Origin of the sequence: Pseudomonas sp. xss_2 (assembly GCF_043104195.1) — a bacterium.
Taxonomy (GTDB): Bacteria; Pseudomonadota; Gammaproteobacteria; order Pseudomonadales; family Pseudomonadaceae; genus Aquipseudomonas; species Aquipseudomonas urmiensis.
This window is the reverse complement of sequence record NZ_JBICKL010000070.1, coordinates 56,073-106,964: the sequence shown is the minus strand read 5'-3', so window position 1 is coordinate 106,964 and position 50,892 is coordinate 56,073. Positions and strand designations below refer to the sequence as shown.

Genomic DNA, 50,892 nt, shown 5'->3' with positions numbered 1-50,892 from the left:
CTTGCCCGGCGATGAGGCCGGTGATTTCACTACAGATCGAGCACTGTGCTTCGTCTGCCATTTGCAGCGTCAGACTCCCGCACTCGATCTGGAACCTCTCTAAAGCCATGCGCCCCACCCTGCCCCTTTCCCTGCTGGCAATGCTCGTCGCCAGCACCAACGCCCAGGCCAATGGCCGCATCGAACTCGACCAGGTACTGATCCAGGATCAGCAGCAAAGCGAGCTCGACGCCGCCCGCGAGCGCCTGCACGAGATCCCCGGCGCCAGCAACCTGGTGGACATGCAGCGGGTTGGACAAGGTCGGGTGGCCAGCAACCAGGACGTGCTCGCCTATCAGCCGGGGGTGTTCGCCCAGTCTGCCGGTAACGACGGCATCAAGCTGTCGATTCGCGGCTCGGGCATCAACCGCGCCCCCGGCGCTCATGGCTCCGGTGTCTACACGATGTTCGATGGCTTGCCGCTGACCGGCCCCGGCGGCACTCCCTATGAACTGTTCGAGCCGCTGTGGCTGAGCCGCGCCGAAGTCCTGCGTGGCGCCAATGGTTTCGATCAAGGCGCGCTGGCCTTGGGCGGTGCGATCAACTACGTGACCCATACCGGCTACGATGCCGCGCCCTTGCAACTGCGCTATGAAATGGGCAGCCGTGGCTATGCCCGACGCCACATCAGCTCCGGCCAGGTGCTGGGCAACCTTGACTACTATGTGGCACTGACCGACGCCGAATACGACGGCTACCAGCAGCACAGCAGCGGTAGTGCCAAGGGTATCGCCGCCAACCTCGGTTATCGCTTCAACCCCAACCTGGAAACGCGCTTCTACCTGCGCTACCGGGAGACTGAAAACGAGCTGGCCGGGCGCTTGCGCAAAGACCAGATCAAGCACGATCCACGGGCAGCCAACGCTGCCTACCTGACCCGCGACGACAGCCGCCCACAACCGGGCAGCACCTGGGTCGGCAACAAGACCACGTTGTTCCTCGACGATGACTCGCGCCTGGAAGCCGGACTGGTCTATCACGACTTCCCGATGGACCTGCGCGAAGGCCCGATGCGCTTGAAAGTTGCCTACACCGATGTCAGCGGCACCTTGAACTACCTGCGCCGCGACACCCTGTTTGGCCATGAGAGCAAGACCACCGTCGGCTGGCGCACCACCAAGCACCTGCCCAACAGTGGCGCCTCGCAGTTCAAACGCAACGGCGACGTGATCGGCGCGCGCACGCGCGACTTCAGCTACCAGGGTTCGGACACGGTCCTGCACATGGGCAACGACCTGGAGCTGATCCCCGACCTGTGGCTAACCACGGGCCTGGCAATGATCTACACCCGCCGCGAGAGCGATGTCAGCTACCCCGCCGCTGGCGGCAAGGTCAGCCAGCATGATTGGGACTATGCCCCGCGGGTGGGCCTGCGCTATGACCTGAACCCCAACCTGCAGGTTTACGGCAACCTCAGCCGTTCGGTCGAGCCACCGCATCCGTGGTCGCTGATCTGGAGTTCGCCTGCCGTAAGTGGCGGGCAGATCCAGCCCATCGAGATGCACAACCAGACCGCCACGACCCTTGAGCTGGGGGCTCGGGGTGAGGCCGCTGTTGGCCGCTGGGAATTGGCTTGGTATTACTCGCAAGTGCGCCATGAGCTGTTGGCAGTGGAGATCGTGCCCGGCATACCCGCGGCCGAATTCAACGCCAGCCCTACCGTGCACCAGGGGGTCGAAGCTGCGTTGGACAGCGTGCTGTGGGAGGGTGCCGGCGTCGGCAAGCTGTCGTTGCGCCAGGCCTACACCTTCAGCGATTTCCACTACCGCGACGATGACAAATTCGGCGACAACCGCCTGCCAGGCATCCCCATGCATTACTACCAGGCCGAATTGCGCTACGACTGGCCAAGCGGCTTCTATGCCGGGGTCAACACGCAGATGGCGTCCAAGGTGCAGGTCGACTATGCCAACAGCGGCCATGCCGATGCCTATGCGTTGCTCGGTGCCCGCCTGGGTTGGGACTCACCCAAGCAGGACTGGCAGACCTGGCTGGATTTGCGCAACCTGACCAACAAGCGTTACGCGGCGACGGTGACGCCTGGCTATGACGATGCTGGCAAGGACATGCCACGGATGACACCGGGTGAAGGCTTCGGGGTGTATGCCGGGGTGTCCTACACCTTGCGTTGATGAGCAATCCAGGCCAAGTGTAATTAGGGCCGCTGCGCAGCCCCCTTACGAAGGCAACTGCACCTGTGGTTTGGTCGCGGCGAAGATCGCCCAACTGGACATGAACAACGCCGCGATCAACGGCCCAATGACAAACCCATTGAGCCCAAACACCGCCAGGCCGCCGAGTGTCGACACCAGGATCAGGTAGTCAGGCATGCGCGTATCCCTGCCCACCAGAATCGGCCGCAACACGTTGTCGACCAAGCCGATCACCAGCACGCCAAAGGCGGTCAGCACCACCCCTTGCCAGATCGCCCCGGTGAGGATGAAATAAGCCGCCACCGGCGCCCAGACGATCCCTGCCCCGACCGCTGGCAGCAGCGACAAGAACGCCATCAGCACCGCCCAGACCAGCGCACTGGGAATGTCCAGCACCCAGAATATCAGCCCTCCCAAGGCGCCTTGGGTAATCGCCACCAGCACATTGCCCTTGACCGTGGCGCGCACCACCCGGTTGAACTTCAGTTGCAGACGACGCTTCTGGTGCTCGGGTAGCGGCACGGCCAGGCGGACCTTGCGCGCCAGCTCCGGGCCCTCACGCAGGAAGAAGAACAACAGATAGAGCATGATGCCGAAGCTCACCAAAAATTCGAAGGTGCCCTGACCAAAGCTGAACGCCTGGCTGGCCAGGACTTGGCTGCCCTGGGTAGCCCACTTGGTGATCTTGTCGCGCAAGCCATCGAGATTGCCCATGCCCATGCGATCCAGGCCGTTCTGGGCAAACGCCGGCAGCATGTCCTTGCCGCGTTCGACATAGCCTGCGATATCCAACTGGCCGCTCTCGATACGCTGGTAGAGCGTGGCGCCTTCCTGCACCAACAAGGCACTGGTGATGATCACCGGTAAAATCGCCACCACTAGACAGATCATCAAGGTGGTGGCGGCAGCCAGGTTGCGCCGCCGATTGAAGCGGATCAGCAGGTTACGCTGCAACGGCGCGAACAGGATGCCAAGGATGACTGCCCAGAAAATCGCCCCGTAGTACGGCAGCAGGATCCACACGAAGGCGACGGTCACCAGTGCCAGCAATACGGCCAGTGCCTTGTTCTGTAGCGCGGTTTCGTTCATGAGCATTCCTCTGGGATTCACAACGTTAGTGCGCAGGCTTTCGCAAAAAGTGCCCTGCTCTGCTTGATCCAGATCAATACCCACCACCCGCCTTGCCCCTACCATCCGCGCCTTTTGCCCCGGTGCGCTCATGACCCCACTCGCCATGCCCGAATTGCTGGCCCCTGCCGGCACCCTGAAGACCATGCGCTATGCCTTTGCCTATGGCGCCGATGCGGTCTACGCCGGCCAGCCGCGCTACAGCCTGCGGGTGCGCAACAATGAGTTCGACCATGCCAACCTGGCCTTGGGCATCCAAGAGGCGCACGCGCTGGGCAAACAGTTCTACGTAGTGGTCAACATCGCCCCGCACAATGCCAAGCTCAAGACCTTCCTCAAGGACCTGGCGCCGGTGATCGAAATGGCCCCCGATGCGCTGATCATGTCCGACCCCGGCCTGATCATGCTGGTGCGCCAGCACTTCCCGCAGATGCCGATCCACTTGTCGGTGCAGGCCAATACGGTGAACTGGGCCAGCGTGAAGTTCTGGCAGCAACTGGGCCTGAGCCGGGTGATCCTGTCGCGCGAGTTGTCGCTGGAGGAAATCGGCGAGATTCGCCAGCAGGTGCCTGATATGGAGCTTGAGGTGTTCGTCCACGGCGCCTTGTGCATGGCCTATTCCGGCCGCTGCCTGCTGTCGGGATACCTCAACAAGCGTGACGCCAACCAGGGCAGTTGCACCAACGCCTGCCGCTGGAAATATGAAGCCAGCGAGGCGCGCGAAAACCTCACTGGCGATATCGTGCAGCACGTCGAGCCGACCCTGGGCATCGGTCAACCGACCGAACAGGTGTTCCTGCTCCAGGAGGCCAACCGCCCCGGTGAGGCGATGCCGGCGTTCGAAGATGAACACGGCACCTACATCATGAACGCCAAGGACCTGCGCGCCGTACAACATGTGCAGCGGCTCACCGAGATGGGCGTGCACTCGCTGAAGATCGAAGGGCGGACCAAGTCGCATTTCTACTGCGCCCGCGCGGTGCAGTCCTATCGTAAGGCGATCGACGACGCCGTGGCCGGCAAGCCGTTCGACCGCGGCTTGATGGACAACCTCGAATCGCTGGCCCAACGCGGCTACACCGAAGGCTTCCTGCGCCGCCACGTACATGACGAATACCAGAACTACCAGCGCGGCAATTCGGTGTCCGAGCGCCAGCAATTCGTCGGCGAGCTGACCGGCGTGCGGGTTGATGGCCTGGCCGAAGTCAACGTGAAAAACCGCTTTGCCCTCGGCGATCAGCTGGAACTGATGACCCCACGCGGCAACTACCATTTTGACCTTGACCGCCTGTGCAATCGCCAGCAACAGGAGATTCAGGTGGCGCCGGGTGATGGCCATGTGGTGTACCTGCCAATCCCCGAGCAGGTATCGCTGGAATACGGGCTGTTGATGCGCGATTTGGACAGCGAGCCAGTGCCCGCCTGACGGATCTGTAATCTGCCGCTCAGGCGGCTGACAGGCACTGGCAGCGAGGATGGCGGCTATCCACTTTGGGCAGTCTGACGCCCATCGCGGGGCAAGCCCGCTCCCACGCTGATCGTCCTCAACGGGAACTGACGTGGCAGCGAGCTTGCCCCGCGATGGACGCCAGCAGCCTGCAACGAGGCCACGTCATGCCATGCATTTCTTCCCGCCGCACCTTCGTCAAAGGCCTGGGCGCCGCCACGGCCCTGGCCGGCCTGGGCCTATGGCGCCCACTGGCACAGGCCGCTGAAGGCGCTCGTCCTGGGCAAATCCTTCAGGGCCAGCAGTTTGCCCTGTCGATCGGCCAGACCCCGGTCAACATCACCGGCCGCCCGCGCACCGCCTTGACCGTCAATAACAGCCTGCCCGGGCCACTGCTGCGCTGGCGCGAAGGTGATACGGTCAGCTTGCGGGTGCGCAATCAGCTGGCAGAACCGACCTCGATCCACTGGCACGGCATCATCCTGCCGGCCAACATGGACGGCGTACCGGGTTTGAGCTTCGCCGGCATCGAGCCAGGCGGCGACTACCTGTATCAGTTCACCCTGCGCCAGAGCGGCACCTACTGGTACCACAGCCACTCGGGTTTGCAGGAGCAAGCCGGGGTCTACGGGGCCATCGTCATCGAGCCGCGCGAGCCTGAGCCGCACCGTTATCAGCGCGATCACGTGCTGCTGTTCAGCGATTGGAGCGATCAGGCGCCTGAGCAGTTGATGGCGACCCTGAAAAAGCAGTCCGACGCCTTCAACTATGACAAGCGCACGGTCGGCGACTTCATTGACGATGTGGCCGCCAAGGGCTGGGAAGCAACCGTCGACAACCGCCTGGCCTGGGCGCGCATGCGCATGAGCCCCACGGACCTGGCCGATATCAGCGCGGCAACCTACACCTACCTGCTCAATGGCCAACCGCCGGACGGCAACTTCACCTGCCTGTTCCAACCCGGCGAAACCGTGCGCCTGCGCCTGATCAACGCTTCGGCGATGAGCTACTTCGACTTTCGCATCCCGGGCCTCAAGCTGACGGTGATCGCCGCCGATGGCCTGCCGGTGACCCCCGTTACAGTCGATGAGCTGCGCATTGCCGTGGCCGAGACCTACGACGTGCTGGTGGAGGTAGGCGACCTGCCCGCCTACACCCTGTTCGCCCAGAGCATGGACCGCACCGGCTTTGCCCGTGGCACCCTGGCCCGCGCGCCGGGCTTGCAAGCAGCGGTGCCCGCGCTGGATCCGCGCCCGGTGCTGAGCATGGATGACATGGGCCATGGCGGCATGGGCAACATGGATCATGCCGGCATGGACCATGGCGCGATGTCGGCCATGCAGCACCACCCAGCCAGCGAGACCGGTAACCCATTGGTCGACATGCAGACCATGGCCCCACGCGCCAACCTAGCCGACCCCGGTATTGGCCTGCGCGACAACGGTCGACGGGTACTGACCTATGCCGACCTGCGCAGCACCTTTGCCGACCCCGACGGGCGCCAGCCCTCGCGGGACATCGAGCTGCACCTGACCGGCCATATGGAGCGCTTCGCCTGGTCGTTCGATGGCATCAAGTTCAGCGATGCCGAGCCCCTGCGCCTGCGCTATGGCGAGCGGGTGCGCATCACCCTGGTCAACGACACCATGATGACCCACCCGATCCACCTGCACGGCATGTGGAGTGACCTGGAGGACGAGCACGGGCGCTTCCTGGTGCGCAAGCACACCGTGGATATCCCGCCTGGCAGCCGCCGCAGCTATCGGGTCAGCGCCGACGCCCTGGGGCGCTGGGCCTATCACTGCCACCTGCTCTATCACATGGAAACCGGAATGTTCCGCGAGGTACGGGTCGATGAATGAAGTCATCAATCGCAGCTTGCTGGCGGGCGCCGCCTTGGCCGCATTGCTGGCCAGCGAGCGCGTGCTCGCCACTGAGGCAAGCCACCACGGCCACGGCGCGATGCCGATGGACCACAGCCAGATGAACCATGGTGCCATGCCCCTGCAGCAGCCTCCTGCGCCGCTCAGCGCGCAGCCGCGCACGCCACTGGCGGTGATCACCGACGCCGACCGCCGCGCCGCCTTCCCACCGCTGCCGGGCCATCAGGTGCACGACCGGGCGATCAACTGGGCGGTGATCGTCGACCAGCTGGAATACCAGAACTTCGAGAGCAGCAGCGCGCTGAACTGGAATGCCACGGCCTGGGTGGGTGGCGATATCGACCGGCTGTGGCTGCGCACCGAAGGGGAACGGGAACAGGGCAAGACCCACAAAGCCGAACTGCAGGCCTTGTGGGGCCACGCCATCAGCCCCTGGTGGGAGCTGGTCGGCGGCCTGCGCCAGGATTTCAAGCCCGCCAGCGGCCAGACCTGGGCGGCCTTCGGCATCCAGGGCACGCCGCTGTATGGCCTGGAGCTGGAAGCCACCGCGTATGCTGGCGAGCGGCAACAGACCGCGCTGCGCCTGGAGGCCGGTTACGCTATGCTGCTGACCAATCGCTGGGTACTGGAGCCGACCCTTGAGGCCAACTTCTTCGGTCGTAACGATGCCAGCCGCGAGCAAGGCGCGGGGCTGGCTGAGAGCGAAGTCGGTGTGCGCCTGCGTTACGAAATCAGCCGAGGCTTCGCCCCGTATGTCGGGGTCAGCTTCAATCGCCTGCACGGCCAGCGCGCCGAAATGGCCCGCGACGATGCCGAGGATATCAGCCAGACCCGCCTGGTCGCCGGTATCCGCCTACGTTTCTAGAGGACTGTTCACCATGCTGCGCAAACACCTGATTACCCTGGGCCTGCTGGCCTTCACCGGCCTGGCCCAGGCGGCTGAGGTCATCGACGTCTACCGCGACCCCAACTGCGGCTGCTGCAAGCTGTGGATCAGCCACCTGCGCGACAACGGTTTCACCGTCAACGATCACGTCGAACCGAACATGAGCGAGGTCAAGCAGCGCCTGGGCGTGGCGCCACGGCTGGCTTCGTGCCACACCGGGGTGATCAACGGCAAGTTCGTCGAAGGTCACGTACCGGCCGAGCAGGTGCGCCTGCTGAGTAAACGCAGCGACCTCAAAGGCATCGCCGTGCCGGGCATGCCGATGGGCTCGCCGGGCATGGAAATGGGCGATCACAAAGACCCCTACCAAGTGATCGGCCTGACCCAGGATGGCCAGGACCAGGTGCTGGCCAACTACTGAGACGTCGTCGATGTTGAGCTTGTGGGCGCTGTTTCTCAGCGCCTTTGGCGCCGCTACCCTGCTGCCGCTGCAATCGGAAGCGGTGCTGGTCGGCCTGCTGCTGCGCGACCCTGATGCCTGGTTGACCCTGCTGCTGGTGGCAACCCTGGGCAATGTCTTGGGTTCGATCGTCAATTGGCTGCTGGGGCGGGCCATCGAGCACCTGCGCGAACGCCGCTGGTTCCCGTTCAGCGCCGCACAGCTGCAGCGTGCCCAACAGCGTTACCAGCGCTGGGGGCAATGGTCGTTGCTGCTGAGCTGGATGCCGGTGATTGGTGATCCGCTGACCCTGATCGCCGGGATCATGCGCGAGCCGTTCTGGCGCTTCCTGCTGCTGGTCACGGTGGCCAAGGGCGGGCGCTATCTGGTGTTGGCGTTGATTACCCTGGGTTGGTTTAACGGCCAGTAACACCTTTGCCGCTGCAGGCGGTCAACAGGCTGTTAGAGTCGCTTTTTCCTACATGGTGCTACACGGAGTACTCCCATGCTGCGCGCAACCGCCCTGACCCTCGCCTGCCTGCTGGGCAGCTCGGCCATCGCTGCCGAGTCGCCCACCTACGGTATGCAGCTCGAAGGCTTCGATTACCCTCACCCGCTCAAGCATTTCAACTTCAAGTCCCAGGGCCAAGACGTGCAGATGGGCTATATGGACGTACCCGCCAAGGGCCAAGCCAATGGCCGCAGCGTGGTGCTGATGCATGGCAAGAACTTCTGCGCCGCCACCTGGGAAACCACCCTCCAAGCCCTCAGCCAAGCCGGCTATCGAGTGATTGCCCCAGACCAGATCGGTTTCTGCACCTCCAGTAAACCCGGCTATTACCAGTACAGCTTCCAGCAACTGGCAGACAACACCCATGCCTTGCTTGAGCACCTGGGTGTCAAGCAGGCGATCATCCTCGGCCACTCTACCGGCGGCATGCTCGCCACCCGCTACGCGCTGATGTACCCGCAGCAGGTCGAGCGCCTGGCCATGGTCAACCCGATCGGCCTGGAAGATTGGAAAGCGCTTGGCGTGCCCTACCGCACGGTGGATCAATGGTATGCGCGCGAGCTCAAGCTCGATGCCGAAGGGGTGCGTAACTATGAGCGCAAGACCTATTACGCCGGGCGCTGGAAGCCTGAGTACGAGCGCTGGGTACAGATGCTGGTGGGGCTGAACAAAGGGCCGGGGCATGAGCGGGTGGCGTGGAACTCGGCGCTGATCTACGACATGATCTTTACCCAGCCGGTGTACCACGAGTTCAAGGATTTGAAGATGCCGACACTGTTACTGATCGGCGATCAGGACAGCACGGCGATTGGCAGTGATATCGCTTCCGATGAGGTCAAGGCACGCTTGGGCAAGTACCAGGAGCTGGGGCCGCAGGTGGCCAAGATGATACCCAAGGGCGAGTTGGTGACCTTCCAGGGGCTGGGGCATGCGCCGCAGATCGAAGAGCCTGAGCGGTTTCACCAGGCGCTGATCGGGTGGCTCGGGCGATAAGCATTGTTGGGGCTGCTGCGCAGCCCATCGCAGGCTCCGCCTGCTCCTACAGGCGTTATGCCGGCCCGTGTAGGAGCTGGCGAAGCCTGCGATGGGCCGCAAAGCGGCCCCAATCCCACAAGCCTACCCCCTCCCCCAAACCAGCACCTCGCTCCACCCCAGCTCGGCAAAATCATCAGCCCGCAAATGAGCCTCTTCTTCACAGAAGAACTCATCCAACTGCGGCGGTCGCACAGCCGTATCGCTGAGCATCCCATGCACCTGGCCGCGGTGATGAGTCTGGTGCTCGAACAAATGCGCCAGCAACCGCAGCCGCTGCTCCCGCTGCATCCGCTCAGGGCGCACGATGCTGACATAGCGCCGCAGTTGATCGTCACGCAGCAGGCGACAGTAGGCGATCAAGCGATGGTCGGCCTGGGCCTGCTCGGCATGCAGATCAGCGCAGGTGGCAAAGGGCTGTTCCGGCTCGAAAAAACGCTCGCCATCCGGGTCCGGCGCCTCGCCGCGCTGTTCACACTCCAACGCATGCAGATAGAACCAATCCACGGTCAGCAGGTGATTGAGGGTGGCCTTGATCGACGGGAAGAAGCTGCAACGGGGTGCGACGAACTCGTCCTGGGTCAGTTGCAGGCAGGCTTTGTACAACCGGTGATTGGCCCAGCCATTGTTATAGGCCTGGGTCAGCAGATGATGCGACAGCGGCTCCATGGTCGGCTCCTTCAAGCGAAGCGTTGCAGTTGCATCTCCCGTAGCCGGCTCAGGGTCCGCTGATACGGGAACGCCAGATACCCTTGAGTGTAGAGCGCTTCGAGCGGTACCTCGGCCTCCAGGTACAACGCAATGCGCCGGTCATAGCATTCATCGACCAAGGCAATGAAGCGGCGCACGCTGTCATCTTTGGGTGAAAGTGCCGGCAACTGGCGATCGCCTGCCTCCACCCGACGGGCGCCATCCTCGGTGCCGCGGGCAATACGCCCGGGCCGCTGCTCGCCGCTCAGGGCGGGGATGCCGCCTACCAGGATCGCCGGGAACTGGTCGCACAGGGTCATGAATTCCAGGGCTGACAGGGGCTGTTCGCACAGTTCGCTGAAACGGCACCAGATCGCCTGGCTGCTGCGGCGCACCACGCGGATCTGCCGCGAACCGAGCTGCAAGGGCTGATCCGAGCCGGTATCGTCTGGGCTTAATTGCGAAAATACTGCCTGCAACGCGCTGGGCTGACCGGGTGCGCTCAGCCAGAAGCGTTGGTGGCTCTCGCCTGGGTGCAGGCGATGGTCCTGCTCGCCGGCTACCGGCAGCACCTGCATGTGCCGTTCGATGGCGGCGATGGCCGGCAGGAAACGCTCGCGGTTGAAGCCGTCGTGGTAGAGCTGGTTCGGCGGTTGGTTGGAGGTGGCGACGATCACCACCCCGTGCTCGAACAGCGCTTTGAAGAGCCGCCCAAGAATGATCGCATCACCGATGTCATTGACGAACAACTCATCGAAACACAGTACGCGGATCTGCCCGGCCAGCTGCGCAGCCAGTGCCAACAAGGGGTCAGCGGTGCCGTTGAGCTGGAACAAGCGCTGGTGGACCCAGGCCATGAAATGGTGAAAATGCTGGCGCCGCGATGGTAGCTCAAGGCAACGGTGGAACTGGTCCATCAACCAGGTCTTACCACGCCCGACCGGACCCCAGAGGTACACGCCTTGGGTGGGATGAGCACTTTGCAGGGCTTCGAAGCAGGCTTGCAAGGCTGCTACAGCCTGGGCCTGGGCGGGGTCGGCAACGAAACCTCGCTGCTCCAAGGCCTGCTGATAGAGAGCGTGTGGAGAGATGGACATGCCCAAGTGTACCGGTCCAAAAGGGCCATGCTACGGGACATGGGATTAAGGATCATGCTGTTTTTGATTGACTCAGCCCCGGTTACTTCAAGGATGCGCCAGTTCATGGCAGAGCGTCTGCCTCGCTATTTTTTGTTACCATCTGCCTATTACGAGCGCACAGCGCCATACACACGATGGAAACCGCCTGATGAGCCAAGCCTTCGACGTCGCCGCCCTGGCCGCGACCTACGCCAACAAGTCCCCGCAGGACATTCTCAAGCTCGCCTTCGAACACTTTGGCGACGACCTGTGGATCTCATTCAGCGGCGCCGAGGATGTGGTGCTGGTGGATATGGCCTGGAAACTGAATAAACAGGTCAAGGTCTTCAGCCTCGATACCGGCCGTCTGCACCCGGAGACCTATCGTTTTATCGATCAGGTCCGCGAGCAGTACAACCTGCCGATCGAGATCCTCAGCCCGGACCGGGCCAAGCTGGATCCATTCGTCAAGGACAAGGGCCTGTTCAGTTTCTACAAGGATGGCCATGGCGAATGCTGCGGCATCCGCAAGATCGAGCCGCTGCGGCGCAAGCTGTCCACCGTCAGCGCCTGGGCCACAGGCCAACGTCGCGACCAGAGCCCTGGCACCCGCAGCCAGGTTGCCGCGCTGGAAATCGACTCGGCGTTCTCCACCGCTGAGCGCACGTTGTACAAGTTCAACCCCCTGGCGCAGATGACCAGCGCCGAAGTGTGGGGCTATATCCGCATGCTTGAGCTGCCCTACAACAGCCTGCATGAACGCGGCTTCATCAGTATCGGCTGCGAGCCTTGCACCCGCCCAGTGCTGCCTAACCAGCATGAGCGCGAAGGCCGCTGGTGGTGGGAAGAGTCCACGCAGAAGGAATGCGGGCTGCATGCCGGCAACCTGATCTCCAAGGCCTGACCTTGTAGCAGGCATAAAAAAACCGGCCAATCAGCCGGTTTTTTTGCGCCTGTCGATCAGTGGAACGGCAACTCGACGCCGTGGAAAAGCTCTTCAAGCTCTTGCTTGTTATGGCACTGGATAGCCTTGGCCATGACTTCACGGGTCAGGTGCGGCGCGAATTTCTCGATGAAGTCGCACATGAAACCACGCAGGAAGGTGCCACGACGGAAGCCGATCTTGGTCACGCTGGCTTCGAACAGCTCGCTGGCATCCAGGGCGACCAGATCGCTATCAAGCTTGGCATCTACCGCCATACCGGCCACGATGCCCACACCCAGGCCCAGGCGCACATAGGTCTTGATCACGTCAGCGTCAGCGGCGGTGAACACCACTTTTGGCGTAAGGCCACGATGGTTGAACGCCTCGTCCAACTTGGAACGGCCAGTGAAGCCGAACACGTAGGTGACGATCGGGTATTCGGCGAGCGCTTCGAGGGTCAGCTTCGGCAGCTTGGCCAGTGGGTGGCCCTGGGGTACCACCACGCAACGGTTCCAGCGGTAGCACGGCATCATGATCAGATCGCCGAACAGCTCCAGGGCTTCAGTGGCGATGGCAAAGTCGACAGTGCCGTCAGCCGCCATTTCGGCGATTTGCATGGGCGAGCCCTGATGCATGTGCAGGGATACTTCCGGGTACTGCTTGATGAAGCTGCTGATCACCGGCGGCAAGGCATAGCGTGCCTGGGTGTGGGTGGTGGCGATCGACAGGGTGCCCTTCTTCTCGTTGGAGAATTCCTGGGCGATCTGCTTGATGCTTTCAACCTTGCGCAGGATCTCGCCAGCGGTGTTGATGATGCGCTCGCCTGCCGGGGTGACGCGGGTCAGGTGCTTGCCGCTGCGGGCGAAGACTTCGACACCCAACTCATCCTCGAGCAGGCGGATCTGCTTGCTGATCCCCGGCTGGGAGGTATAGAGGCTCTGCGCTGTCGCGGAGACGTTGAGGTCGTGGTGCGCCACTTCCCAGATGTAGCGCAGTTGTTGGAGCTTCATAGGTTTCCCTCGGTTCAGCGGTAGGTCACCGGCAGCTGGCAGCGACGATATATAACTATATTAGTGGTTCTGGAAATAAATCTAGAACTATTTTGTTACGCCAAGGGGAAATGACCTACTGCCATCTTCATGCTTTCCTACGCCCCAAATGCTGCGCCAACGGCACCATGTAGACCGGCACCGGTGACAGCTGCAAGAGCCGCACTGCCGTCCTACCAATCGGCACATCTACCCCTGCACCTTGGGTATGGCTGCCGAAGATCAACAGATCGACACTCAGCCGTTGCGCCTGATCGAGGATCACCTGCGCAGGATCGCCCTGGCGCACGCGCACGGCACGGATCACAGCCAGATCCGCTTCCTCGCCCAGCTCATCGCGAAAATTTTCCAGGACCCTCTGCTCGATATTGGCCATCACTGTATTCACCCCCTGGCTGTGCAACTGGTCCAGGGTCTGTTCGTCCAGATAACTCTGCAACAACGATTCGGCGAACTGGCCCATCGGTTCGACCGCGTGGATCACGTACAGCTCTGCATTGAAGGTGCGCGCCAAGGCCAGGGCGTGCTGCATGACAACAGGCGCGTATACACCGAGGTCGGTGGCATACAGCATGGAACGAATCATTCGACCTCCTCGACTGCCGCCACGGCAGAGCAAGGTTCAGCTTAGCAGCGCCGTAGCCGGGCGCTGCGCCGTCCGGCGTGCTGCCCAGCAGGCCTTGAGGCTCAGTCAGGCCTGGCGATTGCGTCGATCGATGAAGGCCAGCGATTGGTAGAGCATTTCCATGCGCGGCAGTTGGCAGCCTGCGGCGCGTGCCCGCGCCAGGGGCTCGGCGTAGATCGCCTGGAGTTCGAGCGGGCGCTGCTGGGCGTGGTCGTGATACATGCTGGGCCAGTAGTCAGGCATTTGCTCAGTAATGCGCAACAAGTGCTCGGCATAGCCCTGCGGCAGCACCAGGCCACAGGCCTGGGCGCCTTGCACCACTTCGGCCATCAGTTGCTGGATTAGCAGCCTGCTGTCGGCGTCAGCCATCAACGGCGTGGTACTGGCTTGCAAGAGTACCGACAGACCGTTGTAGGGCACGTTCCACACCAGCTTCTGCCAGCGGGCCTGTTCGAGGTTTTCCATGGCCTGCGAGTCGATCCCCGCGGCATGGAACAGCGCGGCGCCCTCCTCGACGATGGCCAGCGCTGCACCTGCGGCCGGGCCGCTGTGATAGCCAAGGTTGACCGCGCCCAGCGCCTGGTGACGAATCACTCCGGGGGCCTCGCGGTTGACACATATAAAGCACAAGCCGCCGAGCAAGTGCATATCTGGGCGCAAGGCAGGGCGCAACTGATCTTCAACGCCCAGGCCATTTTGCAATAGCACCACCCTGGCCTCAGGCGCGGCAGCCTGGACGATCAGCGGCGCAAGCTCGGCATTACTGGTAGCCTTGGCGCCCACCAGCAACCAGTCGCACAACGGCATGTCGGCGGCCGAGGCATAGGCGTTGACCTGCATATGCACTTGACCATGCACCGCGCTTTGCATGCTCAGCCCCTGCTCGCGCACCGCCTCGTACTCGCTACGCAACAGAAAGTGCACCTCAAAGCCTGCGCGGGCCAGCATCAGCCCGTAGAACCCGCCGATGGCCCCACTGCCGATGATCCCGATACGCGTACTGCGAGACTCCATGCACTACTCCTTTTCGATCCAGCTGCTGGTTCGCCTGATGCTTACAAGTCAGGCCGATGTGGCCCAACTGTAATGCGCGATTGAAGTCAGAGCAGCATTTTCTAGTGTCAAATCTGGTCCTGCGACAAGGCCGGAACATCCAAACACACAGGCGCTGCCAACAGGTAGCTTCCACCACGCAGAAACAAAAAACCCTCCGAAGGCCAAAAACCCCACGCCGACTGGGCCCAGCCCATTGTCGCGCCCCCTGTAACGCGCTAAGGTTCGGCCTCCCCGTTGCGAACAATCTGCTGCTGGGCCGCACGGGGATTGCTGGCGGCCGGCACCCGTGACCTGACGAGTAACACGATGGCTGATTTACCGATCGATGACCTAAACGTTGCCTCCAACGAGACCTTGATCACCCCCGATCAGCTCAAGAAGGAAATTCCTCTCAGCGCCCAGGCCCTGCAGACTGTGACTGCCGGCCGCGAAGTGGTGCGCAACATTCTCGACGGCAAGGACCATCGACTGTTCGTCGTGATCGGCCCCTGCTCGATCCATGACATCAAGGCCGCTCACGAATACGCCGAGCGCCTCAAGGTACTGGCCGCGGAAGTCGCCGACACCCTGTACCTGGTAATGCGCGTGTACTTCGAAAAACCGCGTACCACCGTCGGCTGGAAAGGCCTGATCAACGACCCGTACCTGGATGACTCGTTCAAGATCCAGGACGGTCTGCACATCGGTCGCCAATTGCTGCTGGACCTGGCCGAAATGGGCCTGCCAACCGCCACCGAAGCACTCGACCCGATCTCCCCGCAGTACCTGCAGGACCTGATCAGCTGGTCGGCGATCGGCGCTCGCACCACCGAATCGCAGACCCACCGAGAGATGGCTTCGGGCCTGTCCTCGGCGGTCGGTTTCAAGAACGGTACCGATGGCGGCCTGACCGTGGCGATCAATGCCCTGCAGTCGGTGTCCAAGCCACACCGTTTCCTGGGGATCAACCAGGAAGGTGGCGTGTCCATCGTCACCACCAAGGGTAATGCCTATGGCCACGTGGTACTGCGCGGCGGCAACGGCAAGCCCAACTATGATTCGGTCAGCGTTGCCCTGTGCGAGCAAGACCTGGCCAAGGCCAAGATCAAGGCCAACATCATGGTCGACTGCAGCCACGCCAATTCCAACAAGGACCCGGCCCTGCAGCCGCTGGTGATGGACAACGTCGCCAACCAGATCCTCGAAGGCAACCAGTCGATCATCGGCCTGATGGTCGAGAGCCACTTGAACTGGGGCTGTCAGTCGATTCCCAAGGATCTTGCCGATCTGCAATACGGCGTATCGGTCACCGACGCCTGTATCGATTGGGCCGCCACCGAAAAGTCCGTGCGCAGCATGCGCGACAAGCTCAAGGACGTTCTGCCCAAACGCCAACGCGGCTGAGGCCAGACACAAGAACGCCGGGCATTGCCCGGCGTTTTTGTGTGCGTCGATCAGCCCCGAACGTCAGGCTTTGCTGGAATGGCGCTGCTGGCGCTCCATGTAGCGCTCGACGTACGAGCACGACGGGATGACCGTGTAGCCCATCTGGTCGGCGTACTGCAGGGCCTGTTCGGTCAGCGCTGCGGCAATGCCGCGGCCGCGCAGGGCGTTGGGCACGAAGGTGCGATAGATATCCAGCGTCTGCTTGCCCAGGTCCATGTACGTCAGGTAGGCACGATGACCGTCCACGTTGGTCTCGAACTGATGACCGGCCTGGTCATGGTGGATGGTCAGCGCTTCGCTCATCACTACTCCTCGCAGGTCTTCTCGGCAGACCTTTACCTTAACCGATGATGTATCCGGCGCGGAATCTTCTACGCCCCCTCATGCCCCCTTGGACAGCAAGGTGACTGGGTCGTTCTGTACCCTGGGCACCCACAAATAGTAGGCGCCGCCAGCAGGAATGCTCAAGGTGGCAGACGGCAAAAATTCGCCGTTAAACCCAGTTGAGCGGACCTGACGGTGGACTCGCAACAGCACGCGGATGTTGTACTGCTAAGACGCACAAGGACAGTACAAGTCACCTTTAGTTCAACAAAAAGTTCCGCTAGTACAATCGCTTGCGAACCCTGAACAGGTTGTTCACAAAAGCGCTACAAAGGTGTCAGCGACCCAGCAGTGCACATTTTTTTTGCAGTTCTTGCGCTCAGTCAGTTTACTTACTACAAGTAATGGGTACTATGTACGCCGGCCAGTTTCTCTTTTCCGAGAGATGGCTATTTAATAGAAAGTCCTTGAAGGGGAACACGATGAACAACGTTCTGAAATTCTCTGCTCTGGCTCTGGCCGCAGTTCTGGCTACCGGTTGCAGCAGCGTCTCCAAAGAAACCGAAGCTCGCCTGACTGCTACCGAAGACGCAGCAGCTCGCGCCCAAGCCCGTGCCGATGAAGCCTACCGTAAGGCTGACGACGCTCTGGCTGCCGCTCAGAAGGCTCAGCAAACCGCTGACGAAGCCAACGAGCGCGCTCTGCGTATGCTGGACAAAGCCAGCCGCAAGTAATAATCCTCACGGATTGTTATGAAGCCGACCCACTTGTGGGTCGGCTTTTTTATTGCCGATGAAAACGCCTGCGGCAAAAACGAAAAAGGCCTGCACTAAGGCAGGCCCTGATCGCGCCGCAGCGACTTACGACTTACTGAAGTTCAGGCGGAATGCTCGAGACCATCGGTGCCGCACCACCGGTGACGGGAACGGCAATTTCCACCGGCATGCCATCTTCAGCGGCAACCACGTCGCGCACCATGTCCCAGTTCATCCGCAGGTTATTGGCCAGGTCTTCACGCTTGAGCAAGGCATTGATAACTGCAGTGTGCTTGTCGACCACCGACGGATCGCCATGATCATCCAGCGGTGTATGCGCCTCGAGGTAGACCTTGCCGGCACTGATACCGAACTTGTACGGCTCGTTGATGATGCGCACCGGCGTACCTACCGGGACCATCTTGGAAAGTTCCAGGACGTTATTGTTGAGCATGCGGAAGCAACCATGGCTGGTGCGCATACCAATACCGAACTTCTTGTTGGAACCGTGGATCAGGTACCCAGGTACACCCAGGGTGAACTTGAACGGCCCCAGCGGGTTGTCCGGGCCAGCGGGCACTACGGTCGGCAAGATGTCGCCATCGGCGGCATGCTCGGCGCGGATCGAAGCGGGCGGCGTCCAGGTCGGGTTCGGCGTCTTGGCGGTAATCTTGGTATTGGCAATCGGCGAGCCCCAGCCTTCACGGCCGATGCCCAGCGGGAAGGTATGCACTACGTTCTGCCCTTTCGGGAAGTAGTACAGACGGTATTCAGCCAGGTTGATGACGATGCCTTCGCGTGGCCCCGGAGGCAGCACGTAGCGGGTCGGCAGGATGATTTCGGTACCGGCGCCGGGCAACCATGGATCGACGCCCGGGTTGGCGGCGATCATCTCCAGATAGCCCAGATCATTGGCGGTGCCGATGTCAGCGAAGGTGTCTTCGTACTTGGCCTTGATCGTCTGGACCTGGCCGACGACGTCCTCACCGGGTGGCGGCAGTGGCAGCTCCAGCGCGCAGGCAGGGCCCGCTACCAGCAGGGCGGCCAGGGACAGGCTACGGGTGACGGCGGGAAAGCGCGGCAACATCCGGTAAATCCTTCGAAAGGTGGGTCAAGAGGATCGATTGTACACCCGCCCCGGCACAAGCGGGAGGCATCGGGCAGTTGCATGCGTTTCAGATGATGAAAGGCAGTCTTAGTTCCGGCCGACACTTGCCATCTAGAGTTGCGGCCATACCGGTCGAGTGCCACGGCGCTGGGCATCTAAGATCGCCTTGCACAGCGTGCACAGGCGGCTGTCGCGATTGATCGCGCGCGGCACCATCGACCACCGTGGCTGCGCAGGCAGCAGACCGCCGCATAGGGTGCGGTCGACCGGCGCGCCCAGCTCAAGTTGGCGGGCTACCAGATGGACGCGGACTTCCTGACACGCGAACAGGTCGAGCTGCTCATCGGGCTCGATCAGTTGATAGGCATACAGGGACCAGGCAGGGCGCGGCATTGGGGGGTCTCGAAACGGGGGGCGCAACATTATCCGAAAGCAGCCCCCGTTAAAAGCGTCACAGCAAGGGTTTTATCACCGGCCAGGCATTTTCCAGCAGTTGCTGCTGGGCGCCCTGGGCTGGGTGAATGCCATCGGCCTGCATCATCTGCGGCACACCGCCAACCCCCTCGAGGAAAAACGGCACCCATGGCACTTTTTTCTGTGTCGCCAACTGCTCATAGACCTGGGCAAAGGCAGTGGTATAGCGCACCCCGTAATTGGGCGGCAGGCGCATGCCCAACAGGACCACCTTGGCCCCTGCCGCCTGGGAGCGGTCTATCATCGAAGCAAGATTTTGTTGCAATTGCTCTGGCGGCTGTCCACGCAGCCCATCGTTGCCGCCCAGCTCGATGATCACCAGGCTCGGCTTATGCTCTGCAAGCAGCGCCGGCAGCCGCGCCTGGCCACCTGCACTGGTGTCACCACTGATCGAGGCATTGACCACCTGATCGCTGGAGCCTTCCTGCTGCAGCCGTTGCTGCAACAGGGAAACCCACCCCTGGCGGGTATCCAGGCCAAAACCGGCGCTGATACTATCGCCGACGACCAGCAGTGTTCCCGCCGCCGCGCTCTGGGCCAGGCAATACAGGGCCAGACCGGCACTCAACCACCACACTCGCATCGGATTCTCCATGGGCCCAAGCATTCTCGTTGCGCAGCACCTTAGCAAAGTGGTTCCCAGCGCGGAAGGCGACCTGACCATCCTCCACGCACTCTCCCTCGATCTGAACCAGGGCGACAGCCTGGCCATCGTCGGCGCTTCGGGCTCGGGCAAATCGACCCTGCTGGGCTTGCTCGCAGGCCTGGACCGCCCTAGCGCCGGCACGGTGATCCTCGCCGGTCACGACCTGGGGCCGCTGGATGAAGATCAACGGGCGCGGGTGCGCGCCGAGCATGTCGGCTTCGTGTTCCAGTCGTTCCAATTGCTCGACAGCCTCAATGCACTGGAAAACGTCATGCTGCCGCTGGAGCTCGATGGCCGCCGCGATGCCCGCGAGCATGCGCGCAGCCTGCTCGAACGGGTTGGCCTGGGCAAACGCCTGACCCATACCCCGCTCCAGCTGTCAGGCGGTGAGCAGCAACGGGTGGCGATTGCCCGAGCGTTCGCCGCGCAGCCAGCGGTGCTGTTCGCCGACGAGCCTACCGGCAACCTGGACAGCCACACCGGCGAGCGCATCAGCGACCTGTTGTTCGAACTGAACAAGGAGCGCGGCACCACCTTGGTTCTGGTCACCCATGACGAACGCCTGGCCAAGCGCTGCCGGCGCCTGATCCGCCTGGACGCTGGGCGCCTGGTGGCGCCCCTGGAGCCGTGATGACTCGATTGCCGTTTCTGCGCCTGTGCGCCTTGGCCCTGCGCCAGCTCTGGCGCGACGCCCGTGCCAGTGAAGTACGCGTGCTGTTCTTCGCCCTGCTGGTGGCCGTGGCGGCCAGCACCGCCATCGGCTATTTCGGCGCACGCCTGAATGGCGCCATGCAGCTGCGCGCCAGCGAGTTTCTCGGCGCAGATCTGGTCCTGCAGGGCAGCTCGCCAGCTCGCCAGGAGCAGATCGACGCCGGCACGGCGCTGGGCTTTCGCCATGCACAGGTGGTGGAATTTACCAGCGTGGTCGGGGGCGATAGCGGCATCCAGCTCTCCAGCATCAAGGCCGCCGACACTGCCTACCCGCTGCGGGGAAAACTACGCAGCGCCGCAGCGCCCTATGCGCAGGAGGCGCCCGGGGGCGGCCCAGCAGCCGGTGAGGTCTGGGTCGAGCCACGTTTGCTGGCGGCGCTGGGTTTGTCGATAGGCGATAGCATCGATGTCGGCATGAAGAGCTTGCGCATGACCCGCGTATTGACCTACGAACCAGACCGCGCCAACAACTTCTACAGCCTCACCCCGCGGGTGCTGATGAACCTCGACGACCTGCAAAGCACCGGCGTGATCCAGCCAGGCAGCCGGGTCAGCTATCGCGAGCTATGGCGAGGCGAGCCGCAAACGTTGAGCCAGTATCGCCAGGCCATCGACAAGGATCTGGCCGCCAACCAGCGCCTGCTCGATACCCGCGATGGCAACCGGCAAATCGGCGGCGCGCTGGGCAAGGCTGAGCGCTACTTGAACATGGCCAGCCTGGTGGCGGTGCTATTGGCAGGCGTTGCCGTGGCGCTCTCGGCCAGCCGCTACGCGGCCCGGCGCCTGAACGCCAGCGCCCTGCTGCGCTGCCTGGGCTTGTCTCGCCGCCAGGCCCTGGGCCTGTACTGCGTGCAACTGGCAGCGCTAGGCCTGGTGGCAGCAGTGGTCGGGGCTCTGGTCGGCTGGCTGGCACAGCTGGGCCTGTTCCGTTTACTGCACGGGTTGATGCCCAGCGTCATTCCACCCGGTGGCATCACCCCGGCGCTGGCTGGCATCGGCACGGGCCTGGTCGCCCTCGCAGGTTTCGCCCTGCCGCCGTTGGCGGCACTGGGCCGCGTGCCGCCGCTGCGGGTGTTGCGCCGCGACCTGCTGCCGGTACCGCCCAGCAGCTGGCTGGTGTATGGCGCTGCCCTATTTGCCCTGGGCCTGATCATGTGGCGCCTGAGCCTGGATCTGCTGCTGACCTTTGCCCTGCTCGGCGGCGGGCTGATCGCTGCGCTGCTACTGGGTGGCTTGCTCCTGCTCGGCTTGCGCAGCCTGCGCCGGTTACTGGCGGGCGCGCCCCTGACTTGGCGGCTGGGGCTAGGCCAATTGCTGCGTCACCCGCTGGCGGCAGCCGGCCAAGCGCTGGCGTTTGGCCTCATCCTACTGGCCATGGGCCTGGTCGCATTGCTGCGCGCCGAGCTGTTGGATACCTGGCAAGCGCAACTGCCCAAAGATGCCCCCAATCACTTCGCCTTGAACATCCTGCCGGATGAGCGCGATGCTTTTATCCAGCACTTACGCGAGGTCAACGCCACTTCGGCGCCGTTGTATCCGGTGATCCCGGGTCGGCTGACGCACATCAACGACGAGCCAGTGCGCCAGCTGGTGAGCAAGGAGTCCACCGGTGAACGCGCCGTGCAACGCGATCTCAGCCTGACCTGGGCCGCCGAGCTGCCCCAGGGCAATGCCTTGACCTCAGGTGATTGGTGGCAGCCCACCCCAGCAAGCGATGGCATCCCTGGTGTTTCAGTAGAAGCGGAGCTTGCTGCCAGCCTGCATCTGAAGCTGGGCGACCTGCTCAATTTCGATATCGGTGGTCAGCAACGCCAGGCACGGGTCAGCAGCTTGCGCTCGGTGCACTGGGACAGTTTCCAGCCCAACTTCTACATGATTTTCCAACCCGGCACCCTGCAGGGCTTGCCCACCACCTACCTGACCAGCTTCTACTTGGCAGCGGGTCACGATCAGGAAGTGGTCGCCCTGTCCCGCGCGTTCCCGGCCGCGACCATTCTTCAGGTCGACGCGCTGCTCGAGCAGTTGCGCAGCATCCTGGCGCAGGTGACCTTGGCGGTGGAGTATGTGCTGTTGTTCGTGTTGGCGGCGGGCCTGGCAGTGCTGTTCGCCGGGCTGCAGGCAACCTTGGATGAGCGCATTCACCAAGGCGCCTTGCTGCGCGCGCTGGGTGCGCCCAGGCCCTTGCTGGTCAGGACCCGGCGCATCGAGTTCGGCTTGCTGGGGGCGGCCAGCGGCGTGCTGGCGGCGCTGGGTTGCGAGCTGATCAGCTGGGCGCTGTATCGCTATGCGTTCGACCTGCCGTGGAGTCCGCATCCATGGCTGCTGGCATTACCGCTGGTGGGTGCATTGCTGGTGGCGGGTGCTGGGGTGTTTGGCACCCGGCGTGCGCTCAATGCCAGCCCTTTGGCGGTTTTGCGCGACACTTGAGCCCAACGCAAATGTGAACGGGGGCTGCTTTGCGGCCCCAGTCTTGGAAACTTCAGTTATTCAGGCATCCGCCTGCACAACCGGATAACTGATGCTATTGACATACCAGATAGCATCCCCCGTCGGCGTCTTGACCACCACCTCGTCACCCTCCTCCTTCTTGAGCAACGCGCGGGCCATAGGGGAATCGATCGAAATGTAGTCGTTGCGCCCATAGATCTCGTCATAACCGACGATGCGAAACTTCAGGGTCTCGCCGTCATCGTTTTCGATTTCCACCCAAGCGCCAAAGAACACTTTGCCTTCCTGTTCCGGGGAATAGGCAACCACTTTGACATCTTCAAGACGCTTGCGCAGGTAACGCACGCGACGATCAATCTCGCGCAAGAGCTTCTTGTTGTACTGGTAATCGGCGTTTTCACTGCGATCGCCCAGCGACGCTGCCCAGGCAACCTTCTGGGTAATTTCCGGCCGGTAGACCCGCCACAGATGGTCGAGCTCTTGCTTGAGCGCCTGATGACCTTCGGTGGTGATGATGTTGGTGCTCAAACGGCATTCTCCTCAACGCCTGTGCGTGCCGACGTAGTGAGGCCGAGCTTAACCAAAAATGCCCGGCGCTGACATGCTACTCAACGACGGGTAATCAGGCCTTGGCGGGCGATGCGGGTGAGATGGCCGATAACCTCGGCTGCGTCTTCGGCTGCCGGCGACTGGATCACCGCGAGGTCAAAGCGATCGCTGCCGTACTGTTCGAGCAAGCCGCAGGTTTCAGCGAACTGGATGAGGAAAGCGCGGGCTTGGCCCTTGCGTCGCGAGAAACCATCAAGGTGACGCAACAAGGTAGGCTGATGCTGGCCACCGAGCAGGATGCGCGGTGTGCGAGAAGCCTGGCTGGCAGGCAGGGGGGTCAGGCAGACACTGGTACGTGGACAACTCATGGAGTATTTCTCCGCCTCGCAAATCCCGCTGGGCAGCGGTGGGAGGCGTCACCGAACCAGCGCTTTAGCGGTATTTCGGATGACCCGGCTGGGGGCCTCTCCTGCGCCCCGCAAGTAGCTGTTTAAATCGGCGCAAGCGGTATCCTAGAGAGTGAAACGACAAGCTGCAAGTAGACTTTACTCGCAGCTTGAGGGATGCGCTTTACAGCGTTGTGTCAGCGGGCGATCAGGCGGTCCAGGGAGAAGCGACCGGCACCTTCGATCAGCACTTCCACGGTGCCTGCCATCAGCGCCAGGGCGAACTCGTAGCCGTTGTTGGACATGAACAGGCCGTTGCCGATGTGCACCGAGAAGATCGCCACCACCAGGGTCACCGTCAGTGCCAGGGCAGCTGGGCGCACCAGCAGGCCAATCAGCAGTGCCAGACCACCGAAGAACTCGGCGCTACCCGACAATAGGGCCATCAGGTAACCCGGGGCCAGGCCGATGCTTTCCATCCACTGCCCGGTGCCTTCCAGGCCGTAGCCACCGAACAGGCCGAACAATTTCTGTGCGCCGTGGGCCATGAAGATCAGACCGACCAGGATGCGTATAACGCTCAAGCCAGCGCCAGCACGGGTGACGAACAGCGAGTTGAGGGTGTTGGAGTTCATTTCAAGTCTTCCTTAGGGCACGCAATGTTGTGTTGGGATGGGCGCCATCTTAATCAAATTAATCAATAGTAAAATCGCATAATATGCGTGATTAATATCGGATATTTCGATTTGTTAACGCTTTGCCACACGTTCTAGCGCAGCCCGCTCACGATTGAAGGCCAGGAAGTACTTGTTGACGCTGTTGACGAAATTGACCGGCCCCATGCCCACCTGCTCCATGGCGATGCGTTCGGTCTGGAAGAACCACTGGTTGCCATTGAGCCCGCGCCGACGCGCTTCGGCACGCATCGCCTGCACCCGCTCCGGGCCCAGGTTGTAAGCCGCCAGGATGAACGCCATGCGCTCGCGCTCGTTAAGCTTGGGGCTGGCGAAGAACTTGCGCCGGATCAACGCCAGGTAGCGGGCGCTGGCCTGGACATTGCCATCGACGGTGGTGGTGTTACTGACCCCGACCCGTTGCGCGGCCGACGGCGTGATCTGCATCAATCCATGAGCGCCGCCCATACCTCGTGCGGCGGGATTGAGGGTGGACTCCTTGAACGCCAGCGCAGCCAGGTTGAGCCAGTCGATCTGTTGCGCCTGCCCATGCTTTTGCATCACCGCCCGCAGCGTCTGCAATTGCTGGCGGTCTTTGCGCGCCAATGGGTTGTGCACCCGGTACTGACGCCGATAAATGCGCTCGAACGCGGCGTCCTGGTTGTCTGGGGCGCGGTAACCCGCCAGGAAGCGGTCGACCGTGGCCAGCAACAGATGCGCATCGCGACCGACATACCAACGCATGGCCTGGGGTTCGCCGAGCTTCAAGCGAGTGTCTACACGCAGCCGCGGCATCACGCGCGCCCAGCGCTGGGCAATGGGCCGCTCCACCACTGTCAGGTGATAGATGCCGGCCTGGACCATCTCCAACACGTCCTCGATGGCCAAGGTCGGATCGACCCACTCGATCTTGATCGGCGCGCGTTTGCGCAGCGCCAACTGCTCGTTGATGTCCTGGATCAGCGCTCCGGCAGCACTGGCGGTGGTCAGCGCGATGGTCCGCCCGGACAGCTGCTCGACCCGGCTGAAACTGCGTTCGCCCTTGCGCCCGACCAGCAGCAATGGCACCTGGTCGAGCACCGGCGCGCTGGTGCTGACACCGCGCACCAGGCCCGGATCGAGTAGTTCGCCGGGAGCGGCGAGATCACCTTCACCTCGGGCCAAGGCGCCGAGTAACTGCTCCTTGGCCCGCGGAATCAGTTTGACCTGGATCAGCTGCCCTTCCCTTTCGCGGCCATTGAGGTAGTGCTCCAGCGCCCTGAGCCGGTGATATTCGATACCGACCGGCTCGCCCTTGACCTCGCCAGAGCTATTGCGGCTCTGATTGACCAGCACCCGCAGCACCTTGGTCGCGCGTACCTGGGCCAAATCACGAGGCTGATTGCTGGTTGCAGTCTGCTGCGGCCCTGGCAAGCGTGCGTTGGCCGCCCCAGGCAGGAGCAAGCCAATCATCAGCAGTAGGGTCAGCAAGGGTCGCTGCATGCGAAAACGTGTCCGAGGGCTGTGGGCTGAAACCATCAAGGCCGGTGCATCCGTGACAAATGACGCTAGAAGACCATGGCAACAGCTTGAAGTTCTTGGCTTTTTCCTGAAATTCCCGGTTTTTGCTATGCTGGCCGGCCCGCGGCACGAGGTAGCACCATGCAACTGATCGATATTGGCGTCAACCTGACCAACAGCAGCTTCCACGACCAACAGGCGGATATCGTCGAACGGGCCGTGCAAGCGGGCGTGGTGCAAATGGTGGTAACCGGCACCAGCCTTGCGGTCAGCGAACAGGCCCTGGAACTGTGCCAGCAACTCGATGAGCAAGGGCAGCGGCTGTTCTCGACCGCAGGTGTCCACCCGCACGACGCCAAGAGCTGGGATGGCGCCAGTGAGCGTCGCTTGCGCCAGTTGCTCGAACAACCTCGGGTCAAGGCCGTGGGCGAATGCGGCCTGGACTTCAACCGCGACTTCTCCCCTCGCCCGCTGCAGGAAAAAGCCCTGGAGGCGCAACTGAGCCTGGCCGCTGAACTGCAGCTGCCGGTATTCCTGCATGAGCGTGACGCCAGCGAGCGCCTGCTGGCCATTCTCAAGGACTATCGCGATCACCTGCCGGCCGCCGTGGTGCATTGTTTCACCGGTGAGCGTGAGGCGCTGTTCGCCTATCTGGACATGGACCTGCACATCGGCATCACCGGCTGGATCTGCGATGAGCGCCGCGGTACTCATCTGCATCCGCTGGTGGGCAATATTGCCCAAGGGCGACTGATGCTGGAAAGTGACGCGCCCTATCTGTTGCCACGCAGCTTGCGGCCCAAACCAAAAAATGGCCGCAACGAACCGGCGTTCTTGCCCCAGGTACTACACGAAGTGGCCTTGCATCGGGGCGAAACGCCTGAGCATACGGCTCGGCATACCAGCGAATGCGCCCGGCAGTTCTTCGATTTGCCTTGAAATCGAGTCGTTGTTTTCGCAGGCAAGCCCGCTCCCAGATTAAGCTCTGACTTCACATCCTGCGCTGACCCTGTGGCAGCGGGCTTGCCCGCGAAAAGAGCACCGCGCAAATGACTGATTCCCCCTGAGCTTTCTTGACGCACATCAAGACCCATACTGAGCCGCTCGGACACAATGATGGCACCTTGCCAATACTGTTTCCGCTCAACTCAGAGAAGACCTACGATGGGTGCCTGGCTTAGCAATATTTCCCTGAAGTACAAGTTCTGGGCCGTCAATGCGGTGGCCTTCGTCACAACCCTGTTGCTGGTGCTGTATGCCGTGCATCTGGAGCAACAGGCCCGGGCCGAGGGCGCACGCGCGCAAGCGCAAGCCCAGGCGCAGCTGCTGGCAGCCTGGCCCAGCGCACAGCAACTGCCCAAGCAAAGCAACGTGATCAGCTGGCAGCCAGGGCAAACACCGAGCGTTGCCGGCGAACCCCTGCTGCTGCCCAAGGATGCCCAAGGCTGGGTCGAGCTGCCCAGCGCGTGGATCCTTGGCGACAATCCACTGCGCGGCGCCCAGGTTGTACGCCAGGGCGATCAGCAGCTGGCGGTACTGGCCCAGTCACCGAGCCTGCGCCAGGTGTTCTTCGACCGTTTCGGCAACTATGCGGTGTGCGTCGCCATCCTGATGCTGGCGATGCTCTGTGCCTCGCAATTGTTGATTCGCTTCCTGCTCAGCCAGCTCAACACCCTCAAGGATGTGATGCTGCATGTGGAGAAGACTGGCGACCTGTCGGCGCGGGTGCCACTGGCTTGTGGCGACGAGGTCGGGCAGATGGCCGGCGCCTTCAATGCCATGCAGTCGACCTATCACCGGGTGGTCAGCACTGTCGCCCGCACCGCTGCGCAGCTCGACTCCGGCGCGGCGCGCCTGGCGGCGAGCATGAACGAGGTGCGCCACGGCATGATCGGCCAACAGAGCGAGACCGATCAGGCGGCGACAGCGATCAACGAGATGTCGGCCACCGTGCATCATATCGCCCAGCACGCCGGCGCCACTCGTGACCTCTCGCAAACCGCCGATAGTCTGGCAGGCAGCGGCCAGGTTGTGGTCAGCCGGGTGCAGGATTCGATTTCCGGCCTGTCCAGCGGCGTGCAACAGACCGCCGAAATGATCCGCCAGTTGGCCGAAGACAGCCAGAAGATCAATGGCGTGGTTGGGGTGATTCACAGTATTGCCGAGCAGACCAATCTGCTGGCGCTCAATGCTGCGATTGAAGCCGCGCGGGCGGGCGACCTCGGTCGCGGCTTCGCGGTGGTCGCCGACGAGGTGCGCAACCTGGCCAAGCGCGTGCAAACCTCCACCGATGAAATCACCGGCATGGTCGCTGCGTTGCAATCGGGCACGCGGGATGCGGTAGAGTTCATGCAGGAGAGCTCGTACAAGGCCGACGACTGCGTCAAGCAGGCCCAGGAGGCTGGCGAGTCGCTGGCGGAAATCACCAGCGCCGTAGCCCAGATGCGTGAGAGCAATACCCAGATCGCGGTGGCCGCCGAGCAACAGAGCCAAGTCGCCGAGGAGATGAATCGGGCAGTGGTGAGCATTCGCGACGTGACCGAGCAAACCGTGCAGCAGACGGTCGGCTCGGCGACCACCAGCAGCGAACTGGCGACCCTCGCCGGAGAGCTCAGCAAGGCCATTGGCCAGCTCAAGCTATAGTCATCATAGCCAGCCTCGATTGGCCCCCTCGCGGGGGCCGCACTAAGCTTTGGACATGACCCTGAGGAATTGTCCATGAGCAAACGCCTGCCCAACCTGCCCGCCTGGCAATGGCGCGGCTACCACCACAATCATCGCCACCCGGCCAACCTGGTACTGCACCTGATTGCCGTGCCGCTGTTCATCCTCGGCGCCTTGCTGGTGCTGTCCGGGCTGTTCGGCCTGGATCTGGGGCAGATCGCTGTCGGCATCATCGCTCTGATCGCCGGGCTTGGGCTACAACGCCAAGGGCATCGCCTGGAAGCCGAGCAGCCAGAGCCTTTCGCCAATCGCAAGGACGCCGTGCAGCGCCTGCTCACCGAGCAATTCATCACCTTTCCCCGCTTCCTCTTGAGCGGCGCCTGGTGGCGGGCCTGGCGCGAACGGCACAAGCACCGGCGTTAAGCGAACACCGTGACCGTTTGCCGGCTTAACGCCAGTAACTCACCCTCGGCGGTCCACAGCGCAGCCGAGGCGTGGCCGTAGCCATCCTTGGCGTGTTCGGTCTCGACGCAATAGCGGCACCAGTCGAGGGTCGACAGGGTCGGTGTCGGCTGGACGAACTCGATGGTCCAGGTCAACGTGCTGCCCGCAGCGGGCCGCTTGAGAAACGGCATCAAGCTAGGCGGCCAGGCGTCCACCAGGGCCAGCAGGTGCGATTCGTTGACCGGCCCCTGTTCAACATCGCGCAGGCGCACCCAACCGCCCATTTGCCGCGAAGCGTTGCCGGTAAAAGGCAACCCGCCGATAGCCCAGCGCAGCGCTACGTGGCGCATGAACTCCGGTGTGATGCCCTTGATATAAGGCAGCTCGGGCGCGCTCTGCTCGAGCGTTTTCATCTCTACGGCGGGCAGCGCCGTCACCTCGACCTCTGAGGCCCGTCCCGCACCGAAACTCCCCTGCACCAGCGTCACCACCTGGCCGTCTTGCACCGCACGGCCAAGCAGGGTGCTGACGGCCTTGCCCTCACGCAGCACCTCGACCTCGAAACTGATCGGCACATCAGGCGCAGCAGGCCCGACGAAGGTGATGGCCAGGGAGCGAACCAGGCGCTCGTCGGTCAGCTTCAAGCGCATGGCTTGGTACACCAGCGCGGCCATCAGACCGCCAAACGCTGCCCGCCCCTGAGCCCAGTTGGCGGGCACGCACACCGATTCGGGGTGCTCGCGCACTGCAGTCAGCAATTGGGTGAAATTCATGATGCCCTCGGCTTTTGCAGGAAAACCCCGATGTTAGCCAGCGAACCTGCACACAGCAGCCCGCATATCGGCCATTCCCGCGGGCTATCGTCGCGCCAAGGCATCCTGCAGCTTCTGCAGGGTGACATCAGACTGCTGCTCAGCCTGCTGCAGCTCTTGTTCCCAGGCTGCCTTGCACGACGCAAGATCGGCATGCGTCGGCACCTGCGACAGCCACTGAACGCGGTCATGCCAGTCGCCCAGGTCGCCCTGGGCGCGCTTGAGCAACCGCTGCAGCTTGCGCCCAGCGTGATCGAGTTGCGGGTAGGCTTCGTCGCCATAGCGCACCCGTTTAATCAGCAGCCGCAGCCGATGGCGGTCATGGGCCGGATCCTTCAGCCCCTGTTCCAGCTTGCGCCATTGCTTGGTCAGGCGTTTGTCGATACGCCGCTTGAGCCCACTGGCGAGCCCTTCCCGATCGGCCGCACGTAGAAACAGCGGGAAGGCATCGACAATCGCCAGCATGCGCGTGAGCTGAGCACTCCCGGCCACGCTGGCGAAGGTGCGCGCCCTGCCCTGTAAACGCGCTTGACCGGCCTGCTGGTAACCGCGCTTGAGCAACTGATCGGCCAGCACCTCACGGTCGCGCAGTGGCGTAGTCAGATCACCCAGGGCCCCAGCGGCATCTTCCAGCTGCTCGACCCCTGGCAGGCCGCGCAACGGCCTGAGCAGGCTGCGCAAGCGCCGGGTGGTGGTGCGCAGGTCATGCAGCGCCTCGCTGTCGACATCGCCTGCCAAGCGCTCGCGGCAGGCCAGCAGGCGTACCTGCAAGGTCAATAGTTGCGCGACGACATGATCGAGCATGGCAGACATTCAAGGCTCCTTGGTCAACGACCCGCGCGCGACTCACGGATGTAGAAACGCGCCTTCTCGGCTTTCTTGGTGCAGCCCTCGAACCCTTCGAACTGCTGCTGGGTCTTGGCACCGGTCAGCAGCGATAACGCCTTGGAGTAGCTGACAGTCCCGGCAAAGCCTTCGGCCTTGGCCAGGTCAAGCTCCTTCCAGGCGGCATCCAGCTGGGTCGCGCAGCTGTCACGGTAGGCCGTCTTGCCCGCGCAGCCAGCCAGGGCCAGGGCGATCAGTGGAAGGCAGATCCAGGCTTTCATCGGTAATACTCCAAAGGTGAAAAAGTCAGTGGCCGTTCGACGCTCAGGCTAGGGAAAAGTGCCCTGTTCAGCGTAGCTCAGCGCGGCGTCCATTGAAGCACAGGGTGCAATGGGTGCATTGTTGGACCATGGTTGCACAGCTGCGGGGGAATTCTATGAGCAAACGTGTCGCGTTGGTGCTGGGATCAGGTGGTGCACGGGGCTATGCCCACATTGGTGTGATCGAAGAAATCGAGCGACGCGGCTATGACATCGCCTGCATCGCCGGCTGCTCCATGGGCGCCGTGGTCGGTGGCATCTACGCCGCTGGCAAGCTCGACGAATACCGACACTGGATCGAAAGCCTGGATTACTTGGATGTATTGCGCTTGGTCGACGTGAGCTTTCGCCTTGGCGCCATTCGCGGCGATAAGGTGTTTGGCCAGATCCGCAAGATCGTGGGCGAGATCAACATCGAGCAGCTGCGCATCCCCTATACCGCGGTAGCCACCGACCTGACCAACCAACAGGAAATCTGGTTCCAGGAAGGTTGCCTGCATCAGGCCATGCGCGCTTCGGCGGCGATCCCCAGTCTGTTCACACCCGTGGTGCAAGGCAATCGCATGCTGGTGGACGGCGGCATCCTCAACCCGTTACCGATCGTGCCAGTGGTGTCCAGCCACTGCGACCTGATCATCGCGGTCAACCTCAACGCCACCAACCAGAAGCAGTATCAACTGCCCGTAATCGAGCGCCCAGCAGCGTTCAAGAAACGCTTTGATTCCTTGATCAACTCGGTAGGCTCGCGCCTGCCGTTTCGACGCAAGCCGGCCGAGCAGATGATCCGCATCGAACAGGAGATCACTGCCGAGGGCCTGGCGCCGCCCAACCCCTGGCTCAGTGACTCGGCCGAACCTGAAGGCCAGCAACCGGCGGCGGCGCCGGAAAGCAGCGGCGCGCCGAAGTCGGCGACCGGCTCGTTCATCATCGACAACGTCGGACCTGCGTCGTTGCTGGACCTGATCAACCAAAGTTTTGAAGTGATGCAGACCTCGCTGGCTCAGTACAAGATCGCCGGCTATCCGCCGGATGTACTGATCAACGTGCCCAAGCGGGTGTGCCAGTTCTTCGAGTTCTACAAGGCGCCGGAGTTGATCGCGCTGGGACGGGAGATTGCACGCGATACGCTGGATAACTACGAAGGGACACGGCGTTGATGCAAGCTGAGCATCGCGGGGCAAGCCCGCTCCCACGAGGTCGCTGAGCTAGCCATGGGATGGCTCTGGGCTAGCCCCGGGATGAGGTCGGCATGGGTACTTCAGATCGCGTAAAGCAAACAGGCCGCAAAAGCGGCCTGTTTGGTTATCCAATGATCACTCAATAGCGCGTGATATCGGCATTGGCTTCCAGCTGCTTGCGGTAGGCGGCAAAGTCCTGCTGGCCTGCACGCGAGGCGAGGTAGCGACGGATCTGCTGCTTCTCCTCGTCGGTGGCCGCAGCGCCTTCGTTGACACCTTTGAGCTGCACTACCACCAGGCTGCCATCGGCCAGGACCACACTGCCGTATTCCGGCTTGTCCTTGGCGGCTGGCTTGGCCAGGCGGAACACCGCTTGCAGTTCGACCGGATCGATGCCGTCCTGGCCGCGGGTGACCGCTTCCTGGACCTTCCAGCTCTGACCTTCGTGGGCGGTGCCGGCAGCGATCGAACCATCACGCAGACCTGCGATCAGCTTGTCAGCCTTGGCTTTGAGTTCGGCGGTCGCCTTCTCTTTGGCCAGGTGCTCGCGGATATTCTTGGCCACCGCTTCCAAAGGCAGTTGCTCTGGCTTGCGGTGTTCCTTGGCGCGCAGCACGATCACGGTTTCCGGGTCGAGCTCGATGGCGTTGCTGTTGGAACCTTCATCGATCACTTCTTCGCTGAAGGCCGCCTGCACTACCGCACGGTTGGCGGTGATGCCTTCGCCACCTTCACGACCGAATGGCGCCGAGGTCTGTACTTTCAAGCCCAGGTCCTGGGCCGGCTGGGCCAGGTCGGAGGCTTCGAAGGCAGCATCTTCGAGTTCCTTGGTGACTTCGACGAAGCGCTGTTCGACCTGCTGGGTCTTGAGCTCACGCGTCAGCTTGTCTTTCAGGCTGGCAAAGCTCGGCACTTCAGGTGCCTCGACGCCCAGCAGCTTGATCAGGTGATAGCCGTACTCGGTGCGCACTGGCTCGGAGACCTGGTCCTGGTTCAGCTTGTACAGCGCATCTTCGAAGGCTGGGTCGTAAACGCCAGGCCCTGCGAAGCCGAGGTCACCACCGGTGGTGGCGGAACCTGGATCCTGGGAGAACTCCTTGGCCAGTTTGGCGAAGTCTTCACCCTTGGCCAGACGTTGCTGGATCTCTTCGATACGCGCCTTGGCCTGGGCTTCGCTGACCTTGTCGTTGACATCGATGAGGATGTGCGCGGCATGGCGTTGCTCGGACAGGTTGGCGATTTCTTTCTCGTACAGCGCCTTGAGCTCGTCCTCGTTGACCTTGACCTGGTCGAAGAACGCCGACTTCTTCAGCTCGATGTAGTCGATGACCACCTGATCAGGCGTCATGAACTCTTTGGCGTGCTGCTCGTAATGGGCCTTGACCTCGTCGTCGCTGACGTTGACCGCAGCCGGGTTGACCTTGAAGGTCAGCGAAGCGAAATCACGGGTCTGCTTTTCCAGACGGGCAAACGCATCGACCTGCTTGTCGGTGACGAAGCTGCTACCGGCAAGCCCGGTGCGCAGCTGGCCGATGAGCATTTCTTCGGCGAGCATGTCACGGAACTGCATGCGACCGTAGCCCATCTGGCGGATGACCTGGTCGAAGCGGTTGGCATCGAACTTGCCGTCAACCTGGAACTCCGGCGTCTGCAGGATCACTTGGTCCAGTGCAGCCTCGGAGAATGCGAACTTGGCGTCTTCGGCACCCTGCAACAGCAGTTTGCGATCGATCAGCCCCTTGAGCGCGGCTTCGCGCAACATCTTCTCATCCAGCAGAGCAGGATCGAAATCCTTGCCCAGCTGTTGCAACAGCTGGCGGCGCTGCATGTCGACGGCCTGGCTCAGCTCGTTCTGGCTGATGGTCTGGCCGTTCACCTTGGCGGCGTCCTGGCTATGGCTGGCGGCCTGGAAAATGGCCTCGAAGCCAGTCAACGCCATCAACACGACGATAAGGCCGATGATGGACTTGGCAATCCAACCTTGTGAATTGTCCCGGATATTCTGCAGCATGCGTCCCCCAGAAACGGTTGTACCACTGCGTCGTCAACCGCGGAGCGTGGGTAGAGTCCTGATAGAAGAAAGGCGCATCCGAAGATGCGCCTTCTCGAAGCGAGCGTGTCGGGCGGGAACGTTTGCGTCCCGCCGTCACGCGGTCGGCCCTGGCGGCGCCCGGACCGGCTGAAAGAGACGTCTTAGTTGACGGCGTCTTTCAGGCCTTTACCAGCTTTGAAACCTGGAACCTTGGCAGCTTCGATCTTGATCGCCTTACCGGTTTGCGGGTTGCGGCCGGTGCGCTCAGCGCGATCCTTGACGGAGAAAGTACCGAAGCCTACCAGTACCACGTCATCACCTTGCTTCAGGGCGCCGGTGACGGATTCGATTACGGCGTCCAGCGCCTTGCCGGCGGTGGCTTTCGAAATATCAGCAGATGCGGCGATAGCGTCAATCAGTTCCGACTTGTTCACTCTAAGTCCCCTTATATCTCTATTTGAGTTTGTTTCTAAGTATGTAATGAAAAGCGTATGAAACTAGCGCTGGGTGGCCTGTTGACACTGGCGTGCCGCTTTATAACAAGGGCCCGAAAAAACTGTCAAGGAAAGCCCCCCAGCGAGAAACGGATTAGTGCGTGCTGATTCTTTCCTTGGCATCGCTGTCGCGCTTGTCATCCTTCGCGACAATCTCAGGAGCCACATCTGGCAAGGGCTCCGGGGCGTATTGCAGCGCAATTTGGAGGACTTCGTCAATCCATTTGACCGGTTTGATCTGAAGATCCTGTTTGATATTTTCCGGAATCTCCTTCAGATCGCGAACATTCTCCTCTGGAATGATCACGGTCTTGATCCCACCACGGTGCGCTGCAAGCAGTTTTTCCTTCAAACCACCAATGGCCAGAACCTGCCCGCGCAGGGTGATTTCGCCGGTCATCGCGACATCTGCCCGCACCGGGATCTGGGTCAGGGCCGAGACCAGTGCAGTGCACATGCCGATACCGGCACTCGGGCCGTCCTTGGGCGTGGCGCCCTCGGGCATGTGGATGTGCACGTCACGCTTCTCGTGGAAATCGGCGGCAATCCCCAGGCTGCGGGCACGGCTACGCACCACGGTCTGCGCGGCAGTGATCGATTCGACCATCACATCGCCCAGCGAACCGGTCTTGATCAACTGGCCTTTGCCCGGGATGACCACCGCTTCGATGGTCAGCAGTTCGCCGCCCACCTGGGTCCAGGCAAGGCCGGTGACCTGGCCAATCTGGTCCTGCTGCTCGGCCAGGCCGTAGCGGAACTTGCGCACACCCAGCAGCTGTTCGAGCTGCTCGCCAGTGACCTTGACCTTCACCAGTTTCTGCCCGGTGTGTTCCTTGACCACCTTGCGGCAGACCTTGGCAATTTGCCGCTCCAGGCCACGCACGCCAGCTTCACGGGTGTAGTAGCGAATGATGTCGCGGATCGCACTGACGTCGACCTCAAGCTCATCCTTCTTCAAACCGTTGGCCTTGACCTGCTTGGGCACCAGGTACTTGACCGCGATGTTGATCTTCTCGTCCTCGGTGTAACCCGGCAGGCGGATCACTTCCATCCGGTCAAGCAGCGCCGGCGGGATGTTCATCGAGTTGGAGGTGCACAGGAACATCACATCCGACAGGTCGTAGTCGACCTCCAGGTAGTGATCGTTGAAATTGTGGTTCTGCTCGGGGTCGAGCACTTCCAGCAGCGCCGATGCCGGGTCACCACGCATGTCGCTGCCCATCTTGTCGATTTCATCGAGCAAGAACAGCGGATTGCGTACACCCACCTTGGTCATTTTCTGAATCAGACGACCGGGCATGGAGCCGATGTAGGTGCGGCGGTGGCCACGGATCTCAGCTTCGTCACGCACCCCACCAAGGGCCATGCGCACGAACTTGCGGTTGGTCGCAGCGGCGATCGACTCGGCCAGCGAGGTCTTGCCGACACCCGGAGGACCGACCAGGCACAGCACCGGACCACGGATCTTCTTCACCCGTTTTTGCACGGCGAGGTACTCAAGGATGCGCTCCTTGACCTCCTCCAGGCCGTAGTGGTCGGCGTCGAGAATTTCCTCGGCCTTGGTCAGATCGAGACGGACCTTGCTCTGCGCCTTCCACGGCACCTGTACAAGCCAGTCCAGGTAGGAGCGGACCACGGTGGCCTCAGCCGACATCGGCGACATTTGCTTGAGCTTGTTCAGCTCGGCCTGGGCCTTGGCCAGGGCGTCTTTGGGCAGGCCAGCGGCGTCGATACGCTTTTTCAGCTCCTCGACTTCGTTGTGACCTTCATCGCCATCGCCGAGCTCTTTCTGAATGGCCTTCATCTGCTCATTCAGGTAGTACTCGCGCTGGCTGCGCTCCATCTGCTTCTTGACCCGACCACGGATACGCTTCTCAACCTGCAACAGGTCGATTTCCGCGTCCAGCAGGGCCAACACGTGTTCGACACGTGTCTGCAGGTCAACGATCTCGAGGATCTCCTGCTTCTGCTCGATCTTCAGCGCCATGTGCGCAGCCATGGTATCGACCAGGCGCCCAGGCTCTTCGATGCTGTTGAGCGAGGACAGCACTTCGGCTGGCACCTTCTTGCCCAACTGCACGTATTGCTCGAACTGCGACAGCAGGCTGCGCACGAAGACTTCCGACTCACGCTCAGGTGCGTCGATTTCATCGATCAGGCTGACTTCGGCACGTACGTGCCCATCGACTTCAGTGAAACGCTCGACCGCGCCGCGCTGCTCACCCTCTACCAGCACCTTGACGGTACCGTCGGGCAGTTTCAGCAGCTGCAGAACAGTGGCAATGGTGCCCACGCGATACAGGGCGTCTTCACCTGGATCATCATCGGCTGGATTCTTCTGGGCCAGCAGCAGGATCTGCTTTTCGCCCGTCATCGCGGCCTCGAGGGCCTCGATGGATTTTTCGCGCCCCACGAACAGCGGGATAACCATGTGCGGATAGACGACGACATCGCGCAATGGCAAAAGAGGCAAGTCGAGGGTGGTCTTCATGATTTCGCCTCTACAGCGGCCTTATGGCCGGAAACCGGTGGAAATGATGCTTGGACCTAATGTGGGGGCAGCCCTGCGAAATTACAAGCGCTTAAGCAGGAAAAGCAGAAAGGGGCCCGTAGGCCCCTTCTGTTTACGCAACAAATACCTGAATCAGGCGTCTGGCGCGGCTTTGGCTTGCGGCTCGCTGTTCTCGTAGATGAGCAGCGGTTGCGAGCTACCTTCAATGACGCTCTCGTCGATCACCACCTTGCTGACTTCCTTCTGCGAAGGAATTTCATACATGGTGTCGAGCAGCACGCCTTCGAGGATCGAACGCAGGCCACGGGCGCCAGTCTTGCGCTCCAGAGCCTTGCGAGCAACGGCCTTGAGCGCGTCGCTGCGGAACTCAAGGTCCACACCTTCCATTTCGAACAGTTTGCCATATTGCTTGGTCAGCGCGTTCTTCGGCTCGGTGAGGATCTGCATCAGCGCAGCCTCATCCAGCTCGTCGAGCGTCGCCAGCACTGGCAGACGACCAACGAATTCCGGGATCAGACCGAACTTGACCAGATCGTCAGGCTCGACTTCACGCAGGGATTCACCGACCTTCTTGCCTTCTTCCTTACTGCGCACTTCAGCACTGAAGCCGATGCCACCTTTGGTGGAACGGTTCTGGATGACTTTCTCCAGACCCGAGAATGCGCCACCGCAGATGAACAGGATGTTGCGGGTATCAACCTGCAGGAACTCCTGTTGCGGGTGCTTACGGCCACCTTGCGGCGGCACGGAGGCCACGGTGCCTTCGATCAGCTTCAACAGCGCCTGCTGCACGCCCTCGCCCGAAACGTCACGGGTGATCGACGGGTTGTCCGACTTGCGCGAAATCTTGTCGATCTCGTCGATGTAGACAATGCCCATCTGGGCTTTTTCTACGTCGTAGTCGCACTTTTGCAGCAGTTTCTGAATGATGTTCTCGACGTCCTCACCGACATAACCCGCTTCGGTCAGGGTGGTGGCGTCAGCAATGGTGAACGGTACGTTCAACAGGCGTGCAAGGGTTTCGGCGAGCAGGGTCTTGCCCGAGCCAGTAGGCCCGATGAGCAGGATGTTGCTTTTGCCCAGTTCGACTTCGTCGCCCTTCTTGTCACGCTGGTTCAGGCGCTTGTAGTGGTTGTACACCGCTACGGACAGCACCTTCTTGGCGCGCTCCTGACCAATGACGTACTGGTCCAGGATGCCGCTGATTTCTTTCGGCGAAGGCAGTTTGTGCGCGTTGCTCTCGGCCTGGGCTTCCTGCACCTCCTCGCGGATGATGTCGTTGCACAGGTCGACGCACTCGTCGCAGATAAATACCGAGGGCCCGGCAATCAATTTGCGCACTTCGTGCTGGCTTTTGCCGCAGAAGGAGCAATAGAGCAATTTGCCGCTGTCCTCGCCGTTACGGGTGTCAGTCATTCGATCGATCCAATCCGGTAGGCTTGAAACACAAGATGAAGGCAATTGCGGGCTTTTTCAAGTCCGCAGGTAGGCGCTTTCGGCGCCTACCCGCTCTGGCCCCTGGGATCAGGAGACCAGTTGCCGCTTGTCGTATACCGAGTCGATCAGGCCGTACTCGGCCGCGCGCTGGGCGCTCATGAAGTTGTCGCGCTCAGTATCACGCTGGATAGTCTCGAGGTCCTGGCCGGTGTGGTAGGCCAGCAGCTCGTTCAGACGACCCTTGATGCTGAGGATCTCCTGGGCGTGGATCTGGATGTCGGTCGCCTGACCCTGGAAGCCGCCGAGCGGCTGGTGGATCATGACCCGCGAGTTCGGCAGGCAGTGACGCTTGCCTTTGGCACCCGCGGTCAACAGGAAGGCGCCCATGCTGCAGGCTTGGCCGATGCAGATGGTGGAGACGTCCGGCTTGATGAACTGCATGGTGTCGTAGATCGACATGCCAGCAGTCACCGAACCGCCCGGTGAGTTGATGTAGAGATGGATATCCTTGTCCGGGTTTTCCGCTTCCAGGAACAGCAGTTGCGCCACGACCAGGTTGGCCATGTAGTCTTCTACCGGACCTACCAGGAAGATCACTCGCTCCTTCAACAGGCGCGAGTAGATGTCATAGGCGCGTTCGCCACGGGCGGACTGCTCGATAACCATCGGGACCAAGCCGCCTGCGGCCTGGATGTCAGAGCTCTGCTGAATATAAGAATTGCGGGACATGTCCTGCACTCACTCCCAAATAGTCATGGCTTGAATACGCACAAGCCAGCGCGAAGGCTGGCTTGTGGGGGCTTCCTACGAGAGGGGCAGCTTACTCAGCTTCGGCAGGTGCCTGGGCTGGTTTGACTGCGTCTTCGTACGAGACCGATTTGTCGGTCACAGTCGCTTTCTGCAAGACAGTATCTACAACTTGCTCTTCCAGCACAACCGAACGCACTTCGTTCAGTTGCTGGTCGTTCTTGTAGTACCAGCTGATGACCTGCTCTGGCTCTTGGTAAGCCGAGGCCATTTCTTCGATCATCTCGCGAACCTTGCCTTCGTCAGGCTTGAGGTCGAATTGCTTGACCACTTCAGCAACGATCAGACCCAGGACAACGCGACGCTTGGCCTGCTCTTCGAACAGTTCGGCCGGCAGTTGGTCAGGCTTGATGTTGCCACCGAACTGCTGAACAGCTTGTACGCGCAGACGGTTGACTTCGTTTTCCAGCAGCGCTTTTGGCACTTCGATCGGGTTGGCGGCCAGCAGACCGTCCATGACCTGGTTTTTCACCTTGGTCTTGATCGCCTGACGCAGCTCACGCTCCATGTTCTTGCGAACTTCGTTGCGGAAGCCTTCCAGGGTCGACTCTTTGATGCCGAACTGAGCGAAGAACTCTTCGTTCAACTCAGGCAGCTGAGGCGCGGAAACGCTGTTGACAGTGATGGTGAACTCGGCGGCTTTACCCGCCAGGTCGAGGTTCTGGTAGTCCTCTGGGAAGGTCACGTTGACAACGCGCTCTTCGCCAGCCTTGGCGCCAACCAGACCATCTTCGAAGCCTGGGATCATGCGGCCGGAACCCAGTACCAGCTGGGTGCCCTTGGCCGAACCACCGGCGAATACTTCACCGTCGACCTTGCCAACGAAGTCGATGTTGACCTGGTCATCGTTTTGCGCAGCGCGCTCAACGGTTTCGAAACGGGTGTTCTGCTTGCGCAGGACTTCCAGCATGTTGTCCAGGTCAGCGTCAGCTACTTCGGCGCTCAGACGCTCGACGTTGATCGACTCGAAACCTGCAACGGTGAACTCTGGGAATACTTCGAAGATGGCAACGAATTCCAGGTCCTTGCCTTTTTCGAAGGACTTAGGCTCAACAGCTGGGGCGCCAGCCGGGTTCAGCTTCTGCTCGACTACCGCTTCGTAGAAGGACGACTGGACCAGGTCACCGAACGCTTCCTGGCGGGCAGCGTCTTCGTAACGCTGACGGATGACGCTCATTGGCACCTTGCCAGGACGGAAGCCTGGAACCTTGGCGCGACGGGCAGTCTGTTGCAGACGCTTGTTGACTTCGGTCTCGACGCGCTCGGCCGGAACGGCGATGGTCATGCGGCGCTCGAGAGCGGAAGTGTTTTCAACCGAAACTTGCATGGATATTCCTCGTTGCACAGACGTTAGCCGGCGATAGCCCGACTCCAGAATCAAGGGCAAGCATTCTAGTGACTCACGCACCAGAAGTCACCCCACTCGGGACGACGGGAAACCACGCCGATCGATTTCATTCAAGGACCTGCGCGATCAGCCGCCAGGCCCTATCCGTTAAGGGCTGCACGCCACCGCTTGGGGCACGCAGTTGAAAAACCTTGTCAAACAACTACCCGGCCAAGCGACCATCACCCCTGCTCGGGATCGATCTCGTTGAACGCGCAGTACTCTTGCCACTCCATACCCAGCGCCTCGGCCACCTCGCGATGGACCTCCAGACGCATCGCTTGCAGCTGTTCAGGGCTCTCGGCGATCAGTTGCAGGGTCAACTCCCAGGGCTCTATACCCTGCTCCTGCGCTGCATCTTCGAACGCCCATTCAATCTGCTGGGCCTGCTCGCGCGGATCCAACTCGCGGATCTCCTCGAGCATCTGCGGATTGGCCTGAGCGAAACGCTCTAGCGCCAAGGCTTGGCGGGCTTCTTTTGCAATCATTGGGGCAATTCCTCTACCGGCTTGTCGACCGGAGTTTCAACCGACTGAAATCTATCAGCTTTTATTACGCCGCCACCAGAGCCAGCTGCGTGATCGGCGCTAATCCTGCGCACCCACGCACTCCAGCGAGCGCCCGCGCCACTGACGCCAGGCTTGCTCCCAGCCTTGCTCATGAGTCACCCCAGGCAATGAGACGAACTCAGCGCAGCGCGCCACACCGAGCTGACGCCGATAATACGCCGCCACAGCGGCTGGCACCTGACGATCAGCCTCCGCCATCAGATGCCGTTGGGCAATGCGCGCCAGCCGCTCGCGGTACTGCAAAGGCTCGAGCGAACCGTCCAACAGGGTCAATTGGAGCAAGCGCGCCCACTCCTGCGGACTCAGATTACCCGCCAAGGTCTGCACCTGAACCACATCCTCGCGCCGCGCCGCCAACAATAGCGCCAGCGCCCCTCCACCGGAATAGCCCACCAACTCGAACGTTTGATTGCCATAGCGCCGCTTCAGCTGATCCAGGGCCTGGCCCAGGCTGTCGAGCACTTCTGCGGAAAACCGTCGCCCGGTCCACATGGCCGGCTTGCAGGCAGGAGCAGTCATAAATTGGCAGGGCCTGGCCAGATAGATAGAAGGCTGCGGGTCATCCAACGCCAATTGCGCCACCAATAGCCGCCGCGGACTTGGATCCAGGCTCGGCTGCGAAGGGGTAGCCCAAGCATGACCGTCGCCCTCCAGATAGACACGCAGCAGCGTGGGCGCCGCAGGCACCCGCACCGCACTGTAGAGCAATGGATAGTCGCGAGTATGGATGAGCTCAACGCGCTGCCCATGCCCGGCTGCGAGGGCTTGCAGGCTTTCGCGCGGCGATTGGCATCCCGCGCTGAGCAAGGTGGCCATTAGCAGGAACAATCCGGGCAGTGCGGCGCAGCGGCGAATCATTCAGCCTCGCAGAAAGCATCGATACAGGCAGAAAAAAGGCAGCACCACTGGCTGCCTCTTTTTTGTGCTCGAACGATCAAGCACTTGGATGGTGCGGACGAAGAGACTCGAACTCTTACAGCTTGCGCCGCTGGAACCTAAATCCAGTGTGTCTACCAATTTCACCACGTCCGCGTGAAGCAGATAAAACAAAAGGCGCCTGATTATACAATCAAGGCGCCTTCGAAAAATATGGGGTGGACGATGGGAATCGAACCCACGACAACCGGAATCACAATCCGGCGCTCTACCAACTGAGCTACGCCCACCATATTGCGGTGTTGCAGTGTTGCGTTGAAGCTTACAGAAACATGGTGCGGACGAAGAGACTCGAACTCTTACAGCTTGCGCCGCTGGAACCTAAATCCAGTGTGTCTACCAATTTCACCACGTCCGCGTGTAACACTTAAAACAAAGGCGCCAGATCCAACAATCAAGGCGCCTTTGCAGAATATGGGGTGGACGATGGGAATCGAACCCACGACAACCGGAATCACAATCCGGCGCTCTACCAACTGAGCTACGCCCACCATATCGCGCTACAACTTCACTTGCGTGCCTATGCCGCCTAATGGCGCACCCGGCAGGACTCGAACCTGCGACCATCCGCTTAGAAGGCGGATGCTCTATCCAGCTGAGCTACGGGCGCATAAGCATGCCGCCTGACCGAATGAGGCTTATCAGTCAAGCTGTTAAACCACTCATTCTGCCCGACTTAGCCAACCAGTGCTAGGCTGTGCCCGACAAGTGCGCCGAATGTTATAGACGAGCTGCAAAAGCGTCAACCTCTTTCTCTAAAAAATTTAAATTATTGAAGGGGTTAGGGGATTTGCCCGACCACCCGCCTTTGCCCTCGCGCCGTGTCGTGCGAGAATGCGCGCTTCTATATGTTCCTTTCTCGATGGTTAATCACGCGTCTATGACTGCACACCTTATCGATGGCAAGGCGATCGCCGCCAGCCTGCGCCAGCAGATCGCTCAACGTGTCGTGGAGCGTCGCCAGCAAGGCCTGCGTACGCCAGGCCTGGCGGTGATCCTGGTCGGCACCGATCCCGCTTCCCAAGTCTATGTATCGCACAAGCGCAAGGACTGCGAGGAGGTCGGCTTCATTTCCCAGGCCTTCGACCTGCCTAGCGATACCACGCAGCAAGCCCTGACCGAGCTGATCGATCGCCTCAATGACGATGCAGCGGTCGACGGCATCCTGCTGCAACTGCCGCTGCCGGCACACCTGGACGCCTCGCTGCTGCTCGAGCGCATCCGTCCGGACAAAGACGTCGATGGCTTCCATCCTTATAACGTCGGTCGTCTGGCCCAACGTATCCCGCTGCTGCGCCCGTGCACGCCCAAAGGCATCATGACCTTGCTGGAAAGCACCGGGCAGGATCTGTATGGGATGAACGCGGTCGTAGTGGGCGCTTCGAACATCGTTGGCCGGCCAATGGCCATGGAGCTGCTGCTGGCCGGCTGCACCGTGACCGTCACCCACCGCTTTACCAAGGACCTGGCCGGCCACGTCGGCCGCGCCGACCTGGTGGTGGTGGCTGCTGGCAAGCCAGGCCTGGTCAAGGGTGAGTGGATCAAGCAAGGCGCCATCGTCATCGACGTCGGCATCAACCGCCAGGAAGACGGCAAGCTGGTGGGCGACGTGGTCTATGAGACTGCCCTGCCCCGCGCAGGCTGGATCACCCCGGTACCGGGCGGCGTGGGCCCGATGACCCGGGCGTGCTTGCTGGAGAACACACTGTTTGCTGCCGAAGAGCTGCATAAGTGAGTTGAATAGAGAACGGCACCTTTAACAGGTGCCGTTTTTTTATGCTCTGAATTTCATGCAGCCCTCACCGGCCTCATCGCGGGGCAAGCCCGCTCCCACGCAGAACGCTCTGCGCCTTGGCACGTACAGCATCACCCTCAAGTCACTTACGCGCTGCCTCCCACGACTTGAGCAACTCGCTGTAGCTCACCGTCTCGCCCTTGGGCTTCTCGTTCTCAAGCTTAGGCTTGGGTGCACCCGGCTGGTCGAACCAGTACTGGGCATCTTTCTCCGGATTGAGCTTGGGCGCACAGGTCGCCTGCGCCTTGGAGCGCTCAAGCCGTTCAAGCATGCGGTCCTGATCGCGGGCCAGGCCATCGAGCGCCTGCTGCGGCGTCTTCTCGCCACTGGCCACTTCGGCGATGTGGCTCCACCACAACTGGGCCAGGCGCGGATAATCCGGCACGTTGGTGCCGGTCGGCGTCCACTGCACCCGGGCCGGGCTGCGGTAGAACTCCACCAAGCCGCCAAGCTTGGGCGCAAGCTCGGTCATGGCCTGGGAGTTGATGTCCGACTCACGAATTGGCGTCAGGCCGACGATGGTCTTTTTCAACGATACGGTCTTGGAGGTGACGAACTGCGCATACAGCCAGGCCGCCAAGCGCTGCTTCTCGGGGGTGGATTTGAAGAACGTCCAGGAGCCCGTGTCCTGGTAACCGAGCTTCATCCCCTCCTCCCAGTACGGCCCCTTCGGCGAAGGCGCCATGCGCCACTTCGGCGTACCGTCGGCGTTGACTACCGGCAGGCCCGGCTTGGTCATGTCAGCAGTAAACGCGGTGTACCAGAAGATCTGCTGGGCGATGTTGCCTTGCGCAGGCACGGGTCCTGCCTCGGAGAAGGTCATGCCCTGGGCTTCCTTGGGCGCATAGGCACGCATCCAGTCGACATACTTCTGGGTCGCATAGACCGCCGCTGGGCCGTTGGTGTCACCACCCCGGGTAACGCTGGAACCAACCGGATGACAGTCCTCAACGCGTATCCCCCACTCGTCCACCGGCAGGCCATTGGGCAGGCCCTTGTCGCCGCCGCCGGCCATGGAGAACCAGGCGTCAGTGAAGCGCCAGCCCAACGATGGGTCTTTCTTGCCGTAGTCCATGTGGCCATAGACACGCTTGCCGTCGATCTCCTTGACGTCCTCGGTGAAGAACTTGGCGATGTCCTCATAGGCCGACCAGTTCACCGGCACACCCAGTTCGTAGCCATACTTCTCCTTGAACTTGGCCTTGAGCTCGGGGCGATCGAACCAGTCAGCGCGGAACCAGTACAAGTTGGCGAACTGCTGGTCGGGCAGTTGGTAGACCTTGCCGTCTGGCGCGGTGGTGAACGAGATACCGATGAAGTCTTGCAGATCCAGGGTCGGCGAGGTGTAGGCCTTGCCTTCGTTGGCCATCATGTCGGTAATCGATTCGACCTTGCCGTAGCGAAAATGCGTACCGATCAAGTCGGAGTCGTTGACCCAGCCGTCATAAATATTCTTGTCCGACTGCATCTGGGTCTGCAGCTTTTCCACCACATCGCCTTCTTGCAGCAGGTCGTGGGTCAGCGCAATCCCGGTGATCTCACTGAAGGCCTTGGCCAGTACCTTGGACTCGTACTCGTGGGTGGTGATGGTTTCCGACACCACGTTGATCTTCATCCCACGGAACGATTCGGCGGCTTTGATGAACCACTTGAGTTCGTCCATCTGCTGCTGCGGGGTCAGGGTCGAGGGCTTGAATTCGCTTTCGATCCACTTCTTCGCCGCGTCCTCGTACTGATCGGCCCAGGCGTTGCCCTGCAGCCCTAGCACAAGTACTGCGGCCAGGGTCAAATGTCGCCGGTTGTTGTCGTTATCGAACATTGTGATCTCCCGATTGAGTTATTCCACGGCGCCAGTCATCCCCAGCGCAGCACCAGCACCAGCCAAGCCAGCGACAACAGCGAGGCCACCCACAACGGCCAGCCGCTGACCCCAATTATCAATAGGTGCAGGTAGGCACTGGCCAGCAAACCGATGAACAGCCGGTCACCACGGGTGGTGGCGATCGGCAGAAAACCACGCCGCTCGATGCACGGCCGGCGCAGCTCAAGCACGGTCATGCCCACCAGCATCAGGCCCACTGCGATGAAAAACAGCGCAGTGGGCAAGGTCCAGGCCATCCACTCCATCGCGTCGCCCTCCTACACCCGGCCCAAGGCGAAGCCCTTGGCCACATGGTTACGGACAAACCAGATCACCAGCATGCCTGGCAGGATCGTCAGCACCCCGGCGGCGGCCAGCACCCCCCAGTCGATGCCCGAGGCCGACACGGTGCGGGTCATCACCGCGGCGATCGGCTTGGCGTTGACCGAGGTCAAGGTGCGCGCCAGCAGCAATTCGACCCAGGAAAACATGAAGCAGAAAAACGCCGTCACACCGATCCCCGAGCCGATCAGCGGGATGAAAATCTTCACAAAAAAACGCGGGAAGCTATAACCGTCGATGTAGGCGGTTTCGTCGATTTCCTTGGGCACGCCGGACATGAAGCCTTCCAGGATCCACACCGCCAGCGGCACGTTGAACAGGCAGTGCGCCAGGGCCACGGCGATATGGGTGTCGAACAGGCCGATCGAGGAATACAGCTGGAAGAACGGCAGCAGGAACACCGCCGGCGGTGCCATGCGGTTGGTCAACAGCCAGAAGAACAGGTGCCGGTCGCCGAGAAAGCGGTAGCGCGAGAAGGCATACGCAGCCGGCAGCGCCACTGCCAGCGAGATCAGGGTATTCAGGCACACGTAGTACAGCGAGTTGAGGTAGCCGGTGTACCAGCTGGGGTCAGTGAAGATCACCTTGTAGTTATCCAGGGTGAATGCCTCTGGCCACAAGGTCAGGCCGCCAAGGATCTCGCTGTTGGGCTTGAACGACATGTTCAGCAGCCAATAGATCGGCACCAGCAGGAAGAAGAAGTACAGCAGCAGGGGCACTGTCTTGCGCAGGGTCATCGGCCTAGTCCTTGTCGGCATGGGTCATGGCCGTGTAGAACAGCCACGACACCAGCAGGATGATCAGGAAATACACCAGCGAAAACGCCGCTGCCGGGCCCAGGTCGAACTGCCCCACGGCCATGCGCGTCAGGGTCTGACTGAGGAAGGTGGTGGCATTGCCGGGGCCGCCGCCGGTGAGCACGAAAGGCTCGGTGTAGATCATGAAACTGTCCATGAAACGCAGCATTACCGCGATCAGCAGCACATTCTTCAGCTTGGGCAATTGGATATGCCGAAATACCGCCCAGGCCGAGGCGCGGTCGATGCGCGCGGCCTGGTAATACACATCGGGGATCGCGCGCAGGCCCGAGTAGCACAGCAGCGTGACCAGTGAAGTCCAGTGCCAGACATCCATCACCAGCACCGTGACCCAGGCATCGAAGGGGTTACCGGCATAGTTGTAGTTCACCCCCAACTGCGCCAGGGTAGCCCCGAGCAGGCCGATATCGGCGCGGCCGAAGATCTGCCAGATGGTGCCCACCACGTTCCATGGAATCAGCAGCGGGATGGCCATCACGATCAGGCACACCGAGGCCATGCGGCCTTTGGTCGGCATCGTCAGGGCGATGGCGATGCCCAGCGGGATCTCGATCAGCAGCACGCAACCGGAATAGATGAACTGACGCAACAGCGCGTCGTGCAGGGCCGGATCTCGCAGCACCTGGCGATACCAGTCGGCACCGACGAAGTAGCGATTGGACTGATCGAAGATGTCCTGCAGCGAATAGTTGACCACGGTCATCATCGGGATCACCGCGCTGAACGCGACCAGCAGGAACACCGGCAGCACCAGCCACCAGGCCTTGTTGTTCGGCACCTTGTTCATGGTGCAAGCTCCAGCAGCAGATCATCGACATAGAGCATCAACCACTGGCTCGGCAAGCTGACCCAGGCGCGCCCCTGTGGCACCGGCCGATCTTCTGCCATACGCGCCTTGAGCGGGGTGCCGGCCAAATCGAGCGTGACAATGCGGTAGGTGCCCAAATCCTCCACATCCACCACTCGCGCCTCGAAGGTATCGTCCAGCGGCCGCTCCCAAACCTGCACGAACTCCGGCCTGATACCCACCTGCAGGCGCCCGCCCGGCTGCTCCGCCAGACGCTCGCGCAAGCCTGCTGGCAGCGTTAGGTGGACGTCGCCAAAACCCACCCCATCGGCCTGCGCGCGCACCTCGATCAGGTTCATCCCGGGGCTACCGATGAAGTAGCCGACAAAGGTGTGCCGCGGGCGCTCGAACAGCTCACGCGGGGTGCCGAACTGGACGATCCGTCCGCCATGCATCACCGCAATCTTGTCGGCGAAGGTCGAGGCTTCCAGCTGATCATGGGTGACGTAGATCATGGTGATGTTGAACTGCTCATGGATCTGCTTGAGCTTGCGCCGCAGCTTCCACTTCAGGTGCGGGTCGATCACCGTCAACGGCTCGTCGAAGAGGATCGCCGAGACGTCATCACGCACCAGGCCACGCCCCATGGAAACTTTCTGCTTCTCGTCGGCGCTGAGGTTGCGCGCTTTCTTTTTCAGCACGTCAGCCAGGTCGAGCACCTCGGCGATCTCCGCCACCCGCGCACGCACCCGGGTTTCGTCCAGGCCCTGGTTGCGCAGGGGAAAGGCCAGGTTGTCGAACACGCTCATGGTGTCGTAGACAACCGGGAACTGAAATACCTGGGCGATGTTGCGCTGCTGCGGCGACAGTTCATTGACCGGTTTGCCGTCGAACAGCACCTCGCCCTGGGAGGGGCTGAGCAAACCGGAAATGATGTTGAGCAAGGTCGACTTGCCGCAGCCCGAAGGCCCAAGCAAGGCATAGGCCCCACCCTGCTCCCAGACATGCTCCAGCTCATGCAAGGCATAGTCGGCCGATGAGCGTGGCTGGCGGCTGTAGCTGTGAGCCAACTGGCGCAAACGAATCTCGGCCATCAGGCGCTCCTCGCTTCGCGCAGGCCAGGCGCCTGCACCAGTGCTCCGGCGCTGTCGAAGACGAACAGCTTGTGGGTCGGGACAAACACACGAATGGCCGTGTCGACCTGATACTCGTGCACACCGGGCAGGTGCAGAATCATTCGCCAGTGCTCGTTGCGCACATGCAGGAAGGTTTCCGAGCCACTGATTTCGGCCAACTCCACCAGCACCGGCAACTCCAGATCATCGTCATGCGCCGGCACTAGCGTGATATGGCTGGGACGCACGCCGAAGCGATACTGGCCATCGCCCAGCCGGCGCAGGTCGGCATTGCGGGCAAAGTGCACCGCGCCGGCCAGGCTGACTTCGTTACCGGCGATCTGTCCGGGCACCAGATTGATCGGCGGTTCGGAAAACAGCTCGGCGGCCAGCTCGTTACACGGGTGGTGGTAGACCTCGGCGCTGGCTGCACTCTGGATAATCCGGCCTCGATCAACGAGGGTCGTGGTACCGCCCAGGGCCAACGCTTCGTTCGGCTCGGTGGTGGCGTACACGGCAATGCAGTTGCGTGCGGCGAACAGCTCGCGCAACTCCTGGCGCAGCCCCTCGCGCAACTTGTAGTCGAGGTTGACCAGCGGCTCGTCGAACAGGATCAGCGAGGCGTCCTTGACCAGCGCACGGGCCATCGCCGTGCGCTGCTGCTGGCCGCCGGACAGCTCCAACGGCAAGCGCTGCAGATACGCCTCGATGCGCAGCATCTGCGCCGTTTCCTGCACGCGCCGACGAATTTCGTCCTCCGCCAGACGTGCTTGGCGCAAGGGCGAGGCGATGTTCTCGAAGACCGTCAGGGTCGGGTAATTGATGAACTGCTGATAGACCATCGACACGTTGCGCTGACGCACCGGCACGCCGGTAACGTCTTGGCCATTGATCAGCACCCGACCACGATCAGGCCGATCGAGCCCGGCCATCAGGCGCATCAGGCTGGTCTTGCCGGCCAGGGTGCGACCCAGCAGCACGTTGAACGAGCCGGGTTCGAAACGCAGGCTGGCATCGACAATCCAAGGCTGGTTGTCGACGCTGCGGCTGACCTGCTCGAGCACCAGGGACATGGCGTGGCCTTTTGTCGTTGTTGTGCGCAGACCAGAGCCAGATCCGTGCCAGGCCAGGGGCGAGCGCTCTATCACCGAGCCGTGAGGCATCAGCGCTGGTTGCCAGCACAAGGCGACTGAACACCAATGAACAGTTTTGCTGCACAGCTGAACAGACTCGGCATTGACAATGAACAGCGCTGAACAACACTGAACTGCGGTCGGCACAAAACAACAATCACACAGGACAGGCCCATGGCCGCATCCGCATCGACCCATGCCCAATTGATCCAGGCCTCCTGGGCGCGTTGCCGCGAGCACGGCCTGGCGCCCCACGGCGCGCCGGATTTCGACTGCCTAACCCCCGTGCAACTGAACGCCCTGCTCGAACGCCAGCAAGCCCTGCTGCGCGTAACCCGAGATGAGGTCATGCCGCAATACAGCCACCTGTTGGGCAACTCCAGCTATCTGGTCATGCTCGCCGATGCCGCTGGCTGCCTGCTGCAGACCTGGGGTACGCAGCGTTTTGTCGAGCCGCGCCAACAACATGGTTTCTGCCCCGGAGCCTGCTGGCGCGAGCAAGGCGTGGGGACCAATGCCCTGGGCACCGCGCTGATCTGCGGTGAAGCCATTCATGTCAGCCAGGACGAGCACTTCCTGCGCCAGAATCGCTACATGGCCAGCGCCGCTGCGCCGTTGTTCGATGCCGAGCGAGGCCTGATTG

49 protein-coding genes and 5 tRNA genes (1 of these 54 cut by a window edge) are annotated in these 50,892 nt (G+C 61.6%); 18 read left to right on the top strand and 36 right to left on the bottom strand.

Annotation, left to right across the window (positions count from 1 at the left end):
- Positions 1 to 107: 107 nt before the first annotated feature.
- Positions 108 to 2,171 carry a TonB-dependent receptor family protein gene (locus ACF8K2_RS17785; protein ID WP_392466479.1) on the top strand — a complete coding sequence of 688 codons (2,064 nt, stop codon included), beginning with the start codon at positions 108 to 110 and terminating at the stop codon, positions 2,169 to 2,171.
- A gap of 45 nt (positions 2,172 to 2,216) precedes the next feature.
- Here the strand turns inward: ACF8K2_RS17785 and ACF8K2_RS17780 are convergent, their stop codons facing one another.
- A complete protein-coding gene (locus tag ACF8K2_RS17780) occupies positions 2,217 to 3,281 on the bottom strand; it encodes an AI-2E family transporter (protein WP_392466467.1) in 1,065 nt (354 codons plus the stop codon).
- A gap of 130 nt (positions 3,282 to 3,411) precedes the next feature.
- On the opposite strand from ACF8K2_RS17780, the gene yegQ reads away from it, so the two are divergent.
- From yegQ to ACF8K2_RS17750, 6 genes are all read left to right on the top strand, one after another.
- The gene (yegQ, locus tag ACF8K2_RS17775; protein ID WP_392466465.1) at positions 3,412 to 4,746 is read left to right on the top strand and encodes a tRNA 5-hydroxyuridine modification protein YegQ; all 1,335 of its coding nucleotides are present in this window, start codon (positions 3,412 to 3,414) and stop codon (positions 4,744 to 4,746) included.
- 188 nt (positions 4,747 to 4,934) lie between these two features.
- Positions 4,935 to 6,629, top strand: coding sequence for a copper resistance system multicopper oxidase (locus ACF8K2_RS17770; protein WP_392466463.1), 1,695 nt, complete (start codon positions 4,935 to 4,937; stop codon positions 6,627 to 6,629).
- Positions 6,622 to 7,515, top strand: a complete 894-nt coding sequence (locus tag ACF8K2_RS17765) for a copper resistance protein B (RefSeq protein WP_392466461.1) — start codon at positions 6,622 to 6,624, stop codon at positions 7,513 to 7,515. Before ACF8K2_RS17770 ends, ACF8K2_RS17765 begins: the two co-directional genes overlap by 8 nt.
- Before the next feature lie 13 nt (positions 7,516 to 7,528).
- Entirely contained in the window at positions 7,529 to 7,957 is a 429-nt protein-coding gene (locus ACF8K2_RS17760; RefSeq protein ID WP_264235843.1) for a DUF411 domain-containing protein, read from the top strand.
- Between the two features lie 10 nt (positions 7,958 to 7,967).
- Entirely contained in the window at positions 7,968 to 8,405 is a 438-nt protein-coding gene (locus ACF8K2_RS17755) for a YqaA family protein (RefSeq protein ID WP_368972016.1), read from the top strand.
- 75 nt (positions 8,406 to 8,480) lie between these two features.
- Entirely contained in the window at positions 8,481 to 9,479 is a 999-nt protein-coding gene (locus tag ACF8K2_RS17750; protein ID WP_392466458.1) for an alpha/beta fold hydrolase, read from the top strand.
- Positions 9,480 to 9,602: 123 nt separating this feature from the next.
- Here the strand turns inward: ACF8K2_RS17750 and ACF8K2_RS17745 are convergent, their stop codons facing one another.
- Together ACF8K2_RS17745 and zapE are read right to left on the bottom strand one after the other, a co-directional pair.
- Positions 9,603 to 10,187, bottom strand: coding sequence for a DinB family protein (locus ACF8K2_RS17745; protein ID WP_392466456.1), 585 nt, complete (start codon positions 10,185 to 10,187; stop codon positions 9,603 to 9,605).
- Between the two features lie 11 nt (positions 10,188 to 10,198).
- Complete coding sequence (gene zapE / locus ACF8K2_RS17740; RefSeq protein WP_392466455.1) at positions 10,199 to 11,305, bottom strand: cell division protein ZapE; 1,107 nt, start codon at positions 11,303 to 11,305, stop codon at positions 10,199 to 10,201.
- A gap of 190 nt (positions 11,306 to 11,495) precedes the next feature.
- Between zapE and ACF8K2_RS17735 the strand changes: the two genes are divergently transcribed.
- Positions 11,496 to 12,230, top strand: coding sequence for a phosphoadenylyl-sulfate reductase (locus tag ACF8K2_RS17735; RefSeq protein WP_186554984.1), 735 nt, complete (start codon positions 11,496 to 11,498; stop codon positions 12,228 to 12,230).
- A gap of 56 nt (positions 12,231 to 12,286) precedes the next feature.
- Here the strand turns inward: ACF8K2_RS17735 and cysB are convergent, their stop codons facing one another.
- From cysB to ACF8K2_RS17720, 3 genes are all read right to left on the bottom strand, one after another.
- Positions 12,287 to 13,261: an HTH-type transcriptional regulator CysB gene (gene cysB, locus ACF8K2_RS17730; protein ID WP_186554985.1), complete on the bottom strand. Its 975-nt coding sequence runs from the start codon at positions 13,259 to 13,261 to the stop codon at positions 12,287 to 12,289.
- A gap of 127 nt (positions 13,262 to 13,388) precedes the next feature.
- A complete protein-coding gene (locus tag ACF8K2_RS17725) occupies positions 13,389 to 13,886 on the bottom strand; it encodes a universal stress protein (protein ID WP_186554986.1) in 498 nt (165 codons plus the stop codon).
- A 105-nt stretch (positions 13,887 to 13,991) separates the two neighbouring features.
- Positions 13,992 to 14,939 carry a putative 2-dehydropantoate 2-reductase gene (locus ACF8K2_RS17720; protein ID WP_392466451.1) on the bottom strand — a complete coding sequence of 316 codons (948 nt, stop codon included), beginning with the start codon at positions 14,937 to 14,939 and terminating at the stop codon, positions 13,992 to 13,994.
- 348 nt (positions 14,940 to 15,287) lie between these two features.
- On the opposite strand from ACF8K2_RS17720, the gene ACF8K2_RS17715 reads away from it, so the two are divergent.
- Positions 15,288 to 16,364, top strand: a complete 1,077-nt coding sequence (locus ACF8K2_RS17715) for a 3-deoxy-7-phosphoheptulonate synthase (protein WP_186554988.1) — start codon at positions 15,288 to 15,290, stop codon at positions 16,362 to 16,364.
- 63 nt (positions 16,365 to 16,427) lie between these two features.
- Here ACF8K2_RS17715 and ACF8K2_RS17710 read toward each other — a convergent pair whose 3' ends face one another.
- A complete protein-coding gene (locus tag ACF8K2_RS17710) occupies positions 16,428 to 16,709 on the bottom strand; it encodes a GNAT family N-acetyltransferase (protein WP_186554989.1) in 282 nt (93 codons plus the stop codon).
- Positions 16,710 to 17,212: 503 nt separating this feature from the next.
- Between ACF8K2_RS17710 and oprI the strand changes: the two genes are divergently transcribed.
- Complete coding sequence (gene oprI / locus ACF8K2_RS17705) at positions 17,213 to 17,464, top strand: outer membrane lipoprotei OprI (protein ID WP_003259780.1); 252 nt, start codon at positions 17,213 to 17,215, stop codon at positions 17,462 to 17,464.
- Between the two features lie 133 nt (positions 17,465 to 17,597).
- Here oprI and ACF8K2_RS17700 read toward each other — a convergent pair whose 3' ends face one another.
- From ACF8K2_RS17700 to ACF8K2_RS17690, 3 genes are all read right to left on the bottom strand, one after another.
- Positions 17,598 to 18,572: a L,D-transpeptidase family protein gene (locus tag ACF8K2_RS17700; protein WP_186554990.1), complete on the bottom strand. Its 975-nt coding sequence runs from the start codon at positions 18,570 to 18,572 to the stop codon at positions 17,598 to 17,600.
- Positions 18,573 to 18,704: 132 nt separating this feature from the next.
- Positions 18,705 to 18,986 (bottom strand): hypothetical protein, encoded by a 282-nt coding sequence (locus ACF8K2_RS17695; RefSeq protein WP_186554991.1) that lies wholly within the window; start codon positions 18,984 to 18,986, stop codon positions 18,705 to 18,707.
- A gap of 58 nt (positions 18,987 to 19,044) precedes the next feature.
- On the bottom strand, positions 19,045 to 19,650 hold the full coding sequence (locus tag ACF8K2_RS17690) for an arylesterase (protein ID WP_186554992.1): 606 nt from the start codon (positions 19,648 to 19,650) through the stop codon (positions 19,045 to 19,047).
- A 10-nt stretch (positions 19,651 to 19,660) separates the two neighbouring features.
- On the opposite strand from ACF8K2_RS17690, the gene ACF8K2_RS17685 reads away from it, so the two are divergent.
- Together ACF8K2_RS17685 and ACF8K2_RS17680 are read left to right on the top strand one after the other, a co-directional pair.
- Positions 19,661 to 20,344, top strand: a complete 684-nt coding sequence (locus ACF8K2_RS17685) for an ABC transporter ATP-binding protein (protein ID WP_392466439.1) — start codon at positions 19,661 to 19,663, stop codon at positions 20,342 to 20,344.
- Complete coding sequence (locus ACF8K2_RS17680; protein ID WP_392466437.1) at positions 20,344 to 22,851, top strand: ABC transporter permease; 2,508 nt, start codon at positions 20,344 to 20,346, stop codon at positions 22,849 to 22,851. The genes ACF8K2_RS17685 and ACF8K2_RS17680 overlap by 1 nt, the downstream gene beginning before the upstream one ends.
- 60 nt (positions 22,852 to 22,911) lie before the next feature.
- On the opposite strand, the gene greB is transcribed toward ACF8K2_RS17680, so the two are convergent.
- From greB to ACF8K2_RS17660, 4 genes are all read right to left on the bottom strand, one after another.
- Positions 22,912 to 23,400, bottom strand: a complete 489-nt coding sequence (gene greB / locus ACF8K2_RS17675; RefSeq protein ID WP_392466435.1) for a transcription elongation factor GreB — start codon at positions 23,398 to 23,400, stop codon at positions 22,912 to 22,914.
- Between the two features lie 80 nt (positions 23,401 to 23,480).
- The gene (locus ACF8K2_RS17670) at positions 23,481 to 23,789 is read right to left on the bottom strand and encodes a hypothetical protein (protein ID WP_186554996.1); all 309 of its coding nucleotides are present in this window, start codon (positions 23,787 to 23,789) and stop codon (positions 23,481 to 23,483) included.
- Between the two features lie 215 nt (positions 23,790 to 24,004).
- On the bottom strand, positions 24,005 to 24,442 hold the full coding sequence (locus ACF8K2_RS17665; protein WP_392466433.1) for a DoxX family protein: 438 nt from the start codon (positions 24,440 to 24,442) through the stop codon (positions 24,005 to 24,007).
- A 114-nt stretch (positions 24,443 to 24,556) separates the two neighbouring features.
- Entirely contained in the window at positions 24,557 to 25,963 is a 1,407-nt protein-coding gene (locus ACF8K2_RS17660) for a transglycosylase SLT domain-containing protein (RefSeq protein WP_392466430.1), read from the bottom strand.
- A 159-nt stretch (positions 25,964 to 26,122) separates the two neighbouring features.
- On the opposite strand from ACF8K2_RS17660, the gene ACF8K2_RS17655 reads away from it, so the two are divergent.
- From ACF8K2_RS17655 to ACF8K2_RS17645, 3 genes are all read left to right on the top strand, one after another.
- Entirely contained in the window at positions 26,123 to 26,920 is a 798-nt protein-coding gene (locus ACF8K2_RS17655; protein WP_392466426.1) for a TatD family hydrolase, read from the top strand.
- A 225-nt stretch (positions 26,921 to 27,145) separates the two neighbouring features.
- Positions 27,146 to 28,624, top strand: coding sequence for a methyl-accepting chemotaxis protein (locus tag ACF8K2_RS17650; protein WP_186555000.1), 1,479 nt, complete (start codon positions 27,146 to 27,148; stop codon positions 28,622 to 28,624).
- Positions 28,625 to 28,699: 75 nt separating this feature from the next.
- Positions 28,700 to 29,068: an Mpo1-like protein gene (locus ACF8K2_RS17645; RefSeq protein WP_186555001.1), complete on the top strand. Its 369-nt coding sequence runs from the start codon at positions 28,700 to 28,702 to the stop codon at positions 29,066 to 29,068.
- Here ACF8K2_RS17645 and ACF8K2_RS17640 read toward each other — a convergent pair.
- From ACF8K2_RS17640 to ACF8K2_RS17630, 3 genes are all read right to left on the bottom strand, one after another.
- Complete coding sequence (locus ACF8K2_RS17640) at positions 29,065 to 29,862, bottom strand: acyl-CoA thioesterase (RefSeq protein ID WP_392466422.1); 798 nt, start codon at positions 29,860 to 29,862, stop codon at positions 29,065 to 29,067. The two genes, ACF8K2_RS17645 and ACF8K2_RS17640, sit on opposite strands and share 4 nt — an antisense overlap.
- A gap of 84 nt (positions 29,863 to 29,946) precedes the next feature.
- Positions 29,947 to 30,714 (bottom strand): CHAD domain-containing protein, encoded by a 768-nt coding sequence (locus ACF8K2_RS17635; protein WP_392466420.1) that lies wholly within the window; start codon positions 30,712 to 30,714, stop codon positions 29,947 to 29,949.
- Positions 30,715 to 30,728: 14 nt separating this feature from the next.
- Positions 30,729 to 31,007, bottom strand: coding sequence for a hypothetical protein (locus ACF8K2_RS17630; RefSeq protein WP_027593946.1), 279 nt, complete (start codon positions 31,005 to 31,007; stop codon positions 30,729 to 30,731).
- Positions 31,008 to 31,162: 155 nt separating this feature from the next.
- Here ACF8K2_RS17630 and ACF8K2_RS17625 point away from each other — a divergent pair, with 155 nt between their 5' ends.
- On the top strand, positions 31,163 to 32,203 hold the full coding sequence (locus ACF8K2_RS17625; protein WP_392466415.1) for a patatin-like phospholipase family protein: 1,041 nt from the start codon (positions 31,163 to 31,165) through the stop codon (positions 32,201 to 32,203).
- A 160-nt stretch (positions 32,204 to 32,363) separates the two neighbouring features.
- Here the strand turns inward: ACF8K2_RS17625 and ACF8K2_RS17620 are convergent, their stop codons facing one another.
- The 13 genes from ACF8K2_RS17620 to ACF8K2_RS17560 form a co-directional block, all read right to left on the bottom strand.
- Positions 32,364 to 34,235: a SurA N-terminal domain-containing protein gene (locus tag ACF8K2_RS17620; protein ID WP_392466412.1), complete on the bottom strand. Its 1,872-nt coding sequence runs from the start codon at positions 34,233 to 34,235 to the stop codon at positions 32,364 to 32,366.
- A 182-nt stretch (positions 34,236 to 34,417) separates the two neighbouring features.
- The gene (locus tag ACF8K2_RS17615; protein ID WP_186555005.1) at positions 34,418 to 34,690 is read right to left on the bottom strand and encodes an HU family DNA-binding protein; all 273 of its coding nucleotides are present in this window, start codon (positions 34,688 to 34,690) and stop codon (positions 34,418 to 34,420) included.
- A gap of 154 nt (positions 34,691 to 34,844) precedes the next feature.
- The gene (gene lon, locus ACF8K2_RS17610; protein WP_186555006.1) at positions 34,845 to 37,241 is read right to left on the bottom strand and encodes an endopeptidase La; all 2,397 of its coding nucleotides are present in this window, start codon (positions 37,239 to 37,241) and stop codon (positions 34,845 to 34,847) included.
- 153 nt (positions 37,242 to 37,394) lie between these two features.
- Positions 37,395 to 38,678, bottom strand: a complete 1,284-nt coding sequence (gene clpX / locus ACF8K2_RS17605; protein ID WP_186555007.1) for an ATP-dependent Clp protease ATP-binding subunit ClpX — start codon at positions 38,676 to 38,678, stop codon at positions 37,395 to 37,397.
- Between the two features lie 108 nt (positions 38,679 to 38,786).
- Positions 38,787 to 39,428 carry an ATP-dependent Clp endopeptidase proteolytic subunit ClpP gene (gene clpP, locus ACF8K2_RS17600; protein WP_186555008.1) on the bottom strand — a complete coding sequence of 214 codons (642 nt, stop codon included), beginning with the start codon at positions 39,426 to 39,428 and terminating at the stop codon, positions 38,787 to 38,789.
- A gap of 91 nt (positions 39,429 to 39,519) precedes the next feature.
- Entirely contained in the window at positions 39,520 to 40,833 is a 1,314-nt protein-coding gene (gene tig / locus ACF8K2_RS17595; RefSeq protein ID WP_186555009.1) for a trigger factor, read from the bottom strand.
- A 242-nt stretch (positions 40,834 to 41,075) separates the two neighbouring features.
- Complete coding sequence (locus ACF8K2_RS17590; RefSeq protein ID WP_264235493.1) at positions 41,076 to 41,381, bottom strand: DUF6388 family protein; 306 nt, start codon at positions 41,379 to 41,381, stop codon at positions 41,076 to 41,078.
- Positions 41,382 to 41,480: 99 nt separating this feature from the next.
- On the bottom strand, positions 41,481 to 42,320 hold the full coding sequence (locus ACF8K2_RS17585; RefSeq protein WP_392466405.1) for an alpha/beta hydrolase: 840 nt from the start codon (positions 42,318 to 42,320) through the stop codon (positions 41,481 to 41,483).
- Positions 42,321 to 42,409: 89 nt separating this feature from the next.
- A tRNA-Leu gene (locus tag ACF8K2_RS17580) sits at positions 42,410 to 42,494 on the bottom strand.
- Positions 42,495 to 42,552: 58 nt separating this feature from the next.
- Positions 42,553 to 42,628: transfer RNA gene (locus ACF8K2_RS17575), tRNA-His, on the bottom strand.
- Between the two features lie 43 nt (positions 42,629 to 42,671).
- Positions 42,672 to 42,756 (bottom strand) — tRNA-Leu (locus ACF8K2_RS17570).
- 57 nt (positions 42,757 to 42,813) lie between these two features.
- Positions 42,814 to 42,889, bottom strand: a tRNA-His gene (locus ACF8K2_RS17565).
- Positions 42,890 to 42,931: 42 nt separating this feature from the next.
- A tRNA-Arg gene (locus ACF8K2_RS17560) sits at positions 42,932 to 43,008 on the bottom strand.
- 270 nt (positions 43,009 to 43,278) lie between these two features.
- Between ACF8K2_RS17560 and folD the strand changes: the two genes are divergently transcribed.
- Positions 43,279 to 44,133 carry a bifunctional methylenetetrahydrofolate dehydrogenase/methenyltetrahydrofolate cyclohydrolase FolD gene (folD, locus tag ACF8K2_RS17555; RefSeq protein WP_186555012.1) on the top strand — a complete coding sequence of 285 codons (855 nt, stop codon included), beginning with the start codon at positions 43,279 to 43,281 and terminating at the stop codon, positions 44,131 to 44,133.
- A gap of 142 nt (positions 44,134 to 44,275) precedes the next feature.
- On the opposite strand, the gene ACF8K2_RS17550 is transcribed toward folD, so the two are convergent.
- The 6 genes from ACF8K2_RS17550 to ACF8K2_RS17525 are packed head-to-tail and all read right to left on the bottom strand — an operon-like array spanning position 44,276 to position 50,189.
- A complete protein-coding gene (locus ACF8K2_RS17550; protein ID WP_392466402.1) occupies positions 44,276 to 46,012 on the bottom strand; it encodes a carbohydrate ABC transporter substrate-binding protein in 1,737 nt (578 codons plus the stop codon).
- Positions 46,013 to 46,047: 35 nt separating this feature from the next.
- Complete coding sequence (locus tag ACF8K2_RS17545) at positions 46,048 to 46,320, bottom strand: DUF2160 domain-containing protein (RefSeq protein WP_392466400.1); 273 nt, start codon at positions 46,318 to 46,320, stop codon at positions 46,048 to 46,050.
- Positions 46,321 to 46,332: 12 nt separating this feature from the next.
- Positions 46,333 to 47,133 (bottom strand): carbohydrate ABC transporter permease, encoded by an 801-nt coding sequence (locus ACF8K2_RS17540; protein WP_186555015.1) that lies wholly within the window; start codon positions 47,131 to 47,133, stop codon positions 46,333 to 46,335.
- 4 nt (positions 47,134 to 47,137) lie between these two features.
- Positions 47,138 to 48,001 carry a carbohydrate ABC transporter permease gene (locus tag ACF8K2_RS17535; protein WP_392466397.1) on the bottom strand — a complete coding sequence of 288 codons (864 nt, stop codon included), beginning with the start codon at positions 47,999 to 48,001 and terminating at the stop codon, positions 47,138 to 47,140.
- Positions 47,998 to 49,095, bottom strand: a complete 1,098-nt coding sequence (locus ACF8K2_RS17530; RefSeq protein ID WP_392466394.1) for an ABC transporter ATP-binding protein — start codon at positions 49,093 to 49,095, stop codon at positions 47,998 to 48,000. Before ACF8K2_RS17530 ends, ACF8K2_RS17535 begins: the two co-directional genes overlap by 4 nt.
- The gene (locus tag ACF8K2_RS17525; protein ID WP_186555018.1) at positions 49,095 to 50,189 is read right to left on the bottom strand and encodes an ABC transporter ATP-binding protein; all 1,095 of its coding nucleotides are present in this window, start codon (positions 50,187 to 50,189) and stop codon (positions 49,095 to 49,097) included. The genes ACF8K2_RS17530 and ACF8K2_RS17525 overlap by 1 nt, the downstream gene beginning before the upstream one ends.
- 234 nt (positions 50,190 to 50,423) lie before the next feature.
- Here ACF8K2_RS17525 and ACF8K2_RS17520 point away from each other — a divergent pair, with 234 nt between their 5' ends.
- Positions 50,424 to 50,892, top strand: partial view of a sigma-54-dependent Fis family transcriptional regulator gene (locus ACF8K2_RS17520; protein ID WP_392466391.1) — the start only. The gene runs 1,316 nt beyond the window's last position; the window shows 469 of its 1,785 coding nt (coding positions 1–469); its start codon is at positions 50,424 to 50,426; the stop codon falls past the right edge of the window.

Excerpts from the sequence above, each read along its gene's own strand:
- folD (WP_186555012.1), top strand. The coding sequence starts at position 43,279 with ATGACTGCACACCTTATCGATGGCAAGGCGATCGCCGCCAGCCTGCGC.
- ACF8K2_RS17585 (WP_392466405.1), bottom strand. The coding sequence starts at position 42,320 with ATGATTCGCCGCTGCGCCGCACTGCCCGGATTGTTCCTGCTAATGGCC.
- ACF8K2_RS17760 (WP_264235843.1), top strand. The coding sequence starts at position 7,529 with ATGCTGCGCAAACACCTGATTACCCTGGGCCTGCTGGCCTTCACCGGC.
- ACF8K2_RS17645 (WP_186555001.1), top strand. The coding sequence starts at position 28,700 with ATGAGCAAACGCCTGCCCAACCTGCCCGCCTGGCAATGGCGCGGCTAC.
- ACF8K2_RS17590 (WP_264235493.1), bottom strand. The coding sequence starts at position 41,381 with ATGATTGCAAAAGAAGCCCGCCAAGCCTTGGCGCTAGAGCGTTTCGCT.
- ACF8K2_RS17780 (WP_392466467.1), bottom strand. The coding sequence starts at position 3,281 with ATGAACGAAACCGCGCTACAGAACAAGGCACTGGCCGTATTGCTGGCA.
- clpP (WP_186555008.1), bottom strand. The coding sequence starts at position 39,428 with ATGTCCCGCAATTCTTATATTCAGCAGAGCTCTGACATCCAGGCCGCA.
- ACF8K2_RS17745 (WP_392466456.1), bottom strand. The coding sequence starts at position 10,187 with ATGGAGCCGCTGTCGCATCATCTGCTGACCCAGGCCTATAACAATGGC.
- ACF8K2_RS17650 (WP_186555000.1), top strand. The coding sequence starts at position 27,146 with ATGGGTGCCTGGCTTAGCAATATTTCCCTGAAGTACAAGTTCTGGGCC.
- ACF8K2_RS17625 (WP_392466415.1), top strand. The coding sequence starts at position 31,163 with ATGAGCAAACGTGTCGCGTTGGTGCTGGGATCAGGTGGTGCACGGGGC.
- ACF8K2_RS17725 (WP_186554986.1), bottom strand. The coding sequence starts at position 13,886 with ATGATTCGTTCCATGCTGTATGCCACCGACCTCGGTGTATACGCGCCT.
- ACF8K2_RS17695 (WP_186554991.1), bottom strand. The coding sequence starts at position 18,986 with ATGCCGCGCCCTGCCTGGTCCCTGTATGCCTATCAACTGATCGAGCCC.
- ACF8K2_RS17525 (WP_186555018.1), bottom strand. The coding sequence starts at position 50,189 with ATGTCCCTGGTGCTCGAGCAGGTCAGCCGCAGCGTCGACAACCAGCCT.
- clpX (WP_186555007.1), bottom strand. The coding sequence starts at position 38,678 with ATGACTGACACCCGTAACGGCGAGGACAGCGGCAAATTGCTCTATTGC.
- ACF8K2_RS17540 (WP_186555015.1), bottom strand. The coding sequence starts at position 47,133 with ATGACCCTGCGCAAGACAGTGCCCCTGCTGCTGTACTTCTTCTTCCTG.
- ACF8K2_RS17680 (WP_392466437.1), top strand. The coding sequence starts at position 20,344 with ATGACTCGATTGCCGTTTCTGCGCCTGTGCGCCTTGGCCCTGCGCCAG.
- ACF8K2_RS17620 (WP_392466412.1), bottom strand. The coding sequence starts at position 34,235 with ATGCTGCAGAATATCCGGGACAATTCACAAGGTTGGATTGCCAAGTCC.
- ACF8K2_RS17755 (WP_368972016.1), top strand. The coding sequence starts at position 7,968 with ATGTTGAGCTTGTGGGCGCTGTTTCTCAGCGCCTTTGGCGCCGCTACC.
- ACF8K2_RS17630 (WP_027593946.1), bottom strand. The coding sequence starts at position 31,007 with ATGAAAGCCTGGATCTGCCTTCCACTGATCGCCCTGGCCCTGGCTGGC.
- ACF8K2_RS17665 (WP_392466433.1), bottom strand. The coding sequence starts at position 24,442 with ATGAACTCCAACACCCTCAACTCGCTGTTCGTCACCCGTGCTGGCGCT.
- ACF8K2_RS17715 (WP_186554988.1), top strand. The coding sequence starts at position 15,288 with ATGGCTGATTTACCGATCGATGACCTAAACGTTGCCTCCAACGAGACC.
- ACF8K2_RS17750 (WP_392466458.1), top strand. The coding sequence starts at position 8,481 with ATGCTGCGCGCAACCGCCCTGACCCTCGCCTGCCTGCTGGGCAGCTCG.
- oprI (WP_003259780.1), top strand. The coding sequence starts at position 17,213 with ATGAACAACGTTCTGAAATTCTCTGCTCTGGCTCTGGCCGCAGTTCTG.
- lon (WP_186555006.1), bottom strand. The coding sequence starts at position 37,241 with ATGAAGACCACCCTCGACTTGCCTCTTTTGCCATTGCGCGATGTCGTC.
- ACF8K2_RS17785 (WP_392466479.1), top strand. The coding sequence starts at position 108 with ATGCGCCCCACCCTGCCCCTTTCCCTGCTGGCAATGCTCGTCGCCAGC.
- ACF8K2_RS17535 (WP_392466397.1), bottom strand. The coding sequence starts at position 48,001 with ATGAACAAGGTGCCGAACAACAAGGCCTGGTGGCTGGTGCTGCCGGTG.
- ACF8K2_RS17735 (WP_186554984.1), top strand. The coding sequence starts at position 11,496 with ATGAGCCAAGCCTTCGACGTCGCCGCCCTGGCCGCGACCTACGCCAAC.
- ACF8K2_RS17765 (WP_392466461.1), top strand. The coding sequence starts at position 6,622 with ATGAATGAAGTCATCAATCGCAGCTTGCTGGCGGGCGCCGCCTTGGCC.
- cysB (WP_186554985.1), bottom strand. The coding sequence starts at position 13,261 with ATGAAGCTCCAACAACTGCGCTACATCTGGGAAGTGGCGCACCACGAC.
- ACF8K2_RS17550 (WP_392466402.1), bottom strand. The coding sequence starts at position 46,012 with ATGTTCGATAACGACAACAACCGGCGACATTTGACCCTGGCCGCAGTA.
- ACF8K2_RS17670 (WP_186554996.1), bottom strand. The coding sequence starts at position 23,789 with ATGAGTTGTCCACGTACCAGTGTCTGCCTGACCCCCCTGCCTGCCAGC.
- ACF8K2_RS17690 (WP_186554992.1), bottom strand. The coding sequence starts at position 19,650 with ATGCGAGTGTGGTGGTTGAGTGCCGGTCTGGCCCTGTATTGCCTGGCC.
- ACF8K2_RS17640 (WP_392466422.1), bottom strand. The coding sequence starts at position 29,862 with ATGAATTTCACCCAATTGCTGACTGCAGTGCGCGAGCACCCCGAATCG.
- yegQ (WP_392466465.1), top strand. The coding sequence starts at position 3,412 with ATGACCCCACTCGCCATGCCCGAATTGCTGGCCCCTGCCGGCACCCTG.
- zapE (WP_392466455.1), bottom strand. The coding sequence starts at position 11,305 with ATGTCCATCTCTCCACACGCTCTCTATCAGCAGGCCTTGGAGCAGCGA.
- ACF8K2_RS17660 (WP_392466430.1), bottom strand. The coding sequence starts at position 25,963 with ATGCAGCGACCCTTGCTGACCCTACTGCTGATGATTGGCTTGCTCCTG.
- ACF8K2_RS17655 (WP_392466426.1), top strand. The coding sequence starts at position 26,123 with ATGCAACTGATCGATATTGGCGTCAACCTGACCAACAGCAGCTTCCAC.
- ACF8K2_RS17530 (WP_392466394.1), bottom strand. The coding sequence starts at position 49,095 with ATGGCCGAGATTCGTTTGCGCCAGTTGGCTCACAGCTACAGCCGCCAG.
- ACF8K2_RS17545 (WP_392466400.1), bottom strand. The coding sequence starts at position 46,320 with ATGGAGTGGATGGCCTGGACCTTGCCCACTGCGCTGTTTTTCATCGCA.
- ACF8K2_RS17700 (WP_186554990.1), bottom strand. The coding sequence starts at position 18,572 with ATGTTGCCGCGCTTTCCCGCCGTCACCCGTAGCCTGTCCCTGGCCGCC.
- ACF8K2_RS17720 (WP_392466451.1), bottom strand. The coding sequence starts at position 14,939 with ATGGAGTCTCGCAGTACGCGTATCGGGATCATCGGCAGTGGGGCCATC.
- ACF8K2_RS17635 (WP_392466420.1), bottom strand. The coding sequence starts at position 30,714 with ATGTCTGCCATGCTCGATCATGTCGTCGCGCAACTATTGACCTTGCAG.
- ACF8K2_RS17710 (WP_186554989.1), bottom strand. The coding sequence starts at position 16,709 with ATGAGCGAAGCGCTGACCATCCACCATGACCAGGCCGGTCATCAGTTC.
- ACF8K2_RS17770 (WP_392466463.1), top strand. The coding sequence starts at position 4,935 with ATGCCATGCATTTCTTCCCGCCGCACCTTCGTCAAAGGCCTGGGCGCC.
- tig (WP_186555009.1), bottom strand. The coding sequence starts at position 40,833 with ATGCAAGTTTCGGTTGAAAACACTTCCGCTCTCGAGCGCCGCATGACC.
- ACF8K2_RS17685 (WP_392466439.1), top strand. The coding sequence starts at position 19,661 with ATGGGCCCAAGCATTCTCGTTGCGCAGCACCTTAGCAAAGTGGTTCCC.